The organism is Streptomyces sp. NPDC057474 (assembly GCF_042802555.1).
Lineage (GTDB): Bacteria > Actinomycetota > Actinomycetes > Streptomycetales > Streptomycetaceae > Streptomyces.
In genome coordinates this window covers 1-56,873 of record NZ_JBHVDX010000002.1, presented here as the reverse complement: position 1 = coordinate 56,873, position 56,873 = coordinate 1, and the positions used below count along the sequence as shown (strand labels likewise).

Sequence of the window (56,873 nt, the reverse complement as noted above, 5' to 3'; positions counted from 1 at the left end):
AGACCCCCTTCGCCAAGCAACTGCCGGAAACGGAACGGGCGTTGGCGTGCCGCGCGATCCTCGCCGCCCTCGACGACGCGGGGATAGCGCCGGACGAGGTCGACGCGCTCGCCTCCTACACGATGGAGGAGACGGACGAGGTCGAGGTGGCGAAGGCGCTCGGCCTCGGGGACCTGACCTTCTTCAGCAAGGTCGGCTACGGCGGCGGCGGTTCCTGCGCCACGGTCGCCCATCTCGCCGCCGCGATCGCGACGGGGCAGGCCACGGTCGGCGTCGCCTGGCGGTCCCGGAAGCGCGGCTCGGGCCCCCGCCCGTGGAAGAACACGACGGTCCAACTCCCCACCCCGGCCCAGTGGACCCGTCCGTACGGGCTGCTCCGCCCCGCCGACGAGATAGCCATGCTCGCCCGCCGCCACATGCACGAGTACGGCACCACACGGGACCACCTCTTCAACGTGGCGCTGGCCTGCCGGAACAGAGCGAACCAGAACCCCGCCGCGATCATGTACGAGCGCCCGCTGACCCGCGAGATGTACATGAACTCCCGCTGGATCAGCGAGCCCCTCTGCCTCTTCGACAACTGCCTCGAGTCCGACGGGGCGTTGGCGTGCGTCCTCGTCTCCGCCGAGCGCGCACGCGACTGCCGCCGGGCCCCCGTGTACGTCCACTCCGCCGCCCAGGGCCTGCCCGCCCAGCACCACGGCATGGTCAACTACTGGAACGACGACCCGCTGACCGGCCCCGCCTGGACCGCCGCCCGCCACCTCTGGAAACACGCGGACCTCACCCCGGACGACATCGACGTCGCCCAGATCTACGACGCCTTCACCGCCCTCATCCCGCTCTCCCTGGAGGGCTACGGCTTCTGCGGCCGGGGCGAGGGCGGCGCCTTCACCGAGGGCGGCGCCCTGGAGAGCGGCGGCCGGCTGCCCGTCAACACCTCCGGGGGCGGCCTCAGCGAGGCGTATGTGCACGGCTTCAACCTGATCACCGAGGGCGTACGGCAGTTGCGCGGCACGAGCACCGCCCAGGTGCCGGGGGCCGCGACCTGCCTGGTGACCGCGGGCGAGGGGGTACCGACCTCGGCGCTACTGCTCCGCAATTGAACGAGTCGATGAGGACGGGGAGTTGAGATGCTGACACCGGTGGTGGACGACGACGGCGCACCCTTCTGGGAGTACGCCGCCAAAGGCGAACTACGCATCCAGGCCTGCGCCGACTGCGGCGAACTCCGCTTCCCGCCCCGGCCCTGCTGCCCGCACTGCCGCTCCTTCGCGACCGAGTGGCGCCAGGTGGCCGGCCGGGGCCGGATCTGGTCGTACGTCCTCCCCCACCCGCCCCTCCTCCCCGACTACGCCGAGCAGGCCCCGTACAACGTCGTCCTCGTCGAACTGACCGACGCCCCCTGCATCCGCCTCGTCGGCAACCTGGTCACCGAGCCGGGCGCCCGCCTCGACTCCGTCCCCGTCGGCCGCCTCCGGATCGGTGCGCGGGTCCAGGTGGTCTTCACCGCCGCCGGCCTCCCCCAATGGGTACTGGAGCGACCGTGACCCTGCGCACGACGACGGACAAGGACACGGGCGTCGCCGTCCTCACGCTGGACCGCCCGGAGAAGCACAACGCGATCGACCTGCCCATGGCTCAGCAACTGACCTCTACCTGGCGGGACTTGCGGTTCGACGACACCGTACGGGCCGTCGTCGTGACCGGGGCCGGCGCCCGCGCCTTCTGCACGGGCCTCGACCGGGACGCGGCGACGGCCGTCCCCCAGCCGAACTCCCCGTACACGATCGAGGACCCCCTCCTCAGGATCGGCCCGAAGTCGAACGACCTGTGGAAGCCGGTGATCGCGGCGGTGAACGGCATGGCCTGCGGCGGGGCGTTCTACCTGCTCGGGGAGTCCGAATTCATCGTCGCCGACACCCCCGCCACCTTCTTCGACCCCCACACCACGTACGGCATGGTCAGCGCCTTCGAGTCCGTCCTCATGGCCCAGCGGATGCCGTACGGGGAGGCCGCGCGGATGGCGTTGATGGGCACCGCCGAGCGGATGTCGGCGCGCCGGGCCTTCGAGGTGGGGCTGGTGTCGGAGGTGACGGAACCCGGCGAGGCCGTCGCCGCCGCCGTACGGTGCGCCGAGGTGATCGCCGGGTATCCGCCGGAGGCCGTCCAGGGCACGGTCCGGGCCTGCTGGTCCGCCCGGGAAGCGGCACGGGCGCACGCCCTCGCGTACGCCCCGCACCTCGTCTCCCTGGGCAACCTGCCGGAGGAACGGCAGGCGGGGCTTTTCGCGGGGCGCCGACCTGGTGGGTACCGGGTGCGGTGAGCCCTCGCCTCGCTGCGATCAGCTGATCGGCTCGGCCTCCGGTTCCGCCACGCAGTGGTCGACCGACGACGCCATGCTCTTCCTCGCCATCTCGATGTCGACGGTCACCTTGTCGTCGGCGGGCACGTCGATCTTCCAGGTCTCGTCCTTGAGCGTGGCGCCGCTCTTGTCCTTGAACGAGACGTCGACCCAGAACGCCGCGTCACTCGGGTTGGGGTTGGTCACCTCGACAGTCGCGTACGGCTCCTTCACAGTCGCGCACTTCACCAGCCGCACGGTCGCCGGCTCCAACTGCCCCTCGCCCGAGCCGGTGTCCCCGGTCGACGAGTCGCCGTACGAGTCGTCGTAGTCATCGTCGTTGTCGTCATAGTCGTAGTCCTTGCCCAGACCGGACGTGCTACCACCCGAGGACGAGGACGACGTGTCGTGGTCCTGGGAGGAGGAACTGCAACCGCCACCGCCGCCGTCGCTGCTGCCGCCACTGGAACTGGTGCCACCGTGGCCCCGACCCGTCGAGAACCCGGTCAGGGCGAGCACGACGACCGCTGTCATCGACGCGAACCTCAGTCCGCGCCCCCGTATTTGCATGTGCATGCCCACACCATAGTCACCACGGGCATCACGTGGCGGGCAGGGGACGAGGATGCTGTCGATGCCGAGCGGTTCGTACGATTCGGTGTCCCGCATGTCGTCGGGTGAGGATGTGGATCTCGGTCGGAAGAAGAGGTGGGGCAAGTGGACAGGAACGCCGGCTTCGCGGTTGCCGGGGCGCTCTTGCTGGGGCTGTTGGGGGTTGGCTGCGGAGCAAGTGAGAACGGCTCGTCGGCTCCGTCGTCCGAACCGACACGAGCGAAGGCGTCACCCTCCTCGGCCACCGAGACCGCAGAGACCGCAGAGACCGCAGAGAAGACCAGGGCTCAGGTGGTGGGGGACCTGCAATTCGCCTTCGGGGACGTGGGTGAGGGATTTGTCGTCGCGAAGGATCCTCTCGGGCGCGACTGCGTGGTGGATGGCACGGCACTCAGCCGAAAGATTCCGCGCAAAGAGGAACTGCTGCGAGGCGTCCGTCTTCTGGAGAAGCGGGGCTGGCACTTCGACGGCGAGCTGATGGAGATGAGCCCCGAGTTCGGCGCCTTCCTCGATCTGGGGGAGTGGTCCGTCATCGCCGGTGTGGCGCACGTGCCGGACGAGGTCAGAGAGCAGGCGGCCCCGAACGCCGGGGTGTTGACCGTCTCGGCGACGGGGTCGTGCAAGCCGTCGTCGTAGCGGCGTACGGCTCGTGTGCGTGACCCCGCACGACCCGCACGACCCGCACGACCCCGCATGCGAAAAGTGCCTTCCGCCTGGACCGCCAGAACCCCCTCGACAAGGTTCATCGTCCCAGCGCAGAAGGCACTTTCGTGTCTCAGCCCGACCGAAACGGCGGGGCCAGGGGGCCGTCAGACCCGGAGGTCAGCGGAGTCCGCGCGAGGCCGGCAGGCCGCACGCCTCCGTCACGCTCTCGCACGCGGCGTTGCCCGCGGCCGCGAGTGCGGTGGCCACGCGGGTGGCGGGTGAAGCCAACCGTCGTACGGGTGTTGTCATCTTCTCCTGTGCTCCTGCTGGATCCTGTAGCTCTTGCCGGGGGTGTTTCGCCGGATCGCACGCGCTCAGCGCTGGGCGTTCTCCGGCACCGTGATCTGGCTCTCGCCCCAGCCCATCCGGGTCGTCGCCGTGTAGTTCACCGTCGTGCCCGCGTCGAGACCCGCTTCCCGGGCCCTGTCCGAAGGTTCGACCAGCACGAGCTGCTCGCAGAGCAGCTCGCCGGTGGACGGGTCCACGACCACCCGCTGCTCCACGCTCCCCAGCGGTGTCCCGTGCGTGCCGGGGAACGCGATCCCGACGCCCTCGCGCCCCAGCGGATCGGTGACACGCCCCAGCCCCCGGACGCCGGGCTGTTCCGCCATCACCCGGTACGCGGCCGCCCGGACAGCGGGCTTCACCGGCATCGTGATGAGGTCGGCCGCCTGACGCAGCACGTAGGCAGTGCGGTCGCTGATCTCGGCACCGCTGTCCTCCCCGTACCGGCGCTCCAGCTCTCGGCGCAACTCGGCGCTGTCGGAGGGAAGTTCAAGCAGATCCTGGTAGGAGGCATTCCGCGAACCAAGGGCGTAGATCTTGTCGTCGGCGTCCGTCCGCATGACCGTCGGCGGCCGGGTTCCCATCGTGTACCCGAGCGTGCCGCCTTCCTCGTTCCCCGTGACCTCGGCCTGCATCGTCTCGGGTGAGCCGGCGGCCCGCCAGCGTGCCTCGTCCTCCTTGGTACGGGGGGCGATCACGGCGTCCAGACCGGAGACCATCAGGCTCCGGGTTCCCGGGCGCACGCCGACCGACCACTCCGCGGTCCCCGTGTCGCGCACGGCGAAGAGCCGCCCCTTGCCTCCCGCCGCGCTGACGACGTTCACGTCCTCCGAGCGCGTGGTGGTCTGCCAGTACGTTCCTTCGCCGGCCGACGTCTCGACCTTCTTCGCCGCACTGAGCAGTTCGAGGCGGCCGTCCGGCATCGACGTACCCGGCCGAGCGGCGGAGGAGGACTGCGGGGGTGCGCCCGGGCTCACGCCCAGAGGGTCCCGGTCGAGCGTGCTCACGACCACCGCGGACGCCGCGACGACTGCGAGGGCCGCGACGGTCCCGAACGGCCGGATCGTGCCCCGGAGCCGCCCCGGCACCCGGAATCGCTCCGGTACCCGGAAGCGTGCCGCGCGACCGTCCGTCGCTCCGGCCAGGATGCGTGCCAGGTCCTCGCGCTGCCGCGGGGAGTCCACCAGCCTGGACGGATCCAGTTCGTCGGGCCGGGCGCCCGCGAGCACCTTCATGACGTCGGGCCGCCCGGACCGTTCGTGGGTGTTCTTCACGTGAGTGCTCCTTTGCGATCAGTGCGGCGCGGGGTGTGTGCGGGTGGTGCGGAGTCCGTCTTCTGCGCGGACACCGGCTCCTGCACGGACACCGGTTCCGATACGCGTGCCGCCTCCGGTACGGGTGCCGTATCCGCCGGGTACGCCGGCTCCAGGGCCTTCTCCAGACGGCGGCGGGCCCGGTGCAGCCGGACGGTCAGCGTCGCGGTGGTGCAGCCCAGGACCCGTGCGGCCTGCTTGGCGCTCAGCCCGTGCCAGGCGATGAGCGTCAGCAGTTCCCGGTCGGCGTCGGACAGGCTCGCCAGGGCCTGCAGCGCGGCTTCCCGATCGGTCACGTCCGCCGCGACGTCACCGACGTCGGCCCGGGCACCGCTGCTGATGCGCTGTGCCTCCGCGGCGGCGAGGGCGTACTGGTGGCTGTCCCGGCGACGCAACTCGCGCACCAGGTTGCGAGCCACTCCCAGGAGCCAGGGCAGCGCGGGTTGCGAGATGTCCCGCACCCGCCGCCAGGCCACGGTGAATGTCTCGCTGGTGATGTCCTCTCCTACCTGCCGTCCCACCAGGCTCGTGGTGTAGGCGAGGACGCGCGGATAGCACTCCTCATAGATCTCCCTGAAACGTTGGGCATGCGTCACGCGCCGTCCCCTCATATCGGCTGTCTCACCAAGCAATGCGCGCAGCGGCCCACTTCTTACAGGGGGAGCCGAAAAAAGCATGGGATGGGGAGGTGTCGGACCGGGGGCGGCTTCCGGCGCCGCGCACGGAAGCGACCCGACGAACGGGCCGGAGGGCAGCCGATGGCGACGCTGGGCGGCCCGCTCGGAACGGCATCGCGTCACGTACGACCGGTGGTTGCCGCTGCTCCCCCGCGAACCCTGCCGGGAGCCAAGGCGCATGCGGGCGACCGCACACGCCGAGTACCCGGTGTACGCCGGGGCGGGACGTCGTACGGCGTTATGTGATGGCGTACTTGAGAGAGAAGCGGCCGGGACGGGCGTGAACTCGGACCTACTGGACGACCAGCACCGCGAGCCCACCGTCCCGCGTGCGCCCCCTGCTTTTCAGGGGCGCGGCAAACTGCGCGGGCGCCCACGAACCACCCGCGGTCGCCCGATCACAGCCGCCCCCGAGCCATGAGGCGCCGGCGCCTACGAAGTCCGCGCCGTCCCCGTCCCCTTCTCCGCGTCCAGCGCGTACACACACCGGTCCTTGCTGCACGCGTACACGACGCCGTCCTTGACGACGGGCGAGCCGGTGATCTCGCCACCCGTCGCCAGCTTCCAGCGCAGCCGCCCGTCGTCCGCCTTCAGCGTGTACAGGAGGTGGTCCGTCGAGCCGAAGTGGATACGGCCCTCCGCCACCGACGGCGATCCGACGATCTCGCCGCCCGCCTGGAAGCGCCACTTCGGCGTCCCCGTGACCGCGTCGAGGGTGTAGAGGCCCTTGCCGCTGCCGACGTGGACGTGTCCGGCGGCGACCAGTACCGGCTCCAGCGAGGAGCGCGACTCCGTGGCGATGCGCCAGCGGTCGCGGCCGTCCGTGGCGTCGAGGGCGTAGACCGTGCCGAGGTAGTCGGCGAGGTAGACGCCGCCGCCCGTGACCGCCGGCCCCGGCGCGAACGTGGGAGCGGAGAGGAAGACGGCCGGTGCCTCGAAGTGCCAGCGGACGTGGCCGCCGGCGATGTCGATGGCGAGGACGCGGCTGCCGGCGGAGACGTACACGTATCCGTCCGGGGCCGGTGTCAGCCGTACCGGGACACCGCCGCAGGAGGCCGCGTCGCCGATGGGGTACGACCAGCGCTCGTCGCCCGTACGCGCCTCCAGGGCGCGCAGCCGGGCGTCCTTCCAGACGTACACCGTGCCGTCCTGCACGACCGGCCCGGCCTCGGGGGACTCGAAGTCGGTCTGGGCGCCGGTGAGCTCCCAGAGCTTCTGCCCGTTGGACGCCTCCCAGCCCTGTACGCCGCCGCCCCGGGTCGCGGTGACCACCGTGCCCCGGTCGGCCTTCAGGGAGTACACCCAGGCGTCCGTCGAAAGCCGCCACAGGTCGGCGCCCTCACGGGCGTCGAGCGCGAAGAGGGTCGGGCCGTCGGAGGCGTGGATACGGCCGTCCGCGACCGCCATCGACCAGGCGACGTCCCGGGTCTTGAAGCGGCGCCGGCCGGTGGCCACATCCAGGGCGTGTACCTCGAAAGAGGTGACGTAGACGAGGTCGTCGGCGACGGACGGGGTGCCCCATACGTCGTTCGACATGCGGAAACGCCAGGGGCGCCAGCCGGAGGCGGCAGGCTCGGGAACGGCGGGCGGGGCGGTCACGGAGGGCGCGGGGTCGGCGCCGTTCACGCCGGCGCGTGGCCGGGACCAGGACGCGGCGAGGCCCGCCTCGGGAGGGGGCGCCTTCACGGCGGCCGCGCGGGCGTCGGCGACGCGCGGACCGGGCCCGATGGGCACCTGGCCGCCGGCGAGCCGTACCGGCCCGGTGTCGGGGGCACCGATGGAGAGGGGCGCGGGGTCGTACGAGGGCGGGGGCGGCGGTACCGGGGCGGCCGGGCGGCCGCCGCCGCTGCGCCCGCCGGACGTCTGCTGGGGCTTGGGCGCCGGGCGTCCGCCCCGGCGGGTCTCGATCAGGCTCACCGCCTTCTCGGGCAGCCACGCCGACGCCGTACCGCTGTCGTCCGAGCCGGAGCCGAAGAGGTGGGGCGCCAGCTGGGCCTGGAGGTCGGCGGGGTTGGGGCGCGCGGTCGGGTCCATCTGCATACAGGACTCGATGAGGGGGCGCAGATCGTCCGGGAGGCCCGAGAGGTCGGGGCCCTCGCGCAGCAGCATGAAGACGGTCTCGACGGGGTTGGCCCCGTGGAACGGCGCGTGACCGGTGGCGGCGAACACGAGCATCGAGCCGAGCGAGAAGACGTCGCTCGCGCCGGTCACGCTCCGCGAGTCCTTCGCCTGCTCGGGCGACATGTACGCGGGGGTGCCGACGGCGACGTTCGTCATCGTCAAACGTGTGTTCGAGACGCCGGACGCGATACCGAAGTCGATCACCCGCGGCCCGTCCTCGACGACGAGGACGTTGGAGGGCTTCAGGTCGCGGTGGACGAGTCCGGCGCCGTGGATGGACTGCAGGGCTTCGGCCACGCCCGCGGCGAACCAGCGGACGGCCTGGACCGGCATCGGCCCACAGTCATTCACTATTTCCTCGAGCGAGGGCGCGGGGACGTACGCGGTCGCCAGCCACGGCACGGCGGCGCGGGGATCGGCATCGACCACCGCCGCCGTGTAGAAGCCGGACACCGCGCGGGCCGCCTCGACCTCGCGTGTGAAACGGACCCGGAAGAGCTGGTCCTCCGCCAGCTCCGTCCGCACCGTCTTGATCGCCACGCGCCGGCCCGACGCCGAGCGCGCCAGATAGACCAGCCCCATGCCGCCGGCACCCAGCCGTCCCAGCACCTCGAACGGCCCGATCCGCCGCGGATCGTGCTGCGTCAGCTGATCCACCACTTGCCCTGCCACCTCCCCGTACGGACCGCGTCACCCACGTTGTGCGCGCGACCCCCGTGCAGCGTCTCACCACCGCACCGCCATGGCGGCACGCACCCCGATTCTTCCTGCTACCGGGTGCTGGTTGCGAACCCGGGTGCGGAACGGGGTGTCTCAGGACAAAACCATGTTGTCCGCCTCTCGGGAAGCGGGAGCCCGGATGGTGGGACACCGTGGCGAGCCGCGTACCACCTGCGCACAACCCCGTACGTCTGCCCACGCGGCGGCCCCGTCACTCCAACGGAGACAACCGGCCCACGTTTGTCCTCCCGCCGACCGACTGCCGTCTTCTTGCTGGTCAGCCCTCGTCCCCCAGGCCGGTCGCCCCGCGTTCTCCCCCCGGTCGGGCCTCGTCCTCGCGCTGGTCGTCCCCCTGTTGCCGCAGATCATCCGGGCGCTGTTCGGCCTGATCCACCTCCTGCGGCGCCTCCCGCCGGCCGTTTCCGCCCCTCCGTTGGAGCAGCGCGAAGGACGCCCCTTGATTGTCCGTGACGACCGCCACATTTCCGTACGACGTGTCGAACGGCGGCACCTGCACGCGGCCCCCGAGCCGGCTGACGGTCCCGAGCGCGGCCTCGCAGTCCTCCGTCCCGAAGTGGACCAGGAAGTGCGGCGGCATCTCCGCCGGGAAGACGTCCGTGAGCGTGGCCCGGCCGAAGTCCGGGGCCGCGTCCGGGCCGAAGAGCGCGTCGTGGAAGAGGTGCGCGTAGAAGGAGTTGGCCGCCTCGGTGTCCCGTGTGTACAGCTCGGCCCACACGAACGTGCCGGGTTCGTGGCGCCGCCCGAAGCCGTGATGCGTACCGGCCTGCCAGAGACCGAAGACGGCCCCCTCCGGGTCCGTGGCGAGCACGGCCGTGCCGAGCGTGCCGACCGGGGTCGGCGGGGTGATCACCTGACCACCGGCCGCGGTGATCCTGGCGGTCAGGGCGACCGCGTCCGGGGTGGCGAAGTGCAGCGTCCAGACGGTGGGGAAACGGCCGTCGGGCTTGGGGGCGAGGGCGGCGACGGGGGTGAGGGTGGGGATTGGGGTGGGGATTGGGGTGGGGGTGAGGGTGGAGGTGGGGATGGCCGGGCTTCCGGGAGGGGTGGCGGGGGCGCCCGGAGCCGCGGGGGCGGCAGGGGCGGCCGGGGAGCCCGAGGCGTACGCCCACACTTCGTGTGCGCCGTCTCCGGGGGCCACCTTGAAGGTCCATCCGAAGAGTTCGCCGTAGAACCGCTTGCCCGCCTCCAGGTCGGGCAACTGGGCGTCCACCCAGCAGGGGACGCCCTCGGGGTACGCGGCGGCTGCCCTGTCGGCGGCGGCTCCCGTCCCGGCGGCGGCTCCCGTCTCATCGGCCATAGGGCCAAGCTAACGGCCGCTCACGCGGGGCGCGCGTCGGAGACCTCCAGCCCCCGTTGCGCGGGGGAGCCCGAGGCGGCGCGGGGAACTGCGCGACGAGCCCCCGCCCACCCCGCGGACAACAAACTCACCCGTGCGGGGTCGAAGGGGCGCAGCCCCTCGGGAGGGAACGGGCAGGGGCGGCGGGGCGAAGAAAATCCGCCACCGCACCGCAGGGCCGCCCCACGAACCCCTTGGTGAAGCCCCTGCTCCCCATTTGCAGTCGGCCGAATCGCGCTCCGATCACCCCTCGGTAAGCTGACGGCATGACAGGACAAGTGCGTACCGTCGACGGCCGCGTGGCCGGCCGGCGAGGGCAGGCGACCCGGCAGAAGCTGCTCGACTGCCTCAGCGAGATGCTCAGCTCGTCGCCCTACCGGGACGTCAAAGTCATTGATGTCGCCCGGAAGGCGGGGACTTCGCCCGCGACCTTCTACCAGTACTTCCCGGACGTCGAAGGCGCCGTCCTGGAGATCGCCGAGCAAATGGCCACCGAGGGCGCCACGTTGACGAGCCTCCTCGAAGGCCGCTCCTGGGTCGGCAAGGCCGGCTGGCAGACCGCCCAGGAACTCGTCGACGGTTTCCTGGAGTTCTGGCGCAAGAACGACGCGATCCTCCGCGTCGTCGACCTGGGCGCCGCCGAGGGCGACAAACGCTTCTACAAGATCCGCATGAAGATCCTGAACTCGGTCACCAACTCCCTCTCGGAGACGGTCTCCGAGCTCCAGGCCAAGGGCCGCGTCGACAAGGACGTGAGCCCGGGGGCCCTCGCCGGTTCCCTCGTCGCCATGCTCGCCTCGGTCTCCTCGCACCAGAAGGGGTTCCAGAGCTGGGGCGTCAAGCAGGCCGAACTGAAGCCCAACCTGGCCCTGTTGGTCCACCTGGGCATCACCGGCAAGAAACCCACGAAGTAGCCAGGAGCACCCGGGCACGCCCCCGGACGCGATTCCTGTCACGCAGCCGGCACCCTCCGACGAGGCGTGCCGCCTGCCGCGTTCAGGGGGAACCAGGGGATCAGGGGACCAGGGGACCAGGGGACCAGGGGGCCTAGAAGCTTGGGGGCTTGCGAGGTCGGGGGCTTGCGGGGCCTTGACCTTGGGGCGAGAAAACCGGGGCCGGAGGCTCGGGGGCGAGAAAACCGGGGCCGGGGAGGCCTAGGGCCAGGCCGCCCGCGGCGCGCCGTCACCCACCGCCGCCGTACGGCGATCGGCTCTCCCGTGGCCGCCCACCCTCACCGCCGTACGATCCGGAACACCCGTATCTCCCGGTCGACCCGGGCCTGGTACGTCGAGTACGGCGGCCAGAACCTCAGCAACTCCTTCCATACGGCCGCCCGTTCCGTCCCCGCCAGCAAGTGCGCGGTGACAGGGATGTCCTGGCCCTTCCAGTTGATCTCGGCGTCGGGGTGGGCCAGCAGGTTGGCACTCCAGGCGGGGTGGCCGGGCCGGCCGAAGTTCGACCCGACGAGAACCCAACTGCCCTGCCCTTCCTCGGGCATACAGGCCAGCGGTGTACGCCGCGGCACCCCGCTCCGCGCGCCGGTCGCGGTCAGTACGACGCCGGGCAGCAACTGCGCGCTGAGCAGCACCCGGCCCCGGGTGGCCCGGTGCACGGCGCGGTCCAGCGCGGGTATGACATGCGGCGCGATCTTGGCGAACACCGGAGCCGAGGACACCTTCTGCACCAGCCGCACGCCCATGTCCTTCATTCCCTCCGTCATCCCCGCCGCGCTCCTCGAAGCCATCAGCCCCGCACCTCCCTCTGCTCGCCTCGCCCGTCGACCGCGAAGAGCCCCGCCGCATCGGCCGCCCGCCCCCGCAGCCGGTGCACCGGCCCGAAGAGCGATTCGTCCCCCGCCGCCCGCTTGAAGTACAGCTGCGCCTCGTGCTCCCAGGTGAACCCGATCCCCCCGTGCAACTGGATTCCCTCCCCGGCGGAGACCCGCAACGCCTCCAGCGCCTGCGCGAGCGCCAGCCCACCGACTCGCTCGCCGGCCTCTCCGCCCTCTCCGCGGGGCTTGGCAGCAGCCGCCCAGGCCGCGTAGTACGCCGCCGAGCGGGCCGCCCGCACCCGCACGTACACATCCGCGAGCCGGTGCTTCACCGCCTGGAACGACCCGATCGGCCGCCCGAACTGCTCCCGCTGCCGCACATGGGCGACGGTCCGCTCCAGCGCCCGGTCGGCGGCGCCCACGGCCTCCGCGGCGAGCACGGCGGCCGCCGCGTCCCCGACCTCGGACAAGGCCGACAACACATCGACGCCAGCACGGGCACGGGCACGGGCACCGGCACCGGCATCGGCATCGGCACCGGCACGGACGTCGGCACCAACACCAAAACCAACATCGATCCCCAACAACTCCGCTTGTACATCCCGGAGTTCGAGCCTAGCCACTGGTCGCGTCTCGTCGATGGAGGTCTGGCGCACCCGTACGAGGCCCCCACTGGCACCCAGCTTCTCCCGCACCAGAAACAGCAGCGTCCGTGAGCGGGCGTACCCCCCGGCGTGCGCGGCCACGACCAGCAGCCCCGCACTGTGTCCGTCGAGCACCTGCCCGGCCTCCCCGTAGAGCCGCCACCCGTCCTCGACGCTTCGCGCCTGGACGCCCCCGGAACGGCCACCGCCGGCCCACGCACTCCCGTTGTCGCCGGTCAGCGCCAGCGCGGTGGCGAGGGCGGTGCCCGGTACGGCGAGGGCCGCGGTGAGCCGGCCGGAGGCGAGGCGGGGCAGCAGTTCGGCGCGCTGCCGCTCGGTGCCGAGGGCCAGGATCAGGGGGGTGACGAGGACGGAGGTGGACAGCAGCGGCGAGGGGGCGAGAGCGCGTCCCAACTCCTCGCTGGCCAGCGCAAGTTCGGTCACCGAGCAACCGACGCCGCCGTACACCTCGGGGAGGGCGAGCCCCGGCAGCCCGAGCTGTTCGGAGAGGGCGGCCCACAGCCCGCAGTCGTACCCCTCCCCCGTCCGGACGGCGGCCCGGACCTCGCCCGGACCACAGCGCTTGAGCAGCAACTCCCGTACCGTGCGCCGGATTTCCTCCTGCTCGGCGGTGAAGCGGGCATCCATGGGCGGTCCCCCTCCTGCTCCCCCAACGTCCAGATCTGACGGTCCGTCATATTAGGCCGGAAGGCAACCGAAGCACAGGGTTGCCGCCCCTACATCTGATGTACCGTCAGATCCATGACTGCCGCGCCTGCTATGCCCGGAACCGGCGACCGTCGTGACGCAGCACCTCGCGGCGGCGGCCGGAAGGTCGCGATCGTCGGGGCCGCGTTGTCCGACTGCGGCCGGGTGGACGACGCGACCCCGTACGCGCTCCACGCGCAGGCCGCCCGGCGGGCCCTCGCCGACGCGGGGCTGGAGCGCACGGCCATCGACGGCCTGGCGTCGGCCGGCCTGGGCACGCTGGCGCCGGTGGAGGTGGCGGAGTATCTGGGCCTGCGGCCCACCTGGGTGGATTCCACCTCGGTCGGGGGCGCGACCTGGGAGGTCATGGCGGCGCACGCGGCGGACGCGATCGCCGCCGGACACGCGAACGTCGTCCTCCTCGTCTACGGCTCCACGGCCCGCGCGGACATCAAGGCGGGCCGCCGCACCGGCAACCTCTCCTTCGGGGCGCGCGGCCCCCTCCAGTTCGAGGTCCCCTACGGGCACACCCTGATCGCCAAGTACGCCATGGCCGCGCGCCGCCACATGCACGAGTACGGCACAACCCTGGAGCAGTTGGCCTCCGTCGCCGTACAGGCCCGGGCGAACGCGGCGGCGAACCCCGAGGCGATGTTCCGCACGCCGATCACCGTCGACGACGTCCTCGCCTCCGCACCGATCGCCGACCCGTTCACCAAGCTCCACTGCTGCATACGTTCCGACGGCGGCGCGGCCGTCCTGCTGGTGGCGGAGGAGTACGTACGGGACTGCCGGCCGACGACGCCCGTCTGGATCCTCGGCACGGGCGAGTACACCTCCCACACGACCATGTCCGAATGGCCCGACTTCACGGTCTCCCCGGCAGCGGTCAGCGGCCGTCTGGCCTTCGAACGAGCCGGAGTGCGCCCCGCCGAGATCGACTTCGCCGAGATCTACGACGCCTTCACCTACATGACCCTCGTGACCCTGGAGGACCTCGGCTTCTGCGCGAAGGGCGAAGGCGGCCCCTTCATCGAGAAGAACCGCCTGACCCTCACCGGCGACCTCCCCGTCAACACCGACGGCGGCGGCCTCTCCGCCCAACACCCCGGCATGCGGGGCCTCTTCCTCTTCGTCGAAGCCGTACGCCAACTACGCGGCGAGGCAGGCGACCACCAGGTCCGAACCTCCGACGGCCACCTGCCCCGCCTGTCGGTGGCGTCGGGCACGGGCGGCTGGTTCTGCTCCTCGGGGACGGTCGTGCTGGGGCGGGGGTGAGGTTCCCCGGCCACCCTTTCGGGTGAATCAGGCCTGATCGGAGCCCGCAGATTGACGCTTGCATCAATTTCCCGTTGGTCGCAGGAGACAAGGCCGGCAACTGGGGCGGCCCGATATGGACCGCCTGCTCGCCGAGGTCCGCGCCTACAAGCTCGCCGAGCTGCGGCGCGAGCAGGACCTCACACAACGCGACATCGCGGACACTTCGGGGACGCCGCGTACACCGTCGGCTGACGGCGGTCGTTCAGCGAGGCCCCGGCTTCTTCGCCCGGCGCCGGAATACGAGGCAAGCCGAGGGCGCTGAACCGACTCGGCAGACGAAGGCGTCCCCGTAGCAGTCCCGGAGGAAGTGACATGGCACTGTCCCGCAAGGAGCGCGAGGAATTTCTGGCCGAGGCTCATGTGGCCGCGTTGGCGGTGGACGCCGGGGAGGGGAGGGCGCCGTTGACGGTGCCGATCTGGTACCAGTACGAACCCGGGGGCGACATCTGGGTCATGACCGGGCCGGACACCCGCAAGAACCGGCTGATCCAGGCCGCCGGCCGCTTCTCCCTGATGATCGACCGCCTCGAACCCACCATCCGCTACGTCTCCGTCGAGGGCCCCGTCACCGACACGTCCCCCGCGACCCTCGACGACCTCCGTGAGATCTCCGCCCGCTACCTCCCGGCCGAAAAGGTCGACGGCTACGTCGACTTCGCCTCCAAGAACCACGGCGAACAGGTCATCATCCGTATGCGCCCCGAGAGGTGGGTCTCGTCCGACCTGGGCACGGTGTGAGACCGTCCCACCCATGAACGAGCCCCCTCCCCCGCCCCCTTCCCGGCCGCAGCCCCCCTCCCCGGCCTCCGCCCGGCCGTCCGAGTTCGTGCAGGCCCTGCGCGGGCTGCGGGTCTGGGATCCGCAGGTCAGCGCCCTGCCGTTGTTCGACCCGGCCGCGGCCCCCGCCGAGCCGGTGTCGCTCTTCGCCGCATGGTTCGGGGAGGTCGTGGCGGCCGGGGAGGTGGAGCCGCACACGATGTCGCTGGCCACGGCGGACGCGGAGGGGCGGCCGGACGTCCGTACGGTGATGCTGCACGACGTGGACGCGCGGGGCTGGCACTTCGCCTCGCACGCCGGCAGCCGCAAGGGACGGCAGCTCGCGGCCCGCCCGTACGCGTCCCTCGGCTTCTACTGGCCCCTACTCGGCCGCCAGGTACGGGTGCGGGGCCGGGTCACGGTCGAACCCGCCGAGGTCGCCCACGCCGATCTGCACACCCGCTCCACGGGTGCGCTGGCCGCAGCCCTCGTGGGCCACCAGAGCGAAGTCCTCTCCTCCTACGAGGAGTTGGAGCATGCCTCGGAGGCCGCCTGGGCGCGGGCCGAGCGGGAGCCGGACGTGGCCGTGCCGTCCTGGACGGCGTACGTCGTGGAGCCGGACGAGGTGGAGTTCTTCCAGGGGGACGCACGGCGACGGCACGTACGGCTCGACTACCGGCGGGAGGGGGACCGGTGGGCCACGGAGTTGCTGTGGCCCTGACAGACGTTTGACAGACCTACCAAACGTTTGGGAGATCTGCCCAACGTTTGGCAGACAGGTGCCGGGCAGCCGCACAAGGTCAGTGGTCGTTCTCCAGATGCAGCTTGAGAAGGTCGATGCCGTAGTCGCCCCCGTTGGGGGTGCGGATGATGGTGTGGATGTGCTGCTGGGTGGGGGTGCCGCCCGGACCGCCCATGCCGCCGCCACCGTTGTCACCGCTGCTGCTGTCCTTGTTGCCGTACGCGAGCGGGGACTGGGCGTCGTACTCGATGAGGACGACGGGGCTGTGCACGCGGTAGTAGAACGCCGAGTCGTCGTCGGTCTCGCCGATCCAGTAGAAGTACGTGTCGTCGAGGTGCTCCTCGACCTCCTTCATCTTCACGTCGGCGTGCGCGTCGGCCATGTTGCCGACGTAGACGCGGACGAGGGCGAGGAGCTTGTCGCGCTGGGCGTCGGTCCAGTCGGCGGCGGCGAGGCCCTGGTGGGCGAGCTGGAGGTTGTCCTGCCCGGCGCCGGCCTTCAGGTTGTCACCGGCCTTCGACTCGGACGAGATCACCTTCTTCCGCTGGGCGTCGGTGAGGGAGCGCAGGACGGTCAGACCGGCCTTGGTCTCCTTCGTGAACGTGGTGATCTTCTCGCCGTTGTACGTGGCGGAGGTCGGCTCGGAGCCCATGAAGGTCGGGGTCATCACGACCTGGTCGCCGAGGACGAAGTAGTTGATGGCCAGGTGGTGGCCCTCGTACTGGAAGCCCCACGGCTCGCTGGTGGACGGCGTGCCCATGAAGGTGAAGAAGTAGGCGCCCTCGGTGAGGGTGTCCTTGCCGCCGCCGTTGTACTCACCGAGGAACGCGTTCAGCTTCATGATGTTGCGGGACCGGGTGAGCCCGTCGGCGGAGAGCGCGGCACCGAGGAGCGCGTAGCCGAGTTCGCGCTGCTTCTCGGTCAGGTCGCCCATGCGGGCGCCCTCGCGCTCGTAGCCGTCGACGTTGCTCCAGGCCAGCCACTCGTCGTCCTCCACGTCGAAGACGGAGGCCTTCTTCTCCGCGCTGGTCAGCCCGTCCAGGAAGGCCTGCGCCTTCTGGACGACCTTGTCGGTCGACACGTCCGTGGAGTGGATCGAGTACAGATCGTCGACGACCTTGCCGTCGGCCGTGACACCGACGAAGTCCGCGTACTTCACCGCGCTGGCGCCCGGCCCCATGCCGCCTCCGCCACCACCCGGGCCGCCGGAGGGCATGCCGCTCGGGGCGGCCGAGGACGAGGACGAACTCGCCGTACCGGACGAGCCCGACGAACAGCCGGTCATCGTCGCCACGGCGGCGACACCGCCGGCCAGCAGCGCCTTGTTCATGAACCAGCGACGGGTGCGCTGGGCCTCGGAGGTGCGGGGGCGGTGACCGTGTGTGTGGGTGTGACCGTGGTCGTGCGGGTCAGGGTGGGCGTGAGCGTGGGCGTTCTCAGTCATGCGCCCAAGGTCGGGGGCGGAGCTGAAGCCTTTCTGAAGTGCGGCTGTGGGCGGGCTGTGCCGGGGCCGACGGCCGTGGTCAGGTCAGGCCACGTCAGGACCCGGCCCAACCGCCGGCCGCCCGCCTCAGCCCATCTCGCTCAGCCCTACTCGCCTCAGCCCATCTCGCTCAGCCCTTCTCGCCTCAGCCCATCTCGCTCAGCCCTACTCGCCTCAGCCCTACTCGCCTCAGCCCATCTCGCTCAGCCCTACTCGCCTCCGCCCTTCTCGCCTCAGCCCACTCCCTCAGCCCTTCTCGCTCAGGCCTTCTCCCACACGGACACATGCTTGGTGCTGTCGTTCGTGAACGGCTCCCCGTTCCACCCCGCCCAGCGGTCCCGCAGCCGCATCCCGGCCAGCCGGGCCATCAGATCCAGCTCGGCCGGCCAGACGTACCGGAATGGGATCGACCGGTACACCGGCCGCCCCTCGACGACCACCATGTGGTGCGACCTCAGCCCCTGCGTCGCCACGTCGTACGAGTCGAACCCCAGCCGCGTCGGCCCGACATGGAACGGCACCGCGTTCTGCCCCGGCGGCAGCCTCCGCAGGTCCGGCACCCCGACCTCGATCACGAAACAGCCGCCGGGCACGAGATGCGCGGCGGCGTTGCGGAAGCAGTCCACCTGGGCGTCCTGCGTGGTCAGGTTGTTGATCGTGTTGAAGACGAGGTAGGCGACGGTGAAGCCGGCGCCGTCCACCCGGGTCGTGGCGAAGTCCCCGATGGTGACCCCGATGTCCGCGCCGCCCGGCTTGGCCCGCATCCGCTCCACCATGGCCCGCGACATGTCGATGCCGTGCACCGGCACACCCCGCCGGGCGAGCGGCAGGGCGATCCGCCCGGTGCCGACCCCGAACTCCAGCGCCCGCGCGCCCCCTCCCGGCCCACCCGCGAGACCGGCGATCAACTCCACGGCCGGGTCGACGGCCTCCGGACCGAACATGTCGGAGGACGGGTCGTCGTAGTGCGCGGCGACGGCTTCGCCGAAGTACCCGTCGGGGTCGTCGACGGTCTCGTACCCGCTCCCGAACACGTTGTCGTCATCCGCGCTCATCAGATCCCTCCCGGTGCCGGGTCCGTGGCCAGCCGTGCGTGCAGGTGCGCGTCCCGGAAGGCGTCATGGCGCCCCTCGTCGAACGCCGCCCCGCGCGCGGTCCCCTCGTACGGGAACCCGCACAGCTCGGCGATACGGCAGGACGCGGCATGGCCGACGACATGGCCGAGTTCGAGCCGGTGGATGTCGAACCCGGAGAAGGCCCAGCGGGCCGCGAGGTCGAGGGCGCGGGTGGCGACCCGGCGGCCACGGGCCTCGGGCAGCACCCAGTAGCCGACGACGGCCCTTCGCAGATACGCGTCGATCCCGCTCAAACCGACCTGCCCGAGCGTCACCCCGCTCTCCGCGTCCGCGACCCGGAAGGCCACGGTCTTCCCCTCCGCGGCGGACTCGGCCCGCTGCCGCAAGGACTCCCGGGCGCCCTCAAAGCTCCCGTCCAGCGTCATGGGCGTGTTCCACCGCCGGAACTCCGGATCGCTGCGCCCCCGGAACCACGCCTCGACATCCGCGTCGGACTCGGCGTCCCAGGCACACAGCCGCAGCCCGTGACCGTGCGGCTCGGCGGAAGGCCGACGGGAAGGATCAGGGATCGGGCCAGCGGATCGCTCATCAGTACGGCTCACGCCCCCATTGAAACGCGTAGCCCCTCACGGCCGCGCGCGAAATACGGGCACCACGAAGCCCCCGGCCTCCCGGAAGGCGACCTCCAACCCCATCCCCATGCGCAGTTCCTCGCACTCCACGACCTCGGTCATCATCCGCGGCCCCTCGACGAGATCGACGACCGCGGCGACGTACGGCGTCCGCTCCCCGAAGGGCGGAAGGTCGTTGCGGTGGACGACGGACCAGGTGTAGAGCGTGGCGCGCCCGGAGGCCTCCTCCCAGCGCACGTCCTCGCTCCAGCAGTACGGGCAGAACTCACGCGGATAGTGATGGGCGCGCCCGCAGCCCGCCGCCTCGCAACGCCGCAGGAGCAGCCGCCCGTCGGCCGCCGCGTCCCAGTACGTACGGGTGAAGCCGTCGACCTCGGGCAGATCGAACCGCGCGGCACCGCCACCGCCACCGCCGCCACCCATCAGTAGCACCCCATTCAGAACAATCCCAGCGCACTGTCGACGGACCACGTCTGCCAGGACATCCCGAACAGCCCCACCACCGAGATCAGCGCCATCATCGAGTTCTGTCCCTGCTCGGCCCAGTCGTGGATCATCAGCACGAGGTAGAGGATGTTGAGCAGCAACCCGCCCACGAGCGCGACCGGCGTGAGAATCCCGAGGATCAGCCCGAGCCCGAGGGCGAGTTCGGCGTAGGCGACGACATAGGCCATCGCCTTGGGCCGAGGCTTCACCACCACATCGAACCCGCTCCGCACCGCCTCCCACCGATGCTTCCCCGCCACCCCCGCCGCCCACGCGATCCCGGCCCCCTCGAACCACGTCTTCTTGTCCTTGTGCCGCCAACTCTCCAGCCACCACAGGCCGAGCCCGATACGGAGGACGGCCAGCCATTCGGCACCACTGAGCCAGATCGTGTCCATGGACATCGCCCTTCCGCACCCAAGCGGGGTATCTGACGGTACGTCAGTTCAGCGGATGGTGGATGGATGCGCAAGACGCACGGACCGACCGCCGACGCGTCGGCCCGCGCGTGGGCCGACACCGCACGCCCGCCGGCCAGGGGCGCAGCCCCAAGGAATGCGCCCCTATCCCCCACCCCCGTACGCCGCCACCTCCTCTCCACATACCAGGAGATCTACGCCACAGACCCCACCCACCCCTCCTACACCCGTGATCAATCCGCAACCAATTCCGGGCTTGACCGAGACCCATCAAGTGAGCGTGTGAATACGCTCGGGCACATGGCCGACTCCAGAGCTTCCGCTACCCCTGTCTCCGACCGCCCCGTCTATGTGATCGGCGGCGGTCCCGGGGGGCTCGCCGTCGCGTACGCGTTGCGGGCTCAGGGGGTGCGGGCCGTGGTGCTGGAGAAGGCGGACAGGGTCGGGGCTTCCTGGCGGCGGCACTACGACCGGCTGCACCTGCACACCACCCGGCGCCTGTCGGGCCTGCCCGGCCTGCCCATGCCGCGCCGTTTCGGCCGGTGGGTGTCGCGGGACAACGTGGTGCGCTACCTGGAGAAGTACGCCGAGGTGCACCAGCTGGAGATCGTGACCGGCGTCGAGGTGTCGCGCGTCGAGCGGAGCGCGGACGGCACCGGCTGGCTGCTGCACGCCACCGGCGGTCGCGAGCTGACCGGCAGCGCGGTCGTCGTAGCCACCGGCTACAACCACACGCCCCACATCCCCGACTGGCCCGGCCGGGACTCGTACGCCGGCGACCTGGTGCACGCCTCCGAGTACCGCAACCCCGAGCCGTACGCCGGCCGTGACGTCCTCGTCGTCGGCATCGGCAACACCGGAGCCGAGATCGCCGTCGACCTCGTCGAGGGCGGGGCGCGGCGCGTACGGCTCGCGGTGCGGACGGCCCCGCACATCGTGCGCCGGTCGACCGCCGGGTGGGCGGCCCAGTACACGGGCGTCCTCGTACGGCGGCTGCCGGTCGCCCTCGTGGACCGGCTCGCCAAGCCGATGGCGAAGCTCAGCGTGCCGGACCTGTCGGCGCACGGCCTGACCCGGCCCGACACCGGCCTCTACTCCCGGGTGAACGAGGGCTCCATTCCGGTGCAGGACGTCGGGCTCATCGACGCCGTACGGAAGGGGAAGGTCGAGATCGTCGGCCCGGTCGAGGGGTTCGAGGACGGCAAGGTCGTCCTCGGCGACGGCAGCCGGATCGAGACCGACGCCGTGATCGCCGCCACCGGCTACCGGCGCGCCCTGGAGGGGCTCGTCGAACACCTCGATGTGCTCGACGGGCGGGGGAAGCCGGTCGTGCACGGGCCGCGCTCTCCCAAGAACGCCCCTGGCCTGTACTTCACCGGCTTCACCAACCCCATCAGCGGCATGTTCCGCGAACTCGCCCTCGACGCCGAGAAGATCGCCAAGGCGGTCGCGAAGACGGGCGGGGTCGCCACGCGCGACGCGGTCACCGTACGGATCCGCACCACGCGCTGAGCGAACGACCGGGCGACCTGACATCCCTGGCACCCTGGGCCTGTGGTCAGGCCCAGGTTCAGGCCCGGGTCCAGACCCAAGCCCCGTCCCTGGCCCCGTATCTGGCCTCGTCCCTGGCCCCGTCCCCGGATCAGTTCGCGGGTGCACGCCGACCGCACCCGTCGTCCCACGTGTCTCCGTGTCTCCGTGTCTCGTGTCTCCGTGTCTCCGTGTCTCCGCCGGAGAGCGTGCGCGGAACATACCGGCGCGGCTGCAGACCGACGCGGTCGTATACGTCTGACCGCCGCCCCGCGCGGGTACAACTTCCTTACCGCCGCGTAACTTTGCTCGCACACCCATTCCTGACACAGCGTCAGTTCAGTAGTCTGAAATCTGACGTAGCGTCAGATACGTGACTACGTCATCGCGTCACCGCGTCACGTCACTGAATTGGCTGTCACACAGGAGCGGGCGGACCGATGCTTGGATCAACCCACGGCACCCTCACCACCGACTCCCGCCGGGCCCGGGCCATCGCGTGCGGCGAGCACCCCGCGCAGGTCGTGCACGGCAGGCCCGCAGAGGCCGGCGACCTGGACGTCAGCGGGCGCCCGCTGTACGCCGACGTCCCCGATCTGGACCGTTTGTTCCGCCCGGAATCCGTGGCCGTCGTCGGCGCCTCGGACACGGAGGGCCGGCCGAACACCGGGATCACCCGGCAGTTGCTCGCCTGGTCCGAACGGGTGGGCGCCCGGCTGCACCCCGTGCACCCCACGCGCGAGTCGGTCTTCGGCATCCCCTGCGTCCCTTCCGTCGCCGACCTTCCCGAACAGGTCGATCTCGCCGTACTGCTCCTCTCCGACCCCCTCCCCGTGATCGGCGAACTGGCCGAGGCCAAGGTGAAGTTCGCCGTCGCCTTCGCCTCCGGGTTCGCCGAGACCGGCGCGGAGGGCGCCGCCGCGCAGGAGCGGCTGGCCGCCGCCGTGGCCCGCTCCGACGGTCTGCGGCTGCTCGGCCCCAACACCAACCTCAACGCCTTCGAGCGCTTCCGCGACGACCTCGACGGCCCGGCGATCGCGCTGATCACCCAGTCCGGCCACCAGGGCCGCCCCGTCTTCTCCCTCCAGGAACTCGGCATCCGCCTCTCCCACTGGGCCCCCACCGGCAACGAGGCCGACCTGGAGACCGCCGACTTCATCTCCTACTTCGCCGAGCGCCCCGAGGTCGGCGCCATCGCCGCTTACGTCGAGGGTCTCAAGGACGGCCGCGCCTTCCTCCTCGCCGCCGACCGGGCCGCCCGGCGCGGTGTCCCCGTCGTCGCCGTCAAGGTCGGCCGCACCGAGACCGGCGCCCGCACCGCCGCCTCCCACACCGGCAAGCTCACCGGCGCTGACGCGGTGGTCGACGCGGCGATGCGGCAGTACGGAGTGATCCGCGTCGACGGGCTCGACGAACTCCAGGACACGGCCACCCTGTTGGCACGGGCACGGCGGCCACGCACCCCAGGACCGGCCTCCCCGAGGGCCGAGGGCGTCGTCGTCTATTCGATCTCCGGCGGCACGGGCGCGCACTTCGCCGACCTGGCCACCGAGGCCGGACTGCCGCTCCCCACGCTCTCCGATGCCAAGCAGGCCGAGCTGCACCAGTGGATCCCCGACTATCTGAGCGTGGCCAACCCCGTCGACAACGGCGGCCACCCGGTGGGCGACTGGCGCGGCCCCCGCATCCTCGACGCGATCCTCGACGACCCGGCGGTGGGGGTGCTGATCTGCCCCATCACGGGCCCCTTCCCGCCGATGAGCGACAAGCTCGCCCAGGACCTGGTGGCCGCCGCGGAGCGGACGGACAAGCTGGTGTGCGTGGTGTGGGGGTCGCCGGTGGGCACCGAGGCCGCGTACCGCGAGACGCTGCTCGGGTCGTCCCGGGTGGCGACCTTCCGTACCTTCGCCAACTGCATCACGGCCGTCCGAGCCCACCTCGACCACACCCGCTTCACCAGCGCCTACCGCTCCCCCTTCGACGAGGCACCCCGCTCCCCGTCGCCCTCCTTCCGCAAGGCGAAGGCGCTGATGCGGCCGGGGCAGCAGCTGAGCGAGCACGCGGCCAAGCAACTGCTGCGCGCGTACGGGATACGGGTGCCGCGCGAGCAGTTGGTGACCAGTGCGGCGGCGGCCGTACGCGCGGCGAGCCTCGTCGGCTACCCGGTGGTGATGAAGGCGTCCGGCGCCCGCATCGCCCACAAGACGGAACTCGGCCTGGTGAAGATCGGCCTGACCTCCGCGAGCCAGATCCGCGACGCCTATCGCGAACTGACCGACATCGCCCGCTACGAGGACGTCTCCCTCGACGGGGTGTTGGTCTGCCAGATGGTCGAGCGGGGTGTTGAGATGGTCGTGGGCGTCACGCACGACGACCTCTTCGGGCCCACGGTCACTGTCGGCCTCGGCGGCGTCCTCGTGGAGGTCCTCCGCGACTCCGCCGTACGCGTGCCCCCCTTCGCCGAGGACCAGGCCCACGCCATGCTCGCCGAACTGCGCGGGCGGGCCCTGCTGGACGGGGTGCGCGGGGCTCCCCCGGCCGACGTGGACGCCCTCGTGGAGGTCGTGCTCCGCGTGCAGCGCATGGCGCTCGAACTCGGGGACGAGATAGCGGAGTTGGACATCAACCCGCTGATGGTGCTGCCGAGGGGGCAGGGGGCGGTGGCCCTGGACGCGCTGGCGGTGTGCCGCTGAGCGCCGGCACAAGACACCCAGGACGACCGTCACTACCCGTAAGATCAGGAGCACCCACATGTCCGCTTCCCCCCTTGAACATCCCGAAAAATCCCGTGACTCATTGATACTGCACGCCACTGACAACGCCGTCTCGTGGATCACCCTCAATCGCCCCGAGGCGATGAACGCCATCACTCCTGCCCAGCGAGAACGCCTCATCCAGCTCCTCTCCGACGCCTCCGCCGACCCCGCCGTACGCGCGGTCGTCCTCACCGCGACGGGCCGCGGCTTCTGCGCGGGGGCGGACCTGCGGGGCGCGGCGGCCGGCGGCGGATCGGCGGGCGGCAGCTCGACCGGCGGCAGCTCGACCGGCGGCGATGGGGCGCGTGTGGCCGGTGACGTGGCGCGCATGATCCGCCTCGGCGCCCAGCGGCTCGTCGCGGCCGTCCTCGACTGCGAGAAGCCGGTGATCGCGGCGGTGAACGGCACGGCGGCCGGCATCGGCGCGCACCTCGCCCTCGCGTGCGACCTCGTACTCGCGGCCGAAGAGGCCCGCTTCATCGAGGTGTTCGTACGGCGCGGTCTCGTCCCCGACGGGGGCGGCGCGTATCTGCTCCCCCGTCTCGTCGGCCCCCACCGGGCGAAGGAGCTGATGTTCTTCGGCGACGCCCTGTCCGCCGCCGACGCGGAGCGCCTCGGCCTCGTCAACCGTGTCGTCCACGCCCAGGACCTGGAGAAGACGGCCCGCGAGTGGGCCGAACGCCTCGCCGCCGGCCCGACCCGGGCCCTGGCGTTGACCAAACATCTGGTCAACACCTCCCTCGACACCGACCGTGCCACCGCCTTCGCCGCCGAGGCCTCCGCGCAGGAGATCAACATGACGACGGCGGACGCCCAGGAGGGCGTGGCGAGCTTCGTGGAACGGCGGACACCGCACTACGAGGGCCACTGACGGCCGCAGGAAACCGTTACGGGACCGGACTTCACTTCTGACGGGCCGTCAGTTTCAATAGTGAGGTGATGGGACATGCGGGAATGGCAGCCGCCGCCGTCCGCTATCTGGGTGCGGACCCGGCGGACAGAAGCCGTAGGACGACGGACGCGGAACCGGTCGTCGAAGCACTGCCGCGCCCCGAGCTGCGCTGCGTCCGCGCGGACGAGCGCGCGCCGGTCGACCAGGCCGAATTCCGGCGCGTACTGGGCAACTTCGCAACGGGCGTCACAGTGATCACCGCACCGGCGTCGACCCCGGCGACCCCGGCGACCCACGAATCCGACCGCACGGAGCACCCGACCGAGCACCCCGACGACCGTCCCGCCGGCTTCGCCTGCCAGTCGTTCTCGTCCCTCTCGCTCGATCCGCCGCTGGTCGCGTTCTTGGTCGGCCGTACGTCGACGACCTGGCCCCGGATCGCCCGCGCGGGCGTCTTCTGTGTGAACGTACTCAGCGCGGAGCAAGGCGAGTTGTGCCGGCGTTTCGCGGTGAGCGGCGCGGACAAGTTCGCCGGTGTCGCCCACGCCCCGGCCCCCGCCACGGGCTCCCCCCGCCTCACCGGCGCCGCCGCATGGATCGACTGCACGATCCACGCCGTACACACCGGCGGCGACCACCTGATCGTGGTGGGCCGGGTGCAGGCGCTGGGCACGGGTGGCGAAGCTGTGTCACCACTGCTGTTCCACAGGGGACGGTTCGGGGAGCTCAGGGCCTGACAGCCGGACGGTCCGGGAGCGACGTGAGGCGCTGGGTATGACGCAGGCGCAACTCGCGCAGCGCCGGGGTGCCACCCCCACCCCTGCGCCCACGCCCGCAACCGCAACCGCAACCGACTACCCCATCACCAGCCCACCCACGACCACCACACACAGCACAACCAGCGTCCCCCACGTGAGGATCGCCGCGCAGGGCTGGACGGGGCGGCCGGCGTCGGCGCGTACGAGGGTGTAGTGCGCGGTCAGGGCCAGGGGCAGGACCGCCGCGTAGAGCGCGAGGCCGGTGAGGTTCCAGGACGGGACGGCCAGGGCGGGGAGCACCCACAGGGTGCAGGCGGGAGGGATCCACCACCAGGCGATCCGGCCCGTGAGCTGCCGTGCGGTCCAGTGGGCGAGCAGGACGGCCGGGAGGACGTACGCCGCGGTCAGCAGGGTGGCGGCGAGCAGGATCAGCAGGAGCAGCAACGGAGCGACGGCGAAGGCCGCGAAAGCCGCTCCACCCCCGGGCCCCGGCCGGGCACCGAGTCCCATCAGGAACAGCGCCGCGCACAGCAGCGCGCCCTCCACGCCCAGCACCGCCATGGACACCGCCGACGGCGTGGCCCCTTTCCGGACCGCGCCCTCCCCCGTCACCCCAGCCGTTGCCATGTACATCGCCAGTGCCCCTCCCGCCTACAGGGAGTGTGCCCCGGCCGAAACGGTTGCGACGCGCGGGGTCCCGGCCGAAGCCGCGGGGCGGGTCAGGCCACCGCCACCTCCGCCCTCCCCACCGGCCGCCGCCGGATCACCAGGGCCATCAGTGCCGCCGCCGCGCACAGCGCACCCGATGCGTACCAGACGACGTCGTACGAGCCGAAGGTGTCGCGGGCGAGGCCGCCGAGGAAGGCGACGAGGGCGGCGCCGACCTGGTGGGAGGCGAGGACCCAGCCGAAGACGATGGCGCTGTCGGCGCCGTAGTGCTCGCGGCACAGCGCCATGGTGGGCGGGACGGTGGCGACCCAGTCAAGGCCGTAGAAGACGATGAAGAAGATCATCGGGAGGTGGACGGCGGGCGCCAGCAGTATGGGGAGGAAGAGGAGCGAGATACCCCGGAACGCGTAGTACACCGCCAGCAGCCGCCGCGAGTCGAAGCGGTCCGTGAACCAGCCCGAGGCGATCGTGCCGAGGACGTCGAAGATTCCGATGACGGCCAGCAGCGAGGCCGCCGCCGTGATGGGCATGTGCTCGTCGTGGGCGGCAGGTATGAAGTGGGTCTGGATGAGGCCGTTGGTGGAGGCGCCGCAGATCGCGAAGGTGGCGGCGAGGAGCCAGAACGGCCCGGTCCGCATCGCCGAGAAGAGCACCGTCACCGCCCGCCGCGCAGCCCCCTGCACCGGTCCGGGCTTCGGCACGAACTCCTTCGCCCCGTACGGCTTCAGCCCCACGTCCGCCGGGTGGTCCCGCAGCAGCAGCCATACGAAGGGGACGACGGCCAGGGCGGCGAGGGCGACGGTGACGGAGGCGGGCCGCCAGCCGCGCTCGGAGACGATCCACGACAGCAGGGGGAGGAAGATCAGCTGCCCGGACGCCGAGGCGGCGGTCAGGATGCCCGAGACCAGGCCGCGTCGTTCGGTGAACCAGCGGTCGGTGACGGTCGCCGCGAAGGCCAGCGCCATCGAACCGGAGCCGAGCCCCACCAGCAGACCCCAGCAGAGCATCAGCTGCCAGGCCGAGGTCATCCACACCGTCGAACCTGCCCCGAGCGCGATCACCGTCAGGGCGACCGCGACGACCCGGCGGATGCCGAAGCGGTCCATCAGCGCGGCGGCGAAGGGGGCCGTCAGGCCGTACAGCGCCAGGTTGATCGAGACCGCCGACGCGATCGTGCCGCGCGACCAGTGGAACTCGGCGTGCAACGGATCGATCAGCAGACCCGGCAGCGAACGGAAGGCCGCCGCGCCGATGATCGTCACGAAGGTGACGGCGGCGACGAACCAGGCGCGGTGAATACGGGGCCGCCCGGCGAGGCGGGAATCGGCGGGACGGGTATCGGCGGGACGGGTATCGGCGGGGCCCCGGTGGGCGGCAGCGGTACAGGCGTCGGCGGCGGTACGGGCGTCGGCAGCGGTACGGGCGTCTGCAGCGGAGGCGGTGGCACGAGCGTCGTCGTCGGCGGTACGAGCGTCGTCGGCTGTCTGGGTCATGCCATCAAGCTTCCCGACCTGCGGCCTTCTCGAACGAGTGGCCTGAAGGACAGTATTCATTAGGATCGAGCCATGACCGCCGAGCCGACCACCGAGGCCGTTGCCAAGCCCCCCACCGACGCCGCTGCCGATTCCGAGGCCGAGGCGGCGGAGGCCGACGCTGAGCGCACTGCCGAGCCCACCACCGGGCCTACAACCGAGCCCACCGCCCATCCCCCCGCCCGCCACCGCGTCGTGGTCCTCGCCCTCGACGGGCTGCTCCCCTTCGAGCTGGGCATCCCGCAGCGCATCTTCGGCAAGGCGCGGGACGTGGCGGGGCGGCCGCTGTACGACATCGTCACCTGCTCGGTCCGGCCGCCCGGCCCGGTGGAGACGGACGCCGACTTCGAGATCCTTGTCCCGAACGGCCCGGAGACCCTCGCCACCGCCGACACGGTCGTCGTCCCCGCCTCGTACGAACTCGGCCCGGTCTACGAGGACGGCGTCCTCACTCCCCAACTGGCGGCCGCCCTCGCCCACATCCGCCCCGGCACCAGACTGGTCTCCATCTGCACCGGCGGCTACGTCCTCGCCGCAGCGGGCTTCCTCGACGGCCGCCCGGCGACCACGCACTGGTACCACGCCGAGCACTTCCAGCGGCTCTTCCCGAAGGTCCGGGTCGACGCGGACGTCCTCTTCGTCGACGACGGCGACGTCCTCACCTCGGCGGGCGTCGCGGCCGGCATCGACCTGTGCCTGCATCTCGTACGACGGGACCACGGCACCGGCGTCGCCAACGACGTGGCCCGGCGCACGGTCGTACCGCCGCACCGGGACGGCGGGCAGGCCCAGTACATCCAGCGGCCGCTGCCCGAGCCGCAGAGCGCGACCACGACCGCCGCCCGCGCCTGGGCCCTGGGGCGCCTCCACAAACCGATCCAGCTCCGGGACATGGCCGAGCAGGAGTCGATGTCCGTCCGCACCTTCACGCGCCGCTTCCGCGAGGAGGTCGGCATCAGCCCGGGCCAGTGGCTCACCCGGCAACGCGTCGAACGGGCCCGCCACCTCCTGGAGTCCACCGACCTCTCCGTGGACCAGGTCGCCCACTACGCGGGCTTCGGCACGGCCCAGTCGATGCGCCAGCATCTGCAGGGCGTGCTGGGGGTGACTCCGACGGCGTACCGACGGACGTTCAAGGCGGAGGGGACCGGGCGCGCGGAGGTAGCCGGGCATGGCCGACCTGCCCGGCCGGTGTCTAGAAGGTGAGCACCGCCCGCGCCACCCGCCCCTCCCCCGCGTCCTCCGCCGCCTTCGCGAAGTCCTCCATCGGATACGTGGCCGTGACCAGCTCGTCCAGGAGAAGGCGGCCCTCCCGGTACAGGTCGGCGTAGAGGGCGATGTCCCGTTGCGGGCGGGACGAGCCGTACCGGCACCCCAGGATCGACTTGTCCAGATAGAGGGAGGAGACGAGGAAGGACGCCTCGGCGGTCGCCGCCGGCACCCCCAGCAGTACCGCCTGACCACGCCGGTCCAGCAGATCGATTGCCTGGCGGATGAGTTCGACGCGGCCGACGCACTCGAAGGCGTGGTCGGCGCCCGTGGGGAGGATGTCCCGCACGCCCTCCACGGACGTCAGGAAGTGCGTGGCCCCAAACCGCCGCGCCACCGCCTCCTTCTCCGGATTGGCGTCCACCGCGACGATCCGCGTCGCCCCCGCGATCCGCGCGCCCTGGACGACGTTGAGCCCGATCCCCCCGGCCCCGATCACGACGACACCGTCCCCCCGGTCGACGCGCGCCCGGTTGAGCACCGCGCCCACGCCGGTCAGTACCCCGCACCCGATCAGCGCGGCGGAGGTCAGCGGGATGTCCTTCGGTATCCGTACGGCCTGCACGGCCTTGACCACCGTCTTCTCCGCGAAGGCGGAATTCGCGGCGAACTGGAAGACCTCCCGACCGCCCCGCGAGAACGGCCGCGTGGGCCGCCCGATCGCCCGACGGCACATGGTCGGCCGCCCCCGGTCGCAGTCGGCGCAGGCCCCGCAGTTGGCGAGGGTGGACAGGGCCACATGGTCCCCGGGCCGGACATGCCGGACCCCCGCACCCACCTCCTCGACGACCCCCGCGCCCTCGTGTCCCAGCACCACCGGAACCGGAAACGGAATCGTCCCGTCCATCACCGACAGGTCGCTGTGGCAGAGCCCGGCGGCCGAGACGGCCACCCGCACCTCGCCCGGGCCCGGGTCCCGTACGTCCAGATCGTCGACGACCTCGGCCCGCTTCCCGTCGAACACCACTCCGCGCATGGCCTCCACCCCTCAGCCTCTCGGCTCCTTCGGCAGACCGAGCACCCGCTCGGCGATGATCGTGCGCTGCACCTCGTCCGAACCGCCGTAGATGGTGTCGGCCCGGCTGAACAGGTACAGATGCTGGAACGGCTCCAGTTCGTACGGCTCCTCCGCCGACCACTCGCTCGGCCCCACCACCGCCCCCGCCCCCCGCACCTCCATCGCCAGCTCCCCGAGCCGCCGATGCCACCGCCCCCACAGCAACTTGGCCACACTCGGCGCGCCGACCTCCGCGCCCCCGCCCCCCGGCCGGGACCCGGAGCCGCCCCCCGGACCACCCTCCGAACCGCCCAGCGTCCGCAGGGCGTTCCACCGCATCACCCGCAGCTCGGTCCACTGCCGTACGAGACGATCGCGTACGACGGGATCGTCCACAGCCCCGCTGTCCACGGCGGCCCGTACTACGTCCCCCAACTCCTCCTCGAACCCGATCTGCTGGGCGAGGGTCGACACCCCCCGCTCGAAGCCGAGGAGACCCATGGCGACCCGCCAGCCGTTCCCCTCGCCCCCGACGACGTGCTCCGCGCGGGCGTGCGCCCCGTCGAAGAACACCTCGTTGAACTCGCTCGTCCCGGTCATCTGCCGGATCGGCCGTACCTCGATCCGCCCCGGCTGGTCCATGGGCACGAGCAGCAGCGACAGCCCGTGATGGCGTCTGGACCCCGCCTCGGTACGGGCCAGCACGAAGCACCAGTCGGCCTCATGGGCGAGCGAGGTCCAGATCTTCTGCCCGGTGATCCGGTACGACCCGTCCGCCGAACGCTCCGCCTTCGTCCGCACCCCGGCGAGGTCCGACCCGGCCCCGGGTTCGCTGTACCCCTGACACCAGAGCTCGTCACCGCGCGCGACCGCCGGCAGAAACCGCCGCTTCTGCTCCTCGCTTCCGAAGGCGATCAGCGTCGGCGCGAGCAACTTCTCCCCGATGTGCCCCGACCGAGCGGGCAACCCGGCCCGCGCGTACTCCTCGGCCCACACGACTTGCCGAGTGAGCGTGGCAGTCCGATTCCCGTATCCGCCCTCCCCCCACCCGATCCCGATCCACCCGGCGGCCCCCAGCGTCCGTTCCCACGCCCGCCGGTCCTGCCCCACCCCGGCGTGCGCCCCCAACCACGCCCTCACTTCCGCCCGGAACGCCTCGTCCTCTTCACCGAACCCGAACTCCATGCCACCTCCAAGGTGAACCGGTACGGACGCGCAACAGCCGGGTGCGTTTGTTGGCTGCGGGTGCGTGGGGCTTCTCGCGCAGTTCCCCGCGCCCCCAAAAAGCCAGACCCCCGCGGGCCTGAAAGACCACGGCCCTGCGGCCCTGGAAAGCGACGGCCCTGCAGCCCTGGAAAGCGACGGGCCTGCAGCCCTGGAAAGCGACGGGCCAGCGGCCCTGGAAAGCGACGGGCCAGCGGGCCTGGAAAGCACGGGGCGCAGCCCCTGCTTTTCAGGGGCGCGGGGAACTGCGCGAGCAACCACGAACCACCCGCACCCGCACCCGCACCCGCACCCGCCACACCACACCACACCACACACACCCCCAACCCCTCAGGCGTTCGGCCGTTCCCCAGAAGCCGCCGCCCGAGCCATCCCCTCCACCCGCTCCAACATCGGCATAGGATCCACCCCCACCGCCCCCGGCAACACCTCCGCGATCCTCTCCGGCGTCCACCCCCCTTCCGCATAAGCCGAGCGCAGCTCACCCGGCTGCGCCCACACCGCGATCTTCGGCCCCGCGACCGTGTACACCTGCCCGGTGATCCGCTCCTCCCGAGCCCGGTCCGACAGCAGATACACCACGAACGCGGCCACATCCTCCGGCTCACCGATCTCCGTCAGCTCCGTCGGCACCCCCGCGGACATCCGCGTACGGGCGACCGGCGCCACCGCGTTCGCGGTCACCCCGTACCGGTGCAGCCCCAGCGCGGCGCTCCGCACCAGCGAGATGATCCCGCCCTTGGCCGCGCTGTAGTTGGCCTGCGAGACGGATCCTTGGTGGTTGCCACTGGTGAACCCGATCAAGGTCCCGGCCCGCTGCTTCCGCATGACGGCGGACGCGGCCCGGAAGACCGTGAACGTGCCCTTCAGATGAGTGGCGATCACCGGATCCCACTCCTCCTCGGCCATGTTGAACAGCATTCGCTCCCGCAGGATCCCGGCGACGCACACGACGCCGTCGATACGGCCGTACGCCTCGACCGCCGTGTCCACAACCCGCTGGCCGCCCGCCATCGTGGAGATGTCGTCGGCGACGGCGACCGCCTCGCCCCCGGCCGCCTCGATCTCCTTGACGACGGTCTCGGCGATGGAGCTGGTGGGTTCGGAGCCGTCGACGGAAACGCCGTAGTCGTTGACGACGACCCGCGCGCCCTCGGCGGCGGCACCGAGGGCGACCGCCCGGCCGATCCCCCGCCCCGCTCCGGTGACGGCGACGACCTTGCCTGCCAAGAAGTTTCCCACCCCGGCCCCTTCCCTTCATCGCGGTTTCTGACGGACCGTTAGATTTGCTCGCACGGCGATTCTACGACCCGTCAGATACACCCACACAAGCCCCGGGGAGGGCCGATGTCATTGCCCGCGGAGTTCCACGACATCGCCAAGCGCGTGAACAACTGGGGGCGTTGGGGGGTGGACGACGAGATCGGCACCCTCAACCTGATCACCGACGAGGTCGTACGGGAGGCCGCCGCCTCGGTCCGCTCCGGTCGCCGCGTCCCACTCGCGCTGCCCCTTCAACAGGACGGCGTGCAGACGGGGATGATGCCGGGCCGGGTGAACCCGCTGCACGCGATGGTGCAGATCAACCAGGAGATCTTCGGCCCGGGCACGGTCGCGTGCAGCGACGACGCCGTGACGATGGGGCTCCAGGCGGCGACCCACTGGGACGCACTCACCCATGTCTCGCACTCGGGCCGGATCTACAACGGTCGCCCGGCGGACACCATCACCCCGCACGGGGGCGCGGCCTTCGCCGGCATCGACAAGGCGCGGCACATCGTCTCGCGCGGAGTACTCCTGGACATCCCGCGAGCCCTGGGCCGTACCGACGATCGCCTCCCCGGCAATCACGCGGTCACCCCCGAAGACCTGGACACGGCCGAGGAGTTGGCGGGCACCCGGGTCCGCGCGGGCGACATCGTCCTCGTCCGCACCGGGCAGATCCGGACCTACCTCTCCGGCGACAAGCACGCGTACGCGTTTCCGTCGCCGGGACTCTCGCTCCGCACCCCGGAGTGGTTCCACGCGCGCGATGTCGCGGCCGTCGCCAATGACACCCTGACGTTCGAGATCTTCCCGCCCGAGGTCGAGGACCTGTGGCTGCCGGTGCACGCGCTCGACCTGGTCGAGATGGGCATGCCGCAGGGACAGAACTGGAATCTGGAAGAGTTGTCCACAGCCTGTGGACAAGTCGGGCGGTACGACTTCCTGCTCTCGGCGATGCCCGAGCCGTTCGTCGGCGCGACGGGCACGCCGGTGGCACCGGTCGCCATCCTGTAACACCCGAGAACCCCAGAACCCAAGGACAAGAACCCAAGGACCCAGAGCCCAAGGACCCAGACCCCAAGGCCCCCAAAGCCCAGATCCCCTGGGCCGGCCGGCGGCGCGCCGCGCCCGCCCCGAGCACGGCACCGCGCGCCACCATCCGGCTTCGGCGTACCCGCCCCGCCCCCCATGCCCTGTCGGGAGCCGACGCCGAAACGCGACCCACGCTCGTCGAGGGCCTCCGTCACCGAAACCCTCGTCGTCCCCTCGCGGCGAATCGCTGAACACAAGCGTGATCAAACGGACACGACACGTCAACACCCGTTCGGGGATCAGCCGCACAAAACCGGCATTGCGACGGTGCGTACGGAAGCACACCCCGGCGCACGGTTCGGCCACCACCGGCCGCCCGTTCAACGCCGTGCGCTCACGCGCAGGCGTGTGCGGCGCGGATGTCGGGCGCCCGCGTGCGCCTGCCGCTCGGGGTGCACGTCGTCATGCGGCTACAGGCAGCACGTGGCCGATCGCGCGGTTCCCCGCGCTCCTGAAGGGGCTTCGCCCCTCAGACCACCTCGTACGCCAACCCCTCGCGCGCCAGGCTGTCCCGTGTCACCGCCGCGACCCCGGTGACCGCGCTGCCCGCCGGATACCCGGCCGGCATCACGCCACCGCCCACACCCGACGCACCCGAGACCCCGGACGCACCGGAGACACCCACCGCCCCGGCCACCCCTGGCACCACCCGGTCCAGCTCGCACCAGATGCGTTTGCCGACGCCCTCGTAGGACCAGCCCCAGCGGTCCGCGAGGACCTCGACGAGAGCGAGGCCGCGCCCGCCCGTCTCGTCGCCGTCGGAGCACCGCGGCGTCGGCGGACACGCGCTGGTGTCGGCGACCTCGAGACGGACCTTGCCGATCGAACCGTCACAAAGACCGGACAGCAGCAGTCGCAGGACCGCCGGACGGCCGGTGTGGACGACCGCGTTGGTGACCAGCTCGGAGACGAGGAGGATCAGCGTCTCGGCGAGCGGCTCGTCGTCCCCTATCCCGGACCCGGCGAGCCGTGAACGGGCCCATCTCCGTGCACGACCCACCTCTGCGGGGTCGGGCCGGATCTCCAGCTGCACTTGAAGCACCTGCACCGCTCACACCATCCGAACCGGCGGACACATCGCCGCACGCCCCTCAGGGGCCACGATCGTGGTCATCTGCTGCCTGGCCGACGCCACCGCCATCGATACCGTCGGCACCGGGATCACGGAACGTGATCCCCTTACCGGACAGCATGGTTGACGTACAGTCACCCCAACAAGCGCTTCGGGCATATTCCAGCGCGAAGGAGTACGCATACGGCATACTGTGCGACGCTCATCGCGGGGAGTCGAACAGACCGGAGCGACGAGACTCCGGCCCACTTCACGAGCGCCGGGCACCGCCGGATCCGGGGCCGCCACAGGGGCAACACCGGCTCGGCTCGACCTCGGAACCACTCGCATCCACCAGAAGGTACCGGAGCGCGACTCCGACTCCAGGCCGTGACAAGTCACACCTAGGACACAACCCGGTATCAACGCTCGGTAATTCCGATATGCCACGTTCCGCGACATTCGACCGTGACCCTGCCACACATTCCCCTTCCGGCCCTGGTCAGCGCGCTCGTCCCGGCTCGACCAGCAGCTCCCCCGCCAGCAACTCCTCACTCTCCGTGATCGATCCGCCACGTTCCGCCCGCACCCATGCCCGCTTCAGACACAGGTGTACGTCGGCCTCCCAGGTGAACCCCATGCCGCCGAGCACCTGGAGACAGTCGCGGGCGCCGCGTACCGCCGCCTCGTCGGCCAGCAGCCGAGCCGCCGCGATGTCCACCGGATCGGCGGTCACGGCAGCCGCGTACACCGCCGCCCGCGCCACCTCCACCCGCACCAACAGCTCGGCACACAGATGCTTGACCGCCTGGAACGCCCCGATCGGCCGCCCGAACTGCTCCCTCGCCCGGGCGTGTTGCACCGCGGCCTCACAGGCCCGAACCGCCGTACCCAACTGCTCGGCGGCGGTGAGCAGCACGAAGAGATCATCAGGGCGGGCGAGGGCATCGGCTCCCGGCACCCGGTGCAGCGGCGTCAACGGATCCACGGACCGCAACTCCACCGCCCCAGCCACCTCCCCCACGACCACATCCGCCTCCTCCAGCCACTCCACCAGCCCCCCACCCCCGACGGCGGTCACGACAACCTCCCCGGTCGCCGCCCCCGGCACCACCCCCGCCGCGAGATGCGTGGCCACCAGCGGCCCGGGCAACAGCGCCCGCCCCGCCTCCTCGAACACCAACACCGCCTCCGGCACCCCGAGTCCCACCCCACCCTCAGCCTCGGCCAACCGAAGCCCGAAGAACCCGACCGCCCCCAGCTCCCGCCAGAGCCCTCGGTCCAGCCCGGGCCGGTCGACGGCAGCCCGCAACGCCTCCCGCCCGAAGAGCCGCGCCAACACCCCCCGCACCCCGTCCCGCAACGCCAACTGGTCCTCAGTGAGTTGAAAGCGCATAAGCCAAGAGCCCCTCATCAACACCGAACACGACAGCGCGCCCCTGCTTTCAAGGGGCGCGGGGAACTACGCGATCAGCCACACACCACCCGCAGCCGCAAACTCGCAGCCGCAACCCGCAACCGAACCCCCAGCCCACCCCGAGCCAAGAGGGGCGCCCCGCCCCCCGTCACCCCTTGGGCAGCCCCAAAATCCGCTCCCCCACGATGTTCCGCTGAATCTCGGACGTCCCCGCAGCGATCGTGTACGACAACGAACTGAGCCGATCAAGAACCCACGGCCGCCCGAGATCGAGCGCGGCCGGCCCCAAAACATCCGCCGCCACGTCGTACAACTCCTGCCGCGCCCGCGAATACCTCAGCTTGAAGACCGAACCCCCCACCCCCGGCACGCCCCCCGAAACCTCCGCCGCGCTCACATTCCACTGCGTGAGCCGCCACAACGCCCGGAACTCCGCGTTCAACCGCCCCAGCCGCCGCCGCGCGCCGGAGTCGTCCCAGCGCCCATTCGCCCGCGCCTCCCGCGCGATCTCCCCCAACACCCGACGACAGGCCACCACTTCACCCACGAACGCCGTCCCGCGCTCGAACGACAGGGTCACCATGGTCACGCGCCACCCGTCGTTCTCCTCCCCCACCCGGTTCCCGACCGGCACCCGCACCTCATCCAGGAAGACCTCGGCGAACTCGGTGGAACCGGCGAGGGTACGCAGGGGCCGTACGGTCACGCCGGGCGCGTCCATGGGCATCGCCAGCCACGAGATGCCCCGATGCTTCGGCACCTCCACATCCGTCCGCACCAACAGTTCGCACCAGTCGGCGACTTCGGCGTGCGAGGTCCAGATCTTCGACCCGCTCACCACGTACTCGTCGCCGTCCCGACGCGCACGCGTACGCAGAGACGCGAGGTCGGACCCGGCGTCCGGCTCGCTGAACCCCTGGCACCAGACCTCCTCGCCGCGCAGGATCGGCGGCAGCCAGCGCGCCCGCTGCCCGGCGGTGCCCTCGGCGGCGATCGTGGGCCCCGCGTGCAGCAGCCCCACGAAGTTGGCGCCCACGTACGGGGCACCCGCTCTCTCGGTCTCCTCCAGGAAGATCAGCCGCATCGTCGGGGAGGCGTCCCAGTGGACGTCGGCGTACCCGGCGTCGTACAGCATCCGCTGCCAGCCGAGGTCGTACGCGCGCCGTCCCGGCCAGTCGTCGGGCGACGGCTTCGGCGGCAGCGAGGGGAGCGCCTTCGCCAGCCACTCCCGCAGCCGCGCCCGGAATGCCTCCTCCTCCGGGCTGTAAGCGAGATCCATCACCCGCGACCCTTCCCTCGAGACCCGTCACCCGAGACCCGTCACCGGAGACCCATCACTTGTCGAAGTCCAGGTCGAGCATGCGGATCGCGTTGCCGCGCATGAGCTTGTAGACGGTCTCGTCGTCGAGGCCCTTGACGTGGTCGAGGGCGACCTCCTTGGTGTGCGGGAAGGTCGAGTCGACGTGCGGGTAGTCGGTCTCGAAGGTCGCGTTGTCGCGGCCGACCACGTCAAGCGAGGCGACCCCGTGCTTGTCGCGGAAGAAGCAGCAGAACATCTGCCGGTAGTAGTACGTCGACGGCGGCTCGGGGATCAGGTCACGCACGCCGCCCCAGGCGCGGTGCTCCTCCCAGACGTCGTCGGCGCGCTCCAGGGCGTACGGGATCCACCCCATCTGCCCTTCGCTGTAGGCGAGTTTGAGGCGCGGGAACTTCACCAGGACCCCGCTGAAGAGAAAGTCCATCATCGAGGCCATCGCGTTGTTGAAGGAGAGGGAGGCCTGGACGGCGGGGGGCGCGTCGGGGGAGGCGGCCGGCATCTGGGAGCTGGAGCCGATGTGCATGTTGACGACCGTCCCCGTCTCCTGGCAGACCGCGAAGAAGGGGTCCCAGTAGCCGGAGTGGATGGAGGGCAGCCCGAGGTAGGTGGGGATCTCGGAGAAGGTGACGGCCCGGACCCCCCGGGCGGCGTTCCGCCTGATCTCCTCGACCGCCAGTTCGATGTCCCACAGGGGGATCAGGCAGAGCGGGATCAGGCGGCCGCCGCTGTCGCCGCACCACTCCTCGACCATCCAGTCGTTGTACGCGCGCACACAGGCCAGGGCCACTTCCTTGTCGTGCGCCTCGGCGAAGGTCTGCCCGCAGAAGCGCGGGAAGGTCGGGAAGCAGAGTGAGGCCTCGACGTGGTTGAGGTCCATGTCCGCCAGCCGCGCCTTCGGGTCCCAGCAGCCGCGCCGCATCTGCTCCCGGGTGATCCCCTCCAGCGTCATCTCGTCCCGGTCGAACCCGACGGCCGCGATGTTCCGCTTGTACGGGAACTTCAGGTCCTCGTAGATCCACCAGTCCGTCTGCTGCCCGTCCGGGTCCATGGTGATCTGGTACTTGCCCGCGACGTACGCGAGCTCGCCGATCCCGGCGGTGAGCGGCTTCGGACCCCGGTCGCGGTACTTCTCGGGCAGCCAGGTGTCGAAGAGGTGCGCGGGCTCGATCACATGGTCGTCGACGCTGATGATGCGGGGCAGTTCGGTCATGGGTTCCCCACTCCGTTGCCTCAATTATCTGATGGACCGTCAGATCCTTGTCGAGCAGGTTAGTGGCACACCCCTGGACCGACAAGGCGCCCCGGCCTACGCTCTGGCCACTATCTGACAACCCGTCAGCTACCGGCGAGTGAGCCGAAGGGGCGCGCCGGTGCCGAGACCGTGAGCGCGCGGAGGCCCGAAGGGGCGAGCACGGTCGCGGTCTCGACACCGGCTGTAGCGCCCCGGAGGCGAACCGAGCCCAAAACAGGGGAGCGGCCGCAGTGAACGACACCGCCCATGCGCTCAGCGAGTCCCGCACCCTCTGGGACCTCCTCGTCCGCCGCGCCGACCTCACCCCCGACCGGCCCGTCCTCCTCCAGGACGACCGCACCCTGAGCTTCGGCGAGCTGCGCGCCCGCGCCGAGCGGGTGGCGGCCGGGCTGTACGACATGGGCGTACGCCCCGGCACGGTCGTCGCCTGGCAGCTGCCCACCCGTATCGAGACGGCCCTGCTCTCCTTCGCCCTGGCCCGTCTCGGCGCCGTCCAGTCCCCGGTCATCCCCTTCTACCGCGACCGCGAGGTCGGCTTCGCGCTCCGGGAGTCCAAGGCGGAGTTCTTCGCGGTGCCGGGCGAGTGGCGGGGCTTCGACCACACGGAGATGGCACGGCGGCTGGAGGCCCGGGGCGTCTTCGAGGCGTACGACCGTCTCCCGGACGGCGCCCCCTCGGCACTCCCCGCCCCGCCGGCCGACGGCACCTCCGTTCGCTGGATCTACTGGACCTCGGGCACGACCTCCGACCCCAAGGGCGTCCTCCACACGGACCGTTCGCTCATCGCGGGCGGCTCCTGCCTCGCCCACGCGCTACGGCTCACCCAGGACGACGTCGGCTCGATCGCCTTCCCGTACGCGCACATAGGCGGCCCCGACTACATGGTCATGCTCCTGCTGTACGGCTTCCCGGCGGTCATGTTCGAGCACTTCGCGCTGCCGGCCGCGCTGGAGGGCTACCGCAAGCACGGGGTGACGGTGGCGGGCGGGTCGACGGCGTTCTACTCGATGTTCCTCGCCGAGCAGCGCAAACAGCCGGGCGAGCCGGTCATTCCCACACTGCGGCTGCTCGCGGGCGGCGGGGCACCGAAGCCACCCGAGGTCTATCACTCCGTCGTACGGGAGATGGGCGTGCAGCTCACCCACGGGTACGGCATGACGGAGGTCCCGATGATCACGATGGGGGCGCCGGACGACTCGGTGGAGAACCTGGCGACGACGGAGGGGCGGCCGCCGACGGGGATGGAGATACGGATCGCGGAGGGCGGGGAGGTGCGGTTGCGCGGGGAGGCCGTCTGCCGGGGGTATCTGGATCAGGCGCAGTCGGCGGCTGCCTTCGACGCGGACGGGTTCTTCGTCACGGGCGACCTCGGGCACGTCACCGACAGCGGCCATCTGGTGCTGACCGGCCGCCTCAAGGACGTCATCATCCGCAAGGGCGAGAACATCTCGGCGAAGGAGATAGAAGACCTGCTGCACCGGCATCCCGCCGTCCAGGACGCGGCGGTGATCGGGCTGCCCGACGCGGAGCGGGGGGAGCGGGTCTGCGCGGTGGTCGAACAGCCGCCGGGGGCCGGCCCCCTGAGCCTGCGGGACGTCAGCGACTACCTGCGCGCGGAAGGGCTGTCCGTCCACAAACTGCCGGAGCAGGTCGAGGTGGTGGATGCCCTTCCGCGCAACGAGACCCTGCGGAAGGTGCTCAAGTACAAGCTGCGCGAACGCTATTCATGAGCCGTCGGCGATCAGCCACTCATGACTGCACGACCGCACGACCGCACGACCGCATGACCGCAAGACTGCAGACCACATGACTACTCAGGCACCGTGAAATAGCGCGCGAACGCGGTCACGACCTCCACCTCGTCCACCTTGCCGTCTGCGTCGGTGTCGAGGGTGGCGGCGGCCGCGGTGGCGATCTCCTCGGGGGCGCCGAGGGCCTTGAGGACCCGGGCGGTCTCCTCGACCGTGGCCCTTCCGTCCCCGTCGGCGTCCGCGACGGCGAGGGCCGCGTGCAGGAAGGGGCGGGCGATCTCGGCGAAACGGTCGGGGTTGTCACGGAGCCGCTTGACCGCGCCGTTCACGAACTCGTCCCGGGTAATGCGCTGGTCGCCGTCCCGGTCCGCTATTCCGGCCATACCCTGCCAGAAGGCTTCGGCGCCGCCGTACAGGGCCTGGCCCTTGTCCGAACGGGCGGTGGTGCCGAACTCGTTGAGAACCGCCTTGCTCGCCGCGCTGAAGTCCTCGCGGTCGATCCAGCCGTTGCCGTCCTGGTCGAAGGTGGCGAACCGGGCGGCGATCCTGCGCTCGTACTCGCTGCTGACCATGTCTCTTCGGGCCCGCCTTACGTCAAGTGGGGTGCTTCTCGGACGGAGCGTACGACGTCAGGGGCCCGGGCGGAGCGGGAAAGCGGCGCTTGTACCAAGACTGCGGGAATTCTGGGACAACTGTGTGGCCACTGGGACACCACCGCGTGGGACAGCTCACACGTACGTACTGCTCATCGGGAGGGTGCGGGGTCAGGCCGACAGGGGGCCGGCCTCGTCGTCGGACTCCGGTGCGACCGCCGAGAAGACGTCCGGATGGACGTCGAAGAGGCGGCGGACGCCGAGGGCGGCGAGGACGCGGTTGACGTGCGCGGCCTGAACCGGGCCGCCGCCCGCGTGGCCGTCGGCGGGGAGGATCAGCCGGAGACGGCCATGACAGGAACGCATCAGCCGCCGGGTGGCGATGAGCACGCCCACACCGCTGGAGTCGCAGAAGACGACGCCGGAGAGGTCGAGGACCAGACTTCGGCGGCCGTCGGCCACCGCCTCGTGCACGCGCTGGCGGAGAAGGGGCGACGTGACCAGATCCATCTCTCCGGACACGTGCACCACGGCCCACTCGCCTTGCTCGCCGTCGGTCACTTCGAACGCCACCGTGATGCCTCTCAGTCGCCGAACCGGAAGCCACTGCACCGCTTCCTGCTGCGCGGCTGCCCCGCCGTCGTTCCATGAAACACCCGTGGCCCACCGAAAGCGCGTGGCAAGCGAGCCATTTCCGGGGCCTTTTCGGTGTGATTTCCATCTAGTACGGTCACGTGTGATCGACTGTTGATCGTGAATGGATCCAACACGGTCTCAAGCGGTCGGATTCGCGCAGATCGGGCCCTACGCGGGGCCGTACAGACATACGAAGGGTGGGCGTACGCCCACGTGGGCGGCATGGAAACGGCTTACGCCGGAGGTGCATACCACCTCCGGCCTCGCGAGGGGCGCGCATTGCCATAAAGGGGCGTGCGCGGTCAGCGGTGCCGACTACATTCGGGACGGCAGTGCACACAGGCTGGAATCGGACCGGAATCGGATCGGGCCGACGCCGGGGCGACACGGGGCCCACGGCCGGCGGTGATCAGGAACGGCGCAGGTACGAGCAGGGTGAGGGGGCCGAATGGCGACGAAGGACGCACCGCCCCGCTGGGACCGCAAGATGCAGCAGCGGCTGGCGCGCGGCGAGGCCGCCGCGCTCGGTGAGCTGTACGACAGGTTCGCGTCCCTCGTGCACGGGCTCGCCCACCGCGTCCTCGACGACGAGCGGGCCGCCGACGGCATCACCCGCGAGGTGTTCCTCCAGCTCTGGGAGAGCCCCGAGGTGTACGACCCCAAACACGGCCCCCTGCGGTCCTGGGTGGCGGCGCTGACCCACCGCCTGGCCGTGCAGCGGCTGCGCGCCACGGAGACCGCCGCGCTCGCCCGGGGCGGCGAGGGCACCACCGAGGATCTGGAGCGCAAGGTCCACCACGCGTCGGTCGCGGCCCGCGCCGACTACATAGTGCAGGCGATGCCGACCCCTCTGCGGGCCGCCCTGGAGCTGGCGTACTTCCAGCGCCGCGACTACCGCCAGACCGCCACCGACCTCGGCGTCACCGAGGACGAGGCCCGCCGCCGCCTCCGCCTCGGCCTCCAGCTCCTCTCCACCGCCCACGACACCCGCCCCTCCGGCACCCCACCCGAACCCGGAGGTACGGCGTGACCGGCGGAACGAGCCCGTCCGGGGCGTACGACGACGAGCCGGAGGGGCAGGGGGCCCAGGAGGCTGAGCGGCCCTCCGCCCCGCCGAGCGTGGGCCGGGTGCCGGCTGCCAGGGGGCCGGCGGACGGGGATGGTGCGCAGGAGCCTCGTGTGGTGGCCGGGCAGGATATGGATCAGTCCGGCGGCGGCGACGCGTCGTCCGGGGACAGGCCGTCCGGCGGGGACGGCGCGCGGGAGCCCGGCGATGCGCACGGGCCGGACGGGGCCGATGGGACGGGCTCAGGGGACTCGCCAGGACGTGGTGACGCCGTGGAGGACGGCGACGGCGAACCGGTGGGTCCCGGCGGGCCCGGGGGCGGCCTCGATGAGCCAACTGGGCCGGGTGGGCCGGGTGGGCCTCGGGGCGACGGCGACGAAGCGGTCGGGCCGCCGCGTATACCACTGCCGCGTACCTCCGTGGAGGACACCGGACTGCCGTTGCCGGACCCCGCGCCCGAAGCGACGCCGTCGGCGCCACCGGCACCGTCGGCGCGTCCGGAGCCCACGGTGCCCTCGGAGCCTGAGTCGGCCGAACCTCCCGTAGCACCGGCCTCCCCAGTCTCTCCCGCCTCTCCTATCCCTTCCGTCCCTCCCATCCCTCCCCCTCCCCTCGTGCTGGAGCATCGCGTGCTCAAGGCGCTGCTCGGGGCCTGGGCGCTGGCGGCCTGTTCGGCGGAGGAATCGCTGGCTGTCGAGGAGCATCTCGGGACGTGCGGGTCGTGCGCCGACGAGGCGCGGCGGCTGCGGGAGGCCGTGGGACTGCTGCATCCGGCGGAGAACCTCGACCTCGACCCGGCCCTGCGCACCCAGGTCCTGGACGTCTGTCTGGGCCGCCGCCCACCGCGCATCCCCGTACCGCGCTGGGCCGCCCCGTACGACGCGGAGACGGCCCGCCTTGACGCGTTGCTGCAGGACATCGGGACCGCCGACTGGCACGCGCCCGTACGGCTGCGCTGGTTCGAGGGCGAGGGACCGGTGAGCCGTCGTACGACCGTCGCCGGGGTCATCGCCCACCTGCTCACCGTCGACGGGCTCGTCGCCTCCGCGCTCGGCCTGGACGACCCGCTCGGCCAACTGCAGCGCGGCCACGACGAGCCCGTCGACGACACGCCGGAGGGACGCACCGAGGCATACTGGAAGGCGTCCCACTTCCCGCCCACCCGCGCCCTCCGCGCGCCCTGGCGGCAGCAGAGCCACGACATCGTCCGCACGACGTCGTTCACGGGTGGCGCCGGCCCGGACTCCGGCAACTCGGGGCGCCTGGCCGTCTCGTACGGCGGCTTCGAACTGCCCCTCCGGGACGCGATGCTGGACCGGGCGTTCGAGTGCTGGATCCACGCGGAGGACATCGCGGAGGCCGTGGACTACCCGTACGAGCCGCCCTCCGGCCGCCATCTGCACGGCATGATCGACCTGGCGGCCCGCATGCTGCCCGTGTCCCTGGCCGAGCGCCGCCGGAACGGGCTGGCGTCCCCGCCCCGGACCGGCCGCCACCTCGTACCGGCCGGCACCCCCGGCCGCAGCCTCCGCCTGGAGATCGAGGGCTCCGGCGGCGGCGAGTGGCTCATCCCCCTCGACTCCCCCGCGGCCCTCGGCTCCGCCGACCACGAGGTGGCGCACGTGGCATTGGACGGCGTCGAATTCTGCCGCCTGGCCGCCGGGCACGTACCTCCGGAGGACGCGGCCGCGGGCCAGGGCGGCGACCGGGAGGCGATCAGGGATGTGCTGTTCGCGGCGGCGGCGCTGAGCCGGATGTGAACGGACCTGGAGTGTGCGGCTGAGCGGGGGCCGGTTTCGCTCACCGGCGCTTGCCGGCTGCCGCCTGCGCCCCTGATAGGGGCGCGGGGAACCGCGCGAGCAACCACACACCACCCGCAGCCGCAAGACCGCACGCGCCCCGAGCTACTGGGCGCCCCCAGCCCGGCGGAGCCCCTACGCCCGGCGGGACCCCTACGCGAAAACGACCGTCCGTCGCCCGTTCATCAGAATCCGCCGCTCCGCATGCCACTTCACGGCCCGCGCCAGCGCCTGGCACTCCACGTCCCGCCCGACCGCGACGAGCCCCTCGGGGGTCACCCCGTGGCCCACCCGCTCGACCTCCTGCTCGATGATCGGCCCCTCGTCGAGGTCGGCGGTCACATAGTGCGCCGTCGCCCCGATCAGCTTCACACCCCGCGCGTGCGCCTGGTGGTACGGCTTCGCGCCCTTGAAGCTCGGCAGGAAGGAGTGGTGGATGTTGATGATGCGGCCGTTGAGCTGCTTGCAGAGGTCGTCGGACAGGACCTGCATATAGCGCGCCAGAACGACCAGCTCGACGTTCTCCTCGCGCACGATCTCCAGCACCCGCGCCTCGGCCTCGGCCTTGGTGTCCTTGGTCACCGGGATGTGGTGGAAGGGGATGTCGTACGACCTCACCAGCTCGGCGAAGTCGGTGTGGTTGGAGACCACGGCAGCGATCTCCACCGGCAGCGCCCCGATGCTCGCCCGGAAGAGCAGGTCGTTCAGGCAGTGGCCGAACTTGCTGACCATCAGGACGATGCGCATCTTCTCGTCGGCCCGGTTGATCTGCCAGTCCATCTGGAAGGAGTCACCGATCGCCGCGAAGCTGGCCCGCAGCTTCTCCACGCTCACCGGCGCCTCCGCCGAGAAGTGGACGCGCATGAAGAACAGACCCGTGTCGTGGTCGCCGAACTGCTGACTGTCCTCGATGTTGCAGCCGGTCATGAAGAGGTAGCTCGACACGGCGTGCACGATGCCCTGCTTGTCCGGGCAGGCGAGGGTGAGGACGTACTGGTCGGCGGGCGCCGCGGCTCGGGTGGACTGCTCGTTCATGCCCGACAGGGTCCCATATGGCGTACCCATGTCGGCAATCGTCCCGAAGACCGGACCACCCGCCCCCGGCAGCCGACCACCGAGCCTCAGCAGAGCCCGGCAGCCGGCAGCCAGCCGCCGCCGCCTACGCCGCCCTGGTCATGATCCGCAGCACCTCAAGGGTGCGCGGCGGGGTGTCCGGCTCCTCCCCGTCGCTCACGGAGAGACGTACGTGGGCCTCGCGGGCGGCGCGGACGGCCTCCGGCCAGGCCTCGTGGTCGAGGTACGCGGCGACGAGGGCATCCGGGCCGACCTGGTGCATGATCCGCAGCACGCGCAGCACGGCGGTGTCGACGAGGGCCGCCTCCTGGGCGTCACGGAAGATCGTGCCCACGTACTTCTCGGCGGACCAGTTGTCCAGCCAGGTGTCCTCGACCAGGCGGTACACGGCGTCGGTGACGTCCCCGTACCCGTCGACACCGGCCAGCCAGACGTTCTGCTGGAACGCGGGGTCGGAGAGCATGTGCAGCGCGGAGCGCACATTGCTGCGCCAGCGCCACCACGGCATGTCATTCAGTGGCATGCCGCCCATGGTGGATGAGCGACGCCCGCGACGGGAAGGGGTCTCCGGACCTTGGACGGTCATCGATCGTGCGTTCCTCTCTGAAACCGGTCGAAAATACGATCGTAGCTCTTCGCAATTCACCTCCCAGCCACCTCACGTTGACCATCCGTCACGCCCGGGTTGGTGGTGTGGCGGAATCGTGCAGAGCCATGACTGGCTTCCAGGCACGACGGACCCCTCTGCCCACAGGCGTTGCCAAAGGCCTCGCCAAAGGCCTGGTCAGAGCCACCACGCTGGCGGCGTGCGCGTCACTCGTCGCCGGGTGCGGGGTCATCCCTGGAGCCACGGGGGGTTCCGGGGACGGCCCCGTCACCATCATGACCTGGGCCCCGGAGAAGACGGCCGCCACCAACAAGCCCGGCATGCCCGCCATGGCGAAGGCGTACGCCCGCTGGGTCAACGCCAACGGCGGCATCAACGGCCGCGAGCTGAAAATCCTCACCTGCAACGACCGCAACGAGACCGTGACCGCCGCGAAGTGCGCCCGCCGTGCCGCCGACGAGAACGTCGTCGCGGTCGTCGGGTCCTACAGCCAGCACGGCCGTTCCTTCCTCGCCCCGCTGGAGTCCGCGGGCATCCCGTACATCGGCGGCTACGGCGTCACCGACGACGAGTTCGCCAGCGCGCTGTCCTACCCGGTCAACGGCGGCCAGGCCTCTCTCATGGCCGGTCTCGGCGAGCAGCTCGCCGAGGCCTGCGGCCCGGTCGCCCTCGTCCGCCCCGACTCGATAGCCGGCGACCAGCTGCCGCTGCTGCTGGACTCGGGGCTGCGGTCCGGGGGCCACGACAAGTCCGAGGACCAGCTGGCCGCCGAGGACGCCACCGAGTACGGGGGGCATGCCCGGGAGGCGCTGCGGCGGGCCAGCAACGACCCGGTCGCGGAGGGGTGCGTCGTCCCCGCGCTGGGCGACCGCACCTTCACCTTCATGGACTCCTTCCGCCGGGATCGCGACGCCTATCCGGACGTCCGCACCGGGACCGTCCTCGGCAGCGTCGACCAGACGGTGATCGACGCGACCGGTGGCAAATCGGGGCCGTACGAGGGGGCGTACGTCACCGGCTGGTACCCGGTGGAGACCGACAAGCGGTGGGACCAGATGAAGAAGGTGATCCGGGAGCACGCGTTCGACGACAACCGGATCGACCCGGCGGACCCGGGTGTGCAGACCACGTGGATCGCGTACACCGTCCTGAAGGCCGCCATCGAGAACATCGGCGACGGCGAGGTGAGCTCCCAGGCGATCCGTCGCGTCCTCGACACCGGCCTGAAGGTCACCACGGGCGACCTGACCCCACCCCTCAGCTGGCGCTTCGAAGACCTCATCGCCTCCGCCGGCTTCCCCCGCCTGATCAACCCCGAGGTCACCTTCCAGATCGTCCGTAAGGGCCAACTCGTCGCCGCGCGACGCGGCTTCGTGAACGTGGAGAAGACCCTGGTGGAGGCGGAGAACTGAGCGACCGGGCCGCGGACCGCGCAGCGGGCTCGGACCAGGATCCGGGCTTCGGGCTCGGGCTCGGGCTCGGGCTCGGGCTCGGGCTCGACGAGGATCAGGGCGGGCTCCCGGCTTGGGGGCTCGGGGCATGATCGGGCAGGGCTACAGCGCTCGGCCGCCGCCCCGCTACAGCTGGACCGCCTGGCGTTGGGTCAGGGCGTAGGTCGTGGCGATCGTGTTCCAGAGTGTGGCGGCCTTGGTCTTTTCGGCGCTGGCGGTGCCGCTGGCCTGGTTGCCGGCCTGGGTCTGGCCGGTGGCGCGGGCCTGCCCCTTCTTGCAGCCCTTCTTCCCGGCTGCCTGGTCGGCCCACGCGGCGTAGTGGTTGTCGGCGGAGGCGGAGGCCTGCCAGGCCTTGGTGAGCGAGGTGGTCAGGGCCTCGTGGTCCGGCAGCTTGTCCACGGACAGCTCACCGAGCCGGGTGACCAGGTCGTTGCGCTGCTTCGCCGCGCCCCGCAGGTCGGTGGCGGCCTGGCCCAGGTTGGTGCAGGCCTTGATGTTCGCGACCGCCTTGATCACGCTGTTCCGGCTGTCGCCGCTGTCCGCCAGCAGCTTGTCCAGCGCGACCGCCTGCTCCTTCGCCGGGTCCGCCGACGCGGACGCCGACTCCTCGGGCGCCCCGGTCGCCGACACGGGCTTGTTGTCGCTCTGCGACGCCTCGTCCCCCGACCCCGCCATCAGGGCACCCGCCCCGATCCCGAGCACGGCGATCCCCACCCCGACGAGCGCGATGAGCGGCACCCGGGATTTCGTACGACCGCCCCCTCCGCCTCCGCTCTCCCGTCTCGCGGACGCCCGTCCACCATGACCGCCATGACCACCATGGCCACCGTGACCGCCGGGCCCGGGACCCTGCGGCGGCTGCGGGGCATGCGCGTGCTCGATCTTCGGCATCTGCTGCGTGGCCCCGGCGGCGTCCCCGGCCCCCGCCTCGCTCCGGAAGAGACTGTCGAACACGTCCGGCTGCTGCTGCGACTGCTGAGCCCGCTGCTGCCCCGGCGCACCGTACGACCGCGGCTGGGGCTGCGCCTGCGCGGCCACCGGCGGTATGTACTGCGTGGCCTCGGCGTCCGGATTCCCGGCGGGCGCCGAATGCAGGGGCTGTACGGGGTCCACGGTCTGCGGCAGGGGCCCGGCACCGTTGTCCGGCACCCGCCCCAGATACGTCGTCGCGTCGGCCGACGCCTCCGGCGGCAGCGCGCCCGGCCCGACCGGCGGCAGGAACTGCGTGGCGGCCTCCGCGGCGGGCGCCTGCGAAACCACCGGCGGTATGTACTGCGTCGCCCCTTCGTCCACCGGCAGGGCACCGGCCGACGGCACATACGGGATGTACTGGGTGGCCCCCTCGTCCACGGGCGGCAGCGGCGCGCTCTGCGGCGGTTGCGGCGCGGCGGCCGACGGCAGAGTCACCTCACCGGCGACCGGCGGCATCGGCACACCCGAGCCCGCCCCGCCATACCCCTCGATGCCGTACGACGGCCCCTGCGCACCCTCAGGCGGCAACGGCATCCCGCCCTGACCGCCTTGGCCACCGTGGGTGCCGTGGGTGCCGTGGGTGCCGTACCCGGTCTGCCCGCCCTGCTCGCCGTACCCGGTCTGCCCGCCCTGCTCGCCCTGCTCGCCGTGGGCTCCGTACCCGGCCTGGTGGCCGCCCTGGCCGCCCTGGCCGCTCTGGGTGCCGTACGCGGCCTGGCCCCCCTGGGCGCCCTGGGTTCCGTATCCGGTCTGCCCACCCTGCTGGGTGCCGTACGCGTCCTGCGTCCCCTGGCCGCCCCACTCCGGCGCGGGCGGCGCGCTGTTCCAGTGGCCGGCAGGCGGCTGCGCGGCCCCCTCGGAGCCCCACTGCCGCTGCTGGTCCCACGGCTGGACCGGGGCCGGCGGCAGCGGGGCCGGCGGCAGATCGCTCGGATGGAGCGGCGCCCCACCGTCCGAGGGCAGCACGATGCCTTCGCGCGCGGTCCGCGCCGAGGGCTCCTCGCCCTGTCCACTCTGCGTCACCGAGACTCCTACGAATGGGGGACTTCCGGAATCATCGGCTCACGCTACCCGGTCCGGATGACAGCCCGAGCACCACCCGCTCCGCGCGGAGGAGGCGCAGCCCCTCTCAGGGGCGCGGGAAAGTGCGTGACCAGCCACGGACGGCCCGCAGCCCGCGACGAACCCGGACGCCCCGGCGCTCCCGGCACACGGCCCGTCCGACGAGCCGCACTCACAAGCCGACGCCCAGCGAACCGGCGCCCCGGCGGGAGCTACGCGGCCTGAAGATCCATCCGCGCCCCGAACTCCCTGACCACCGCCTCCTCCCGGAACGGCTCCAACCGCTGCTGGAAGTCCTCCAGATACTCGGCCCCCCGGTTCGACCGCAGCGATCCCAGCAACTCCACGGCCTTCGTCCCCGTGTGGCAGGCCTGTTCGACCTCCCGCTGCTGCACCTGCGCCGAGGCGAGGAGCACATACCCGATCGCCCGCCGCCGGGCCCGCGACTCGGGATGCTTGGCCAACGACTCCTCGGCCCGCCGGGCCGCCGCCTCCGCCTGCCCGAGATCCCGGTGGCAGTGCGCCAACTCGTCGGCCAGATAAGCCTCGTCGAAGTGCTTGATCCACGCCGGGTCGTCCCCGGACAAGGGGTCCGCCGCCTCCAGCGCCTCCACGGCCCGCCCCGCCGCCACCTGCGCCGCGCGCGCGTCGCCCATCAGCGCGTGCCCGCGCGCCTCCGCCGCGTGGAACATCGACTCCGCACGCGGAGTCGCCCGCCCCCGCGCCCCCTCCTGCGCCGCGCGCGCCAACTGCGCGATCTCCCGCGGGTTTCCGAGCTGCGCGGCGAGATGGCTCATGGACGCGGCGAGGACGTATCCGCCGTAGGCACGGTCGCCCGCGGCCTGCGCGAGGCGCAGCGCCTGGATGTAGTAGCGCTGGGCGAGGCCGGGCTGCCCGGTGTCGACGGCCATGTACCCGGCGAGCTCGGTCAGCCGCGCGACCGCGGCGAACAACTCCCGCCCCACGGACTCCCGGTAGGAGCCGGCCAGCAGCCCCGAGACGACGCTGTTGAGGTAGTGCACGACGACCGGCCGTACATGCCCGCTGCCGTACTGGTGGTCGAGGTCGACGAGCGCCTGCGTCATCGCACGCACGGCATCCACGTCCGCCAGCCCCACCCGGGGTCCCGCCGAGCGGGCCACCTGGGAGTCCGGCGCGGAGATCAGCCAGTCGCGGCTGGGCTCGACGAGCGCGGAGGCGGCGACGGACGACCCGGAGAGGAAGTCCCGCCGCCCCACGTCACTGCGCCACAGCTCGCAGACCTGTTCGATCGCTCCCAGTACCGTCGGCGAGAACTGGAGGCCGACACCGGACGCGAGGTTCTTGCCGTTGGCCATGCCGATCTCGTCGATGGTGACCGTGCGGCCCAGCTTGCGGCCCAGGGCCTCGGCGATGATCGCGGGCGCCCGGCCCCGCGGCTGCTGTCCGCGCAGCCAGCGCGCGACGGATGTCTTGTCGTAGCGGAGATCGAGCCCGTGCTCGGCGCCGCACATGTTGACCCGCCGGGCCAGCCCCGCGTTGGAGCAGCCGGCTTCCTGGATGAGCGCCTGCAGTCGTTCGTTCGGCTGCCTGGCGACGAGCGGCCTTGCGGCCATGGCGTACCCCCTGTGGCTGTGGTGCCTTGCCCACGCACCGAGTTGACGTGCCTTCAGCGGTCGAACCTCTTCGCACCTCTTCGCACACGCGGTCACGCGCCACCGGTACGCACGGCGCCCACGCACCGAACACGCGTACCGAAAGCGCGTACCCACACATCGAAAGGATCCGGCCTCGAAGATCAATGCCCCGCCGACATACCGAAGATGCGAGACATGCCAGAATTGCCGGGGTAAACACGGATGCTGTACCCCACACGTGGCTACCCGGCCCACTCCGTGATCCCTCCCGCGCGCCCCCGGCCGTGCACCCATGCGCCCCGGCCCCGTTAAGGATGCTCTCCCCCGCGCATGTGACTTCCGTAACCCCTGATGACCGCTAGAGTTGTGTTCATCGTGGAAGAGACCATCGCGGGCCCTGAAGCTGCCCAAATCCCGAAGCAGCGTGGTGAATCGCTGCTGGACACCGCCGTTCGATACGCCGAAGAGCGCCATTGGGACGTGTTCCCCGGTACATGGCTGGAAGCCGTCGACGGGGTGCAGCACTGCTCCTGCGGCAACCCGGCGTGCGCCACCCCCGGCGCGCACCCGGCGCGCGAGGACTGGGGGACCCAGGCGACAGGCAGTGCGACCGTCGCACGCCGTCTGTGGTCGAAGCAGCCCACCGCGTCGATCCTGCTGCCGACCGGCCGTACGTTCGACACGATCGACGTTCCCGAGACCGCCGGCCTGCTGGCGCTGGCCCGCATGGAACGCATGGAGCTGACCCTCGGGCCGGTGACCTGGACGCCGGATCGTCGGATGCATTTCTTCGTGCTGCCCGGCGCCTCCGTCAAGGTCCCCGATCTGGTACGGAAGTTGGGCTGGTCGCCGCTGGCTCTCGACCTCAAGGCGTTGGGCGAGGGCGAGTTCGTGGCGGCTCCGCCGACGCGGTACGGGTCTCGGGGTGCCGTGCAGTGGGCTCGACGGCCCACGCCGGCGAATCGGTGGCTGCCGGATGCCGAAGAATTGATCTCGCCGCTCGCTTACGCGTGCGGTAGGGATGGGCGTCGGTAACGCTCCGGGTGAGGGCTGCGGGTCGGTTTCGCGGCTGCGGGTGAGTCGTGGTTGTTCGCGCGGTTCCCCGCGCCCCTGAAAGACAAAGGACTCGGGGGCGCGGTCTACCGGAAGGAGCGGCCGGTATGAGTGGTGTCGTCGCTGTACGTGTCCAGGGGCTGTGGAAGCGGTTCGGGGCCCAGGCCGCCGTCGCCGGGATCGATCTGGAGCTGCCCGCCGGGCGGTTCGTCGGGCTGGTCGGGCCGAACGGGGCCGGGAAGACCACCACCCTGTCGATGGTCACCGGACTGCTCCGCCCCGACCAGGGGTCCGTGGAGGTCGTCGGGCACGACGTGTGGCGGGACCCGGTCGAGGTGAAGGCCCGCATCGGCGTCCTGCCGGAGGGGCTGCGGCTCTTCGACCGCCTCACCGGACGTGAACTCCTCGCCTACACCGGCCGATTGCGCGGACTGCCCGGCGCCGAGGTCGACAAGCGGGCCACCCAGCTGCTGGACGTCCTGGACCTCGCGGGCGCCCAGCACAAGCTCGTCGTCGACTACTCGACGGGCATGCGCAAGAAGATCGGCCTCGCCGCGGCCCTCCTCCACAACCCCGAAGTCCTCTTCCTGGACGAGCCGTTCGAGGGCGTCGACCCCGTCTCCGCCCAGACCATCCGGGGCGTCCTGGAGCGGTACACCGCCTCCGGCGCCACGGTCGTCTTCTCCTCCCACGTCATGGAGCTGGTCGAGTCCCTCTGCGACTGGGTGGCCGTCCTGGTCGCCGGCCGCATCCGCGCCCACGGCCCCCTCGCCGACGTACGGGGTGACGCGCCCTCACTGCAGAGGGCGTTCCTGGAGCTGGTGGGCGCGGGCGAACGGGACACCGGCTCGAACCTGGACTGGCTGGGCGGCGGCGGGGCGGACGGCCGATGAGCACGGCGGGCCCATCGGGTGCCGCGTCGGTGACCTCCGTCGTCGTACGGCTGAAACTGTCGCTCCTGCGCAACGGACTGCGGCAGTCCGCCGGGCGGCGGGCCGCGTACGTCTTCTCCGTCGTCTTCGTGCTGCTGTTCGCGGCGCTCCAGCTGATCGGACTGATCGCGCTGCGGGGCGACGAGCACGCGGCGGCCGTGACCGTGCCGCTGGTGGCGCTGCTGGCGCTCGGGTGGGCGGTGATGCCGCTGTTCTTCCCCAGCGGGGACGAGACGCTGGACCCGACGCGGCTGGTGATGCTGCCACTGCGCCCGAGCCCGCTCGTAAGGGCGCTGCTCGCGGCCTCCCTGGTGGGCATCGGCCCGCTGTTCACGCTGTGCGTGCTCCTCGGATCGGTCGTCGCGCTGGCGCGGGGCACGGTCGCGTACGTCACCGCCGTGGCCGCCGTGCCCCTCGCGCTGCTCTGCTGCGTCGCGCTCGCCCGAGCAGTGGCCGCCGCCAACATCCGCCTCCTGGCCAGCCGTCGGGGCCGCGACCTCGCCGTCCTGAGCGGCCTCCTGATCGCGATCGGCGCCCAGGCCGTCAACTTCGGCGCGCAGCGCCTGGGTTCGTCCGGCCTCGGACAGCTGGAGCCGGCGGCGGACGTACTGAGCTGGATCCCGCCGTCGTCGGCGCTCGGCGCGGTGCAGGCGGCGAGCGAGGGGTCCTACGGGGTCGCCGTGGCCCAACTAGCCCTGTCCGCAATCGCGTTGACGGTGCTGTTGCGCCTGTGGGCAGGGATGCTCACCCGGCTGATGACCGCCCCGGACGGCTCCACACTCCAGGCCGGCGATACGGGGCGGGAGCGGACGCGCTCCACCGGACTGAGCCGCCTCCTCCCCGCCGGCCGCACCGGCACGATCATGGAACGCAGTCTGCGCTACATCTGGCGGGACCCGAAGACGAAGGCGGCGTGGGTGACGTCGCTCGCCATCGGTCTGATCGTGCCCGTCTTCAACGCCCTGCAGGGCACCGGCTCGATCTACTTCGCCTGCTTCGCGGCGGGGATGCTCGGCATCCTGATGTACAACCAGTTCGGACAGGACACGTCGGCGTTCTGGATGGTCGCCATGACGATCTCGTCCACGCGGGACGCGTACGTCGAACTACGCGGCCGCGCCCTGGCATTGCTGGTCGTCACCCTGCCGTACGCCACGTTCGTCACCGTCCTGACCACGGCGCTCCTCGGCGACTGGCCCGCCCTCCCCGAAGCCCTCGGCCTCTCCTTCGCCCTCCTCGGCGCCATGCTCGCCACCGGCGCCTGGTCCTCCGCCCGCTTCCCCTACTCCATCCCCCAGGAGGGCTACAAGAGCGTCGCCCCCGGGCAGGCCGGTCTCGCCTGGATCTCCGTCTTCGGCGGCATGGTGGCCGCCGCGCTGCTGTGCCTGCCGGTCATCGGCCTCACCATCTGGCTGCACGTCTCGGCGGACGGCGACTCCTGGGCGTGGCTGCTGCTGCCGGTGGGGACGGCGTACGGGGCGGGGATCGCGGAGCTGGGCCTGCGGCTGGCGGCGCCCCGGACGGCCGGACGGCTGCCGGAGATTCTGACGGCGGTCAGCAAGGGGTAGCTTCTCGCCCCGCCCCGACTACCCGTCCCCAGGGCTGGGCCGAACCGAACTCGTGGCCGTACAACGTGCGTCGCCGTACGACGTGCGTCGCCGTACGACGTGGAAGGGCCCCTGGAATTCGCCGATTCGGAGCCCTTTTACTCAGTCCGATTCACTCAGTTGCATTCACTCAGTCCGAGAAGCTGTCCAGGAACGGCTCTATCGCCGCGCGCCATGCGTCCGGCTGGTCGTAGTGGACGAGGTGGCCGGCGTCGGCGACCTCGGCGTACTGGCCGTGGGGCAGGACGCGGACCATCTCCTGGGACTCGGCGCGGCCCAGCTCGCCGTCGAGGCCGCGGACGACGAGGGCGGGGCAGCGGACCTGGGTCAGCTCCTCCCAATGCGCGTCGTACACCCAGGTCTCGCGGGTCTTGAGCATCTGCTCGGGGTCGAAGACGGGCCGCCAGCCGTCGGGGGCCTCGTGCATGACCTCGGCGTAGAACTCGCCGCGGGACGGGCTGGGGCGCTCCACCCAGGGGTCGTCCTCGCCGAACCACTTGCGGACGTCGGCGAGGGTGGCGAAGGGCAGCGGCCAGGCCTTGAACCAGCCCTCCCACTCGCGCTGCGAGGCGGCGCCCAGCGCCGAGGCCCGCATGTCGCAGATGATCAGGCCGCGCACCAGGTCCGGTCGGCGGGCGGCCAGCTGCCAGGCGGTCAGCGCGCCCATGGCGTGGCCTATGAGGACGACCGGGGCGAGACCCAGCTGTTCGACGGCGGCCTCGGCGTCCTCGACGTAGGCCTCACGGGTGTACGCGGCCTGCTCGGGCTTCGCGCTCTGGCCGTGGCCGCGCTGGTCGAGAGCGACGGCACGGTGTCGTTCGGAGAGCCAGCGGGCCGTGGGGGCCCAGTGTGAGGCGCGGCCCATGAGGCCGTGCAATAAGAGGACGCCGGGCCGGGGCTCGTTCTCGCCGGCCTTGGGCGGGTCGCCGAACTCCCAAGCGGCGAGACCCACGCCGCCCGCTCCCGTCACGTCGATACGCCGCACCATTGGCACCCCCCAGACTCCCGCCCGGACCGCTCGCTCCCGCCTCTCGCTCCCGCTTCGAGCCGGCCGGTCCACTCGTCCCAACTGCTGTCGTACCGCTGTTCCGCTGCTGCTTCCGCGTTGCATCCGTTGTCGCTTCCGCCGTGGCTTCCGCTGTTGCTCCGGCTGCTGTCGCCGCCGTGCGCGCCGCTCGGACGGCGAGCACTTGTGTTACAGCGTGCATATCGGTTGACACGTTACGTGTGGGGTGCGCGCGTCAGTCATGGCACGGGTCACGCAACGCCACGCCGCACACGTTATCGAATACACATTCGAAGATGCCGCTCTTGGCGGCAACACCCCTCATTCGAGTGACCACCCTCAAGGATTGCCCGCCCCCGCCGAGGGGAGATCTTCAACGGGAGGCGGACCGCTTCGGGAAAACGGTCCGAGGGGAATGACCCTGGGAGCTCGGGGCTCCGGGTCAGCACAGGGG

At 71.4% G+C, this 56,873-nt stretch carries 49 protein-coding genes (1 of these 49 running past the window's edge); 21 read left to right on the top strand and 28 right to left on the bottom strand.

Annotation, left to right across the window (positions count from 1 at the left end; all coding sequences use genetic code 11):
* The 3 genes in view from ACFU53_RS00885 to ACFU53_RS00875 are tightly spaced (at most 27 nt apart) and all read left to right on the top strand, a layout consistent with a single transcriptional unit that may run on beyond the window.
* Positions 1 to 1,106: the 3' portion of a lipid-transfer protein gene (locus ACFU53_RS00885; RefSeq protein ID WP_383984362.1), read on the top strand. 43 nt of this gene lie to the left of the window's left edge; 1,106 of the gene's 1,149 nt are visible here — the last part of the coding sequence; the start codon falls outside the window, past its left edge; its stop codon occupies positions 1,104 to 1,106.
* A 27-nt stretch (positions 1,107 to 1,133) separates the two neighbouring features.
* Positions 1,134 to 1,550: a Zn-ribbon domain-containing OB-fold protein gene (locus tag ACFU53_RS00880; RefSeq protein WP_383984359.1), complete on the top strand. Its 417-nt coding sequence runs from the start codon at positions 1,134 to 1,136 to the stop codon at positions 1,548 to 1,550.
* Positions 1,547 to 2,326, top strand: a complete 780-nt coding sequence (locus tag ACFU53_RS00875) for an enoyl-CoA hydratase/isomerase family protein (RefSeq protein ID WP_383984356.1) — start codon at positions 1,547 to 1,549, stop codon at positions 2,324 to 2,326. Before ACFU53_RS00880 ends, ACFU53_RS00875 begins: the two co-directional genes overlap by 4 nt.
* A gap of 18 nt (positions 2,327 to 2,344) precedes the next feature.
* On the opposite strand, the gene ACFU53_RS00870 is transcribed toward ACFU53_RS00875, so the two are convergent.
* On the bottom strand, positions 2,345 to 2,920 hold the full coding sequence (locus tag ACFU53_RS00870) for a hypothetical protein (RefSeq protein ID WP_383984353.1): 576 nt from the start codon (positions 2,918 to 2,920) through the stop codon (positions 2,345 to 2,347).
* A 141-nt stretch (positions 2,921 to 3,061) separates the two neighbouring features.
* Here ACFU53_RS00870 and ACFU53_RS00865 point away from each other — a divergent pair, with 141 nt between their 5' ends.
* A complete protein-coding gene (locus tag ACFU53_RS00865) occupies positions 3,062 to 3,592 on the top strand; it encodes a hypothetical protein (protein WP_383984350.1) in 531 nt (176 codons plus the stop codon).
* 383 nt (positions 3,593 to 3,975) lie between these two features.
* Here ACFU53_RS00865 and ACFU53_RS00860 read toward each other — a convergent pair whose 3' ends face one another.
* The 4 genes from ACFU53_RS00860 to ACFU53_RS00845 all read right to left on the bottom strand — a co-directional run bounded on the left by ACFU53_RS00860 (position 3,976) and on the right by ACFU53_RS00845 (position 10,095).
* Positions 3,976 to 5,220: a CU044_5270 family protein gene (locus tag ACFU53_RS00860; RefSeq protein WP_383984347.1), complete on the bottom strand. Its 1,245-nt coding sequence runs from the start codon at positions 5,218 to 5,220 to the stop codon at positions 3,976 to 3,978.
* Positions 5,217 to 5,855, bottom strand: a complete 639-nt coding sequence (locus tag ACFU53_RS00855; protein WP_383984344.1) for an RNA polymerase sigma factor — start codon at positions 5,853 to 5,855, stop codon at positions 5,217 to 5,219. Before ACFU53_RS00855 ends, ACFU53_RS00860 begins: the two co-directional genes overlap by 4 nt.
* Positions 5,856 to 6,368: 513 nt before the next feature.
* Complete coding sequence (locus tag ACFU53_RS00850; RefSeq protein WP_383984341.1) at positions 6,369 to 8,717, bottom strand: PQQ-binding-like beta-propeller repeat protein; 2,349 nt, start codon at positions 8,715 to 8,717, stop codon at positions 6,369 to 6,371.
* Positions 8,718 to 9,054: 337 nt separating this feature from the next.
* Positions 9,055 to 10,095: a VOC family protein gene (locus tag ACFU53_RS00845; RefSeq protein ID WP_383984338.1), complete on the bottom strand. Its 1,041-nt coding sequence runs from the start codon at positions 10,093 to 10,095 to the stop codon at positions 9,055 to 9,057.
* A 305-nt stretch (positions 10,096 to 10,400) separates the two neighbouring features.
* Between ACFU53_RS00845 and ACFU53_RS00840 the strand changes: the two genes are divergently transcribed.
* Positions 10,401 to 11,048: a TetR family transcriptional regulator gene (locus ACFU53_RS00840; RefSeq protein WP_383984335.1), complete on the top strand. Its 648-nt coding sequence runs from the start codon at positions 10,401 to 10,403 to the stop codon at positions 11,046 to 11,048.
* A 317-nt stretch (positions 11,049 to 11,365) separates the two neighbouring features.
* Here the strand turns inward: ACFU53_RS00840 and ACFU53_RS00835 are convergent, their stop codons facing one another.
* Complete coding sequence (locus ACFU53_RS00835; RefSeq protein WP_383984332.1) at positions 11,366 to 11,854, bottom strand: nitroreductase/quinone reductase family protein; 489 nt, start codon at positions 11,852 to 11,854, stop codon at positions 11,366 to 11,368.
* A gap of 23 nt (positions 11,855 to 11,877) precedes the next feature.
* Complete coding sequence (locus tag ACFU53_RS00830) at positions 11,878 to 13,197, bottom strand: acyl-CoA dehydrogenase family protein (RefSeq protein ID WP_383984329.1); 1,320 nt, start codon at positions 13,195 to 13,197, stop codon at positions 11,878 to 11,880.
* A 132-nt stretch (positions 13,198 to 13,329) separates the two neighbouring features.
* Here ACFU53_RS00830 and ACFU53_RS00825 point away from each other — a divergent pair, with 132 nt between their 5' ends.
* The 3 genes from ACFU53_RS00825 (at position 13,330) to ACFU53_RS00815 (ending at position 16,054) form a co-directional block, all read left to right on the top strand.
* Complete coding sequence (locus ACFU53_RS00825) at positions 13,330 to 14,535, top strand: acetyl-CoA acetyltransferase (protein WP_383984517.1); 1,206 nt, start codon at positions 13,330 to 13,332, stop codon at positions 14,533 to 14,535.
* 354 nt (positions 14,536 to 14,889) lie between these two features.
* Positions 14,890 to 15,315: a pyridoxamine 5'-phosphate oxidase family protein gene (locus ACFU53_RS00820; RefSeq protein ID WP_383984326.1), complete on the top strand. Its 426-nt coding sequence runs from the start codon at positions 14,890 to 14,892 to the stop codon at positions 15,313 to 15,315.
* 13 nt (positions 15,316 to 15,328) lie between these two features.
* The gene (locus ACFU53_RS00815) at positions 15,329 to 16,054 is read left to right on the top strand and encodes a pyridoxal 5'-phosphate synthase (protein ID WP_383984323.1); all 726 of its coding nucleotides are present in this window, start codon (positions 15,329 to 15,331) and stop codon (positions 16,052 to 16,054) included.
* 79 nt (positions 16,055 to 16,133) lie between these two features.
* Here ACFU53_RS00815 and ACFU53_RS00810 read toward each other — a convergent pair whose 3' ends face one another.
* The 5 genes from ACFU53_RS00810 to ACFU53_RS00790 all read right to left on the bottom strand — a co-directional run bounded on the left by ACFU53_RS00810 (position 16,134) and on the right by ACFU53_RS00790 (position 20,150).
* The gene (locus tag ACFU53_RS00810; RefSeq protein WP_383984320.1) at positions 16,134 to 17,519 is read right to left on the bottom strand and encodes a DUF3500 domain-containing protein; all 1,386 of its coding nucleotides are present in this window, start codon (positions 17,517 to 17,519) and stop codon (positions 16,134 to 16,136) included.
* Between the two features lie 299 nt (positions 17,520 to 17,818).
* On the bottom strand, positions 17,819 to 18,613 hold the full coding sequence (locus ACFU53_RS00805; RefSeq protein WP_383984317.1) for a class I SAM-dependent DNA methyltransferase: 795 nt from the start codon (positions 18,611 to 18,613) through the stop codon (positions 17,819 to 17,821).
* Positions 18,613 to 19,236 (bottom strand): GNAT family N-acetyltransferase, encoded by a 624-nt coding sequence (locus tag ACFU53_RS00800; protein ID WP_383984314.1) that lies wholly within the window; start codon positions 19,234 to 19,236, stop codon positions 18,613 to 18,615. The genes ACFU53_RS00805 and ACFU53_RS00800 overlap by 1 nt, the downstream gene beginning before the upstream one ends.
* Positions 19,237 to 19,260: 24 nt before the next feature.
* Positions 19,261 to 19,689, bottom strand: coding sequence for a Zn-ribbon domain-containing OB-fold protein (locus tag ACFU53_RS00795; protein WP_383984311.1), 429 nt, complete (start codon positions 19,687 to 19,689; stop codon positions 19,261 to 19,263).
* A gap of 14 nt (positions 19,690 to 19,703) precedes the next feature.
* Positions 19,704 to 20,150, bottom strand: a complete 447-nt coding sequence (locus ACFU53_RS00790; protein ID WP_383984308.1) for a DoxX family protein — start codon at positions 20,148 to 20,150, stop codon at positions 19,704 to 19,706.
* Positions 20,151 to 20,471: 321 nt separating this feature from the next.
* Here ACFU53_RS00790 and ACFU53_RS00785 point away from each other — a divergent pair, with 321 nt between their 5' ends.
* From ACFU53_RS00785 to ACFU53_RS00770, 4 genes are all read left to right on the top strand, one after another.
* Complete coding sequence (locus ACFU53_RS00785) at positions 20,472 to 21,683, top strand: flavin-containing monooxygenase (RefSeq protein WP_383984305.1); 1,212 nt, start codon at positions 20,472 to 20,474, stop codon at positions 21,681 to 21,683.
* Positions 21,684 to 22,141: 458 nt separating this feature from the next.
* Positions 22,142 to 24,394: an acetate--CoA ligase family protein gene (locus ACFU53_RS00780; RefSeq protein ID WP_383984302.1), complete on the top strand. Its 2,253-nt coding sequence runs from the start codon at positions 22,142 to 22,144 to the stop codon at positions 24,392 to 24,394.
* Between the two features lie 58 nt (positions 24,395 to 24,452).
* Positions 24,453 to 25,328: an enoyl-CoA hydratase/isomerase family protein gene (locus ACFU53_RS00775; RefSeq protein ID WP_383984299.1), complete on the top strand. Its 876-nt coding sequence runs from the start codon at positions 24,453 to 24,455 to the stop codon at positions 25,326 to 25,328.
* Between the two features lie 68 nt (positions 25,329 to 25,396).
* Positions 25,397 to 26,086, top strand: a complete 690-nt coding sequence (locus ACFU53_RS00770) for a flavin reductase family protein (protein ID WP_383984296.1) — start codon at positions 25,397 to 25,399, stop codon at positions 26,084 to 26,086.
* A gap of 117 nt (positions 26,087 to 26,203) precedes the next feature.
* Here ACFU53_RS00770 and ACFU53_RS00765 read toward each other — a convergent pair whose 3' ends face one another.
* Positions 26,204 to 26,740: a hypothetical protein gene (locus tag ACFU53_RS00765; RefSeq protein ID WP_383984293.1), complete on the bottom strand. Its 537-nt coding sequence runs from the start codon at positions 26,738 to 26,740 to the stop codon at positions 26,204 to 26,206.
* Positions 26,741 to 26,826: 86 nt separating this feature from the next.
* Positions 26,827 to 28,269: an MFS transporter gene (locus ACFU53_RS00760; RefSeq protein ID WP_383984290.1), complete on the bottom strand. Its 1,443-nt coding sequence runs from the start codon at positions 28,267 to 28,269 to the stop codon at positions 26,827 to 26,829.
* A 72-nt stretch (positions 28,270 to 28,341) separates the two neighbouring features.
* Here ACFU53_RS00760 and ACFU53_RS00755 point away from each other — a divergent pair, with 72 nt between their 5' ends.
* Positions 28,342 to 29,514: a GlxA family transcriptional regulator gene (locus ACFU53_RS00755; protein WP_383984287.1), complete on the top strand. Its 1,173-nt coding sequence runs from the start codon at positions 28,342 to 28,344 to the stop codon at positions 29,512 to 29,514.
* On the opposite strand, the gene ACFU53_RS00750 is transcribed toward ACFU53_RS00755, so the two are convergent.
* From ACFU53_RS00750 to ACFU53_RS00740, 3 genes are all read right to left on the bottom strand, one after another.
* Entirely contained in the window at positions 29,504 to 30,553 is a 1,050-nt protein-coding gene (locus ACFU53_RS00750) for a Zn-dependent alcohol dehydrogenase (RefSeq protein ID WP_383984284.1), read from the bottom strand. The two genes, ACFU53_RS00755 and ACFU53_RS00750, sit on opposite strands and share 11 nt — an antisense overlap.
* A gap of 12 nt (positions 30,554 to 30,565) precedes the next feature.
* Positions 30,566 to 31,759: an acyl-CoA dehydrogenase family protein gene (locus ACFU53_RS00745; RefSeq protein WP_383984282.1), complete on the bottom strand. Its 1,194-nt coding sequence runs from the start codon at positions 31,757 to 31,759 to the stop codon at positions 30,566 to 30,568.
* 369 nt (positions 31,760 to 32,128) lie between these two features.
* Entirely contained in the window at positions 32,129 to 33,040 is a 912-nt protein-coding gene (locus tag ACFU53_RS00740) for an SDR family NAD(P)-dependent oxidoreductase (protein ID WP_383984279.1), read from the bottom strand.
* A 105-nt stretch (positions 33,041 to 33,145) separates the two neighbouring features.
* On the opposite strand from ACFU53_RS00740, the gene ACFU53_RS00735 reads away from it, so the two are divergent.
* Positions 33,146 to 34,078 carry a cyclase family protein gene (locus ACFU53_RS00735; protein WP_383984276.1) on the top strand — a complete coding sequence of 311 codons (933 nt, stop codon included), beginning with the start codon at positions 33,146 to 33,148 and terminating at the stop codon, positions 34,076 to 34,078.
* A gap of 547 nt (positions 34,079 to 34,625) precedes the next feature.
* Here the strand turns inward: ACFU53_RS00735 and ACFU53_RS00730 are convergent.
* The 4 genes from ACFU53_RS00730 to ACFU53_RS00715 form a co-directional block, all read right to left on the bottom strand.
* The gene (locus tag ACFU53_RS00730) at positions 34,626 to 35,204 is read right to left on the bottom strand and encodes an ATP-binding protein (protein WP_383984272.1); all 579 of its coding nucleotides are present in this window, start codon (positions 35,202 to 35,204) and stop codon (positions 34,626 to 34,628) included.
* A 505-nt stretch (positions 35,205 to 35,709) separates the two neighbouring features.
* The gene (locus tag ACFU53_RS00725; protein WP_383984269.1) at positions 35,710 to 36,603 is read right to left on the bottom strand and encodes an acyl-CoA dehydrogenase family protein; all 894 of its coding nucleotides are present in this window, start codon (positions 36,601 to 36,603) and stop codon (positions 35,710 to 35,712) included.
* 169 nt (positions 36,604 to 36,772) lie between these two features.
* On the bottom strand, positions 36,773 to 37,903 hold the full coding sequence (locus tag ACFU53_RS00720; protein ID WP_383984265.1) for an acyl-CoA dehydrogenase family protein: 1,131 nt from the start codon (positions 37,901 to 37,903) through the stop codon (positions 36,773 to 36,775).
* Positions 37,904 to 37,958: 55 nt separating this feature from the next.
* Positions 37,959 to 39,152 carry an amidohydrolase family protein gene (locus ACFU53_RS00715; RefSeq protein ID WP_383984263.1) on the bottom strand — a complete coding sequence of 398 codons (1,194 nt, stop codon included), beginning with the start codon at positions 39,150 to 39,152 and terminating at the stop codon, positions 37,959 to 37,961.
* Positions 39,153 to 39,424: 272 nt separating this feature from the next.
* Here ACFU53_RS00715 and ACFU53_RS00710 point away from each other — a divergent pair, with 272 nt between their 5' ends.
* A complete protein-coding gene (locus ACFU53_RS00710) occupies positions 39,425 to 40,924 on the top strand; it encodes a class I adenylate-forming enzyme family protein (RefSeq protein ID WP_383984260.1) in 1,500 nt (499 codons plus the stop codon).
* A gap of 80 nt (positions 40,925 to 41,004) precedes the next feature.
* Here ACFU53_RS00710 and ACFU53_RS00705 read toward each other — a convergent pair whose 3' ends face one another.
* Complete coding sequence (locus ACFU53_RS00705; RefSeq protein ID WP_383984257.1) at positions 41,005 to 41,517, bottom strand: EF-hand domain-containing protein; 513 nt, start codon at positions 41,515 to 41,517, stop codon at positions 41,005 to 41,007.
* Between the two features lie 192 nt (positions 41,518 to 41,709).
* Complete coding sequence (locus tag ACFU53_RS00700; RefSeq protein ID WP_383984514.1) at positions 41,710 to 42,117, bottom strand: STAS domain-containing protein; 408 nt, start codon at positions 42,115 to 42,117, stop codon at positions 41,710 to 41,712.
* Positions 42,118 to 42,622: 505 nt separating this feature from the next.
* Between ACFU53_RS00700 and ACFU53_RS00695 the strand changes: the two genes are divergently transcribed.
* Positions 42,623 to 43,204, top strand: coding sequence for a sigma-70 family RNA polymerase sigma factor (locus ACFU53_RS00695; RefSeq protein ID WP_383984254.1), 582 nt, complete (start codon positions 42,623 to 42,625; stop codon positions 43,202 to 43,204).
* A 167-nt stretch (positions 43,205 to 43,371) separates the two neighbouring features.
* Positions 43,372 to 45,000, top strand: a complete 1,629-nt coding sequence (locus ACFU53_RS00690; protein WP_383984511.1) for a zf-HC2 domain-containing protein — start codon at positions 43,372 to 43,374, stop codon at positions 44,998 to 45,000.
* 192 nt (positions 45,001 to 45,192) lie between these two features.
* On the opposite strand, the gene purU is transcribed toward ACFU53_RS00690, so the two are convergent.
* Together purU and ACFU53_RS00680 are read right to left on the bottom strand one after the other, a co-directional pair.
* Positions 45,193 to 46,074, bottom strand: a complete 882-nt coding sequence (gene purU, locus ACFU53_RS00685) for a formyltetrahydrofolate deformylase (RefSeq protein WP_383984251.1) — start codon at positions 46,072 to 46,074, stop codon at positions 45,193 to 45,195.
* A 124-nt stretch (positions 46,075 to 46,198) separates the two neighbouring features.
* A complete protein-coding gene (locus ACFU53_RS00680) occupies positions 46,199 to 46,699 on the bottom strand; it encodes a hypothetical protein (protein ID WP_383984249.1) in 501 nt (166 codons plus the stop codon).
* Positions 46,700 to 46,827: 128 nt separating this feature from the next.
* Here ACFU53_RS00680 and ACFU53_RS00675 point away from each other — a divergent pair, with 128 nt between their 5' ends.
* On the top strand, positions 46,828 to 48,132 hold the full coding sequence (locus ACFU53_RS00675) for an ABC transporter substrate-binding protein (protein ID WP_383984247.1): 1,305 nt from the start codon (positions 46,828 to 46,830) through the stop codon (positions 48,130 to 48,132).
* Between the two features lie 165 nt (positions 48,133 to 48,297).
* Here the strand turns inward: ACFU53_RS00675 and ACFU53_RS00670 are convergent, their stop codons facing one another.
* Positions 48,298 to 50,166, bottom strand: a complete 1,869-nt coding sequence (locus ACFU53_RS00670) for a hypothetical protein (protein ID WP_383984244.1) — start codon at positions 50,164 to 50,166, stop codon at positions 48,298 to 48,300.
* Between the two features lie 251 nt (positions 50,167 to 50,417).
* Positions 50,418 to 51,800, bottom strand: a complete 1,383-nt coding sequence (locus ACFU53_RS00665; RefSeq protein WP_383984241.1) for a transcriptional regulator — start codon at positions 51,798 to 51,800, stop codon at positions 50,418 to 50,420.
* Positions 51,801 to 52,172: 372 nt separating this feature from the next.
* Here ACFU53_RS00665 and ACFU53_RS00660 point away from each other — a divergent pair, with 372 nt between their 5' ends.
* The 3 genes from ACFU53_RS00660 to ACFU53_RS00650 all read left to right on the top strand — a co-directional run bounded on the left by ACFU53_RS00660 (position 52,173) and on the right by ACFU53_RS00650 (position 55,374).
* Positions 52,173 to 52,856 (top strand): bifunctional DNA primase/polymerase, encoded by a 684-nt coding sequence (locus ACFU53_RS00660; RefSeq protein ID WP_383984237.1) that lies wholly within the window; start codon positions 52,173 to 52,175, stop codon positions 52,854 to 52,856.
* Between the two features lie 125 nt (positions 52,857 to 52,981).
* Positions 52,982 to 53,767 (top strand): ABC transporter ATP-binding protein, encoded by a 786-nt coding sequence (locus ACFU53_RS00655; RefSeq protein WP_383984234.1) that lies wholly within the window; start codon positions 52,982 to 52,984, stop codon positions 53,765 to 53,767.
* Positions 53,764 to 55,374: a transporter gene (locus ACFU53_RS00650; protein ID WP_383984231.1), complete on the top strand. Its 1,611-nt coding sequence runs from the start codon at positions 53,764 to 53,766 to the stop codon at positions 55,372 to 55,374. Before ACFU53_RS00655 ends, ACFU53_RS00650 begins: the two co-directional genes overlap by 4 nt.
* A gap of 169 nt (positions 55,375 to 55,543) precedes the next feature.
* Here ACFU53_RS00650 and ACFU53_RS00645 read toward each other — a convergent pair whose 3' ends face one another.
* Entirely contained in the window at positions 55,544 to 56,401 is an 858-nt protein-coding gene (locus tag ACFU53_RS00645; protein WP_383984228.1) for an alpha/beta fold hydrolase, read from the bottom strand.
* Between the last annotated feature and the right edge of the window lie 472 nt (positions 56,402 to 56,873).

Coding starts and splice junctions, on each gene's coding strand:
- ACFU53_RS00880 (WP_383984359.1), top strand. CDS start 1,134: ATGCTGACACCGGTGGTGGACGACGACGGCGCACCCTTCTGGGAGTAC.
- ACFU53_RS00870 (WP_383984353.1), bottom strand. CDS start 2,920: ATGCACATGCAAATACGGGGGCGCGGACTGAGGTTCGCGTCGATGACA.
- ACFU53_RS00845 (WP_383984338.1), bottom strand. CDS start 10,095: ATGGCCGATGAGACGGGAGCCGCCGCCGGGACGGGAGCCGCCGCCGAC.
- ACFU53_RS00840 (WP_383984335.1), top strand. CDS start 10,401: ATGACAGGACAAGTGCGTACCGTCGACGGCCGCGTGGCCGGCCGGCGA.
- ACFU53_RS00835 (WP_383984332.1), bottom strand. CDS start 11,854: ATGACGGAGGGAATGAAGGACATGGGCGTGCGGCTGGTGCAGAAGGTG.
- ACFU53_RS00830 (WP_383984329.1), bottom strand. CDS start 13,197: ATGGATGCCCGCTTCACCGCCGAGCAGGAGGAAATCCGGCGCACGGTA.
- ACFU53_RS00825 (WP_383984517.1), top strand. CDS start 13,330: ATGCCCGGAACCGGCGACCGTCGTGACGCAGCACCTCGCGGCGGCGGC.
- ACFU53_RS00820 (WP_383984326.1), top strand. CDS start 14,890: ATGGCACTGTCCCGCAAGGAGCGCGAGGAATTTCTGGCCGAGGCTCAT.
- ACFU53_RS00815 (WP_383984323.1), top strand. CDS start 15,329: ATGAACGAGCCCCCTCCCCCGCCCCCTTCCCGGCCGCAGCCCCCCTCC.
- ACFU53_RS00810 (WP_383984320.1), bottom strand. CDS start 17,519: ATGACTGAGAACGCCCACGCTCACGCCCACCCTGACCCGCACGACCAC.
- ACFU53_RS00805 (WP_383984317.1), bottom strand. CDS start 18,613: ATGAGCGCGGATGACGACAACGTGTTCGGGAGCGGGTACGAGACCGTC.
- ACFU53_RS00795 (WP_383984311.1), bottom strand. CDS start 19,689: ATGGGTGGCGGCGGTGGCGGTGGCGGTGCCGCGCGGTTCGATCTGCCC.
- ACFU53_RS00790 (WP_383984308.1), bottom strand. CDS start 20,150: ATGGACACGATCTGGCTCAGTGGTGCCGAATGGCTGGCCGTCCTCCGT.
- ACFU53_RS00785 (WP_383984305.1), top strand. CDS start 20,472: ATGGCCGACTCCAGAGCTTCCGCTACCCCTGTCTCCGACCGCCCCGTC.
- ACFU53_RS00780 (WP_383984302.1), top strand. CDS start 22,142: ATGCTTGGATCAACCCACGGCACCCTCACCACCGACTCCCGCCGGGCC.
- ACFU53_RS00775 (WP_383984299.1), top strand. CDS start 24,453: ATGTCCGCTTCCCCCCTTGAACATCCCGAAAAATCCCGTGACTCATTG.
- ACFU53_RS00770 (WP_383984296.1), top strand. CDS start 25,397: ATGGGACATGCGGGAATGGCAGCCGCCGCCGTCCGCTATCTGGGTGCG.
- ACFU53_RS00765 (WP_383984293.1), bottom strand. CDS start 26,740: ATGTACATGGCAACGGCTGGGGTGACGGGGGAGGGCGCGGTCCGGAAA.
- ACFU53_RS00760 (WP_383984290.1), bottom strand. CDS start 28,269: ATGACCCAGACAGCCGACGACGCTCGTACCGCCGACGACGACGCTCGT.
- ACFU53_RS00755 (WP_383984287.1), top strand. CDS start 28,342: ATGACCGCCGAGCCGACCACCGAGGCCGTTGCCAAGCCCCCCACCGAC.
- ACFU53_RS00750 (WP_383984284.1), bottom strand. CDS start 30,553: ATGCGCGGAGTGGTGTTCGACGGGAAGCGGGCCGAGGTCGTCGACGAT.
- ACFU53_RS00745 (WP_383984282.1), bottom strand. CDS start 31,759: ATGGAGTTCGGGTTCGGTGAAGAGGACGAGGCGTTCCGGGCGGAAGTG.
- ACFU53_RS00735 (WP_383984276.1), top strand. CDS start 33,146: ATGTCATTGCCCGCGGAGTTCCACGACATCGCCAAGCGCGTGAACAAC.
- ACFU53_RS00725 (WP_383984269.1), bottom strand. CDS start 36,603: ATGCGCTTTCAACTCACTGAGGACCAGTTGGCGTTGCGGGACGGGGTG.
- ACFU53_RS00720 (WP_383984265.1), bottom strand. CDS start 37,903: ATGGATCTCGCTTACAGCCCGGAGGAGGAGGCATTCCGGGCGCGGCTG.
- ACFU53_RS00715 (WP_383984263.1), bottom strand. CDS start 39,152: ATGACCGAACTGCCCCGCATCATCAGCGTCGACGACCATGTGATCGAG.
- ACFU53_RS00705 (WP_383984257.1), bottom strand. CDS start 41,517: ATGGTCAGCAGCGAGTACGAGCGCAGGATCGCCGCCCGGTTCGCCACC.
- ACFU53_RS00695 (WP_383984254.1), top strand. CDS start 42,623: ATGGCGACGAAGGACGCACCGCCCCGCTGGGACCGCAAGATGCAGCAG.
- ACFU53_RS00690 (WP_383984511.1), top strand. CDS start 43,372: ATGGATCAGTCCGGCGGCGGCGACGCGTCGTCCGGGGACAGGCCGTCC.
- purU (WP_383984251.1), bottom strand. CDS start 46,074: ATGAACGAGCAGTCCACCCGAGCCGCGGCGCCCGCCGACCAGTACGTC.
- ACFU53_RS00680 (WP_383984249.1), bottom strand. CDS start 46,699: ATGACCGTCCAAGGTCCGGAGACCCCTTCCCGTCGCGGGCGTCGCTCA.
- ACFU53_RS00675 (WP_383984247.1), top strand. CDS start 46,828: ATGACTGGCTTCCAGGCACGACGGACCCCTCTGCCCACAGGCGTTGCC.
- ACFU53_RS00665 (WP_383984241.1), bottom strand. CDS start 51,800: ATGGCCGCAAGGCCGCTCGTCGCCAGGCAGCCGAACGAACGACTGCAG.
- ACFU53_RS00660 (WP_383984237.1), top strand. CDS start 52,173: ATGACCGCTAGAGTTGTGTTCATCGTGGAAGAGACCATCGCGGGCCCT.
- ACFU53_RS00655 (WP_383984234.1), top strand. CDS start 52,982: ATGAGTGGTGTCGTCGCTGTACGTGTCCAGGGGCTGTGGAAGCGGTTC.
- ACFU53_RS00650 (WP_383984231.1), top strand. CDS start 53,764: ATGAGCACGGCGGGCCCATCGGGTGCCGCGTCGGTGACCTCCGTCGTC.
- ACFU53_RS00645 (WP_383984228.1), bottom strand. CDS start 56,401: ATGGTGCGGCGTATCGACGTGACGGGAGCGGGCGGCGTGGGTCTCGCC.